45 protein-coding genes and 2 pseudogenes (1 of these 47 only partly in view) are annotated in these 49,361 nt (G+C 56.5%); 29 read left to right on the top strand and 18 right to left on the bottom strand.

Annotated elements, in window-relative coordinates; all coding sequences use genetic code 11:
- Positions 1-281 precede the first annotated feature (281 nt).
- Together AC2FI9_RS19015 and AC2FI9_RS19010 are read right to left on the bottom strand one after the other, a co-directional pair.
- On the bottom strand, positions 282-710 hold the full coding sequence (locus tag AC2FI9_RS19015) for a plastocyanin/azurin family copper-binding protein (RefSeq protein ID WP_496758575.1): 429 nt from the start codon (positions 708-710) through the stop codon (positions 282-284).
- A gap of 98 nt (positions 711-808) precedes the next feature.
- Positions 809-1,228, bottom strand: coding sequence for a hypothetical protein (locus tag AC2FI9_RS19010; protein WP_496758579.1), 420 nt, complete (start codon positions 1,226-1,228; stop codon positions 809-811).
- 656 nt (positions 1,229-1,884) lie between these two features.
- Between AC2FI9_RS19010 and AC2FI9_RS19005 the strand changes: the two genes are divergently transcribed.
- The 3 genes from AC2FI9_RS19005 (at position 1,885) to AC2FI9_RS18995 (ending at position 5,023) form a co-directional block, all read left to right on the top strand.
- On the top strand, positions 1,885-2,856 hold the full coding sequence (locus AC2FI9_RS19005; protein WP_142638587.1) for an ABC transporter substrate-binding protein: 972 nt from the start codon (positions 1,885-1,887) through the stop codon (positions 2,854-2,856).
- A 67-nt stretch (positions 2,857-2,923) separates the two neighbouring features.
- Entirely contained in the window at positions 2,924-3,952 is a 1,029-nt protein-coding gene (locus tag AC2FI9_RS19000; protein ID WP_058274114.1) for an ABC transporter permease, read from the top strand.
- A 12-nt stretch (positions 3,953-3,964) separates the two neighbouring features.
- Positions 3,965-5,023, top strand: coding sequence for a quaternary amine ABC transporter ATP-binding protein (locus AC2FI9_RS18995; RefSeq protein ID WP_058274115.1), 1,059 nt, complete (start codon positions 3,965-3,967; stop codon positions 5,021-5,023).
- 33 nt (positions 5,024-5,056) lie between these two features.
- On the opposite strand, the gene AC2FI9_RS18990 is transcribed toward AC2FI9_RS18995, so the two are convergent.
- The gene (locus tag AC2FI9_RS18990; RefSeq protein WP_058277183.1) at positions 5,057-5,980 is read right to left on the bottom strand and encodes a LysR substrate-binding domain-containing protein; all 924 of its coding nucleotides are present in this window, start codon (positions 5,978-5,980) and stop codon (positions 5,057-5,059) included.
- 237 nt (positions 5,981-6,217) lie between these two features.
- On the opposite strand from AC2FI9_RS18990, the gene AC2FI9_RS18985 reads away from it, so the two are divergent.
- From AC2FI9_RS18985 to AC2FI9_RS18960, 6 genes are all read left to right on the top strand, one after another.
- Complete coding sequence (locus tag AC2FI9_RS18985; RefSeq protein WP_142638589.1) at positions 6,218-7,822, top strand: fatty acid--CoA ligase; 1,605 nt, start codon at positions 6,218-6,220, stop codon at positions 7,820-7,822.
- On the top strand, positions 7,819-8,505 hold the full coding sequence (locus AC2FI9_RS18980; RefSeq protein ID WP_058277181.1) for a dimethylsulfonioproprionate lyase family protein: 687 nt from the start codon (positions 7,819-7,821) through the stop codon (positions 8,503-8,505). Before AC2FI9_RS18985 ends, AC2FI9_RS18980 begins: the two co-directional genes overlap by 4 nt.
- An 11-nt stretch (positions 8,506-8,516) precedes the next feature.
- Complete coding sequence (locus tag AC2FI9_RS18975; RefSeq protein ID WP_142638592.1) at positions 8,517-10,637, top strand: 3-hydroxyacyl-CoA dehydrogenase NAD-binding domain-containing protein; 2,121 nt, start codon at positions 8,517-8,519, stop codon at positions 10,635-10,637.
- On the top strand, positions 10,634-11,818 hold the full coding sequence (locus AC2FI9_RS18970; protein ID WP_142638594.1) for an acetyl-CoA C-acyltransferase: 1,185 nt from the start codon (positions 10,634-10,636) through the stop codon (positions 11,816-11,818). Before AC2FI9_RS18975 ends, AC2FI9_RS18970 begins: the two co-directional genes overlap by 4 nt.
- Positions 11,819-11,946: 128 nt before the next feature.
- Positions 11,947-13,038, top strand: a complete 1,092-nt coding sequence (locus AC2FI9_RS18965; RefSeq protein WP_246097261.1) for an AraC family transcriptional regulator — start codon at positions 11,947-11,949, stop codon at positions 13,036-13,038.
- Between the two features lie 121 nt (positions 13,039-13,159).
- Positions 13,160-14,338: an acyl-CoA dehydrogenase family protein gene (locus tag AC2FI9_RS18960; protein WP_142638596.1), complete on the top strand. Its 1,179-nt coding sequence runs from the start codon at positions 13,160-13,162 to the stop codon at positions 14,336-14,338.
- Positions 14,339-14,635: 297 nt separating this feature from the next.
- On the opposite strand, the gene AC2FI9_RS18955 is transcribed toward AC2FI9_RS18960, so the two are convergent.
- Positions 14,636-15,025 (bottom strand): GFA family protein, encoded by a 390-nt coding sequence (locus tag AC2FI9_RS18955; RefSeq protein WP_170491477.1) that lies wholly within the window; start codon positions 15,023-15,025, stop codon positions 14,636-14,638.
- A gap of 577 nt (positions 15,026-15,602) precedes the next feature.
- Here AC2FI9_RS18955 and AC2FI9_RS18950 point away from each other — a divergent pair.
- Positions 15,603-16,121 carry a redoxin domain-containing protein gene (locus tag AC2FI9_RS18950; protein WP_496769812.1) on the top strand — a complete coding sequence of 173 codons (519 nt, stop codon included), beginning with the start codon at positions 15,603-15,605 and terminating at the stop codon, positions 16,119-16,121.
- 24 nt (positions 16,122-16,145) lie between these two features.
- Here the strand turns inward: AC2FI9_RS18950 and AC2FI9_RS18945 are convergent, their stop codons facing one another.
- Positions 16,146-16,814 (bottom strand): GntR family transcriptional regulator, encoded by a 669-nt coding sequence (locus AC2FI9_RS18945; protein WP_480793256.1) that lies wholly within the window; start codon positions 16,812-16,814, stop codon positions 16,146-16,148.
- A gap of 322 nt (positions 16,815-17,136) precedes the next feature.
- Here AC2FI9_RS18945 and AC2FI9_RS18940 point away from each other — a divergent pair, with 322 nt between their 5' ends.
- The 9 genes and pseudogenes from AC2FI9_RS18940 to AC2FI9_RS18900 all read left to right on the top strand — a co-directional run bounded on the left by AC2FI9_RS18940 (position 17,137) and on the right by AC2FI9_RS18900 (position 24,684).
- Positions 17,137-18,111, top strand: coding sequence for a TRAP transporter substrate-binding protein (locus AC2FI9_RS18940; protein ID WP_496769811.1), 975 nt, complete (start codon positions 17,137-17,139; stop codon positions 18,109-18,111).
- 76 nt (positions 18,112-18,187) lie between these two features.
- Complete coding sequence (locus tag AC2FI9_RS18935; RefSeq protein WP_496721847.1) at positions 18,188-18,721, top strand: TRAP transporter small permease; 534 nt, start codon at positions 18,188-18,190, stop codon at positions 18,719-18,721.
- Positions 18,722-18,723: 2 nt separating this feature from the next.
- Positions 18,724-20,010: a TRAP transporter large permease gene (locus tag AC2FI9_RS18930; protein ID WP_010437285.1), complete on the top strand. Its 1,287-nt coding sequence runs from the start codon at positions 18,724-18,726 to the stop codon at positions 20,008-20,010.
- Between the two features lie 19 nt (positions 20,011-20,029).
- Positions 20,030-20,449: a GlcG/HbpS family heme-binding protein gene (locus AC2FI9_RS18925; protein ID WP_496721849.1), complete on the top strand. Its 420-nt coding sequence runs from the start codon at positions 20,030-20,032 to the stop codon at positions 20,447-20,449.
- On the top strand, positions 20,412-21,347 hold the full coding sequence (locus tag AC2FI9_RS18920) for an NAD(P)-dependent oxidoreductase (protein WP_496741691.1): 936 nt from the start codon (positions 20,412-20,414) through the stop codon (positions 21,345-21,347). Before AC2FI9_RS18925 ends, AC2FI9_RS18920 begins: the two co-directional genes overlap by 38 nt.
- Positions 21,348-21,401: 54 nt before the next feature.
- Positions 21,402-22,145, top strand: a complete 744-nt coding sequence (locus AC2FI9_RS18915) for an SDR family NAD(P)-dependent oxidoreductase (RefSeq protein WP_496769809.1) — start codon at positions 21,402-21,404, stop codon at positions 22,143-22,145.
- Positions 22,146-22,217: 72 nt separating this feature from the next.
- On the top strand, positions 22,218-23,141 hold the full coding sequence (locus tag AC2FI9_RS18910; protein ID WP_496769807.1) for a sugar kinase: 924 nt from the start codon (positions 22,218-22,220) through the stop codon (positions 23,139-23,141).
- Between the two features lie 16 nt (positions 23,142-23,157).
- A complete protein-coding gene (locus AC2FI9_RS18905) occupies positions 23,158-23,901 on the top strand; it encodes a ribonuclease activity regulator RraA (RefSeq protein ID WP_496769805.1) in 744 nt (247 codons plus the stop codon).
- Between the two features lie 78 nt (positions 23,902-23,979).
- A pseudogene (locus AC2FI9_RS18900) lies at positions 23,980-24,684 on the top strand (IS6 family transposase).
- A gap of 143 nt (positions 24,685-24,827) precedes the next feature.
- Here the strand turns inward: AC2FI9_RS18900 and AC2FI9_RS18895 are convergent.
- Positions 24,828-26,465 carry a GMC family oxidoreductase gene (locus AC2FI9_RS18895; RefSeq protein WP_496769804.1) on the bottom strand — a complete coding sequence of 546 codons (1,638 nt, stop codon included), beginning with the start codon at positions 26,463-26,465 and terminating at the stop codon, positions 24,828-24,830.
- A 10-nt stretch (positions 26,466-26,475) separates the two neighbouring features.
- Entirely contained in the window at positions 26,476-27,576 is a 1,101-nt protein-coding gene (locus tag AC2FI9_RS18890; RefSeq protein ID WP_496769802.1) for a LacI family DNA-binding transcriptional regulator, read from the bottom strand.
- Positions 27,577-27,742: 166 nt separating this feature from the next.
- Here AC2FI9_RS18890 and AC2FI9_RS18885 point away from each other — a divergent pair, with 166 nt between their 5' ends.
- From AC2FI9_RS18885 to AC2FI9_RS18850, 8 genes are all read left to right on the top strand, one after another.
- The gene (locus AC2FI9_RS18885; RefSeq protein WP_496769800.1) at positions 27,743-29,209 is read left to right on the top strand and encodes an aldehyde dehydrogenase family protein; all 1,467 of its coding nucleotides are present in this window, start codon (positions 27,743-27,745) and stop codon (positions 29,207-29,209) included.
- A 54-nt stretch (positions 29,210-29,263) separates the two neighbouring features.
- Positions 29,264-30,238: an ABC transporter substrate-binding protein gene (locus AC2FI9_RS18880; RefSeq protein WP_496769796.1), complete on the top strand. Its 975-nt coding sequence runs from the start codon at positions 29,264-29,266 to the stop codon at positions 30,236-30,238.
- Between the two features lie 67 nt (positions 30,239-30,305).
- A complete protein-coding gene (locus AC2FI9_RS18875) occupies positions 30,306-31,841 on the top strand; it encodes a sugar ABC transporter ATP-binding protein (RefSeq protein ID WP_496769795.1) in 1,536 nt (511 codons plus the stop codon).
- Positions 31,826-32,803 (top strand): ABC transporter permease, encoded by a 978-nt coding sequence (locus AC2FI9_RS18870; RefSeq protein ID WP_496769793.1) that lies wholly within the window; start codon positions 31,826-31,828, stop codon positions 32,801-32,803. The genes AC2FI9_RS18875 and AC2FI9_RS18870 overlap by 16 nt, the downstream gene beginning before the upstream one ends.
- Before the next feature lie 3 nt (positions 32,804-32,806).
- Positions 32,807-33,805, top strand: coding sequence for an ABC transporter permease (locus AC2FI9_RS18865; RefSeq protein ID WP_496769791.1), 999 nt, complete (start codon positions 32,807-32,809; stop codon positions 33,803-33,805).
- Positions 33,802-34,902: a mandelate racemase/muconate lactonizing enzyme family protein gene (locus AC2FI9_RS18860; RefSeq protein WP_271946112.1), complete on the top strand. Its 1,101-nt coding sequence runs from the start codon at positions 33,802-33,804 to the stop codon at positions 34,900-34,902. Before AC2FI9_RS18865 ends, AC2FI9_RS18860 begins: the two co-directional genes overlap by 4 nt.
- Positions 34,899-35,939 (top strand): zinc-dependent alcohol dehydrogenase, encoded by a 1,041-nt coding sequence (locus AC2FI9_RS18855; protein WP_271946114.1) that lies wholly within the window; start codon positions 34,899-34,901, stop codon positions 35,937-35,939. Before AC2FI9_RS18860 ends, AC2FI9_RS18855 begins: the two co-directional genes overlap by 4 nt.
- The gene (locus AC2FI9_RS18850; protein ID WP_142634800.1) at positions 35,936-36,706 is read left to right on the top strand and encodes an SDR family oxidoreductase; all 771 of its coding nucleotides are present in this window, start codon (positions 35,936-35,938) and stop codon (positions 36,704-36,706) included. Before AC2FI9_RS18855 ends, AC2FI9_RS18850 begins: the two co-directional genes overlap by 4 nt.
- Before the next feature lie 30 nt (positions 36,707-36,736).
- On the opposite strand, the gene AC2FI9_RS18845 is transcribed toward AC2FI9_RS18850, so the two are convergent.
- The 7 genes from AC2FI9_RS18845 to AC2FI9_RS18815 form a co-directional block, all read right to left on the bottom strand.
- A complete protein-coding gene (locus AC2FI9_RS18845; RefSeq protein WP_496769789.1) occupies positions 36,737-37,156 on the bottom strand; it encodes a secondary thiamine-phosphate synthase enzyme YjbQ in 420 nt (139 codons plus the stop codon).
- Between the two features lie 112 nt (positions 37,157-37,268).
- Positions 37,269-38,132, bottom strand: a complete 864-nt coding sequence (locus AC2FI9_RS18840; RefSeq protein WP_496769786.1) for a sugar phosphate isomerase/epimerase family protein — start codon at positions 38,130-38,132, stop codon at positions 37,269-37,271.
- An 11-nt stretch (positions 38,133-38,143) separates the two neighbouring features.
- On the bottom strand, positions 38,144-39,034 hold the full coding sequence (locus AC2FI9_RS18835; protein WP_496769784.1) for an NAD(P)-dependent oxidoreductase: 891 nt from the start codon (positions 39,032-39,034) through the stop codon (positions 38,144-38,146).
- Positions 39,035-39,258: 224 nt separating this feature from the next.
- Positions 39,259-40,440 (bottom strand): mannonate dehydratase, encoded by a 1,182-nt coding sequence (uxuA, locus tag AC2FI9_RS18830; protein WP_496769782.1) that lies wholly within the window; start codon positions 40,438-40,440, stop codon positions 39,259-39,261.
- Entirely contained in the window at positions 40,437-41,489 is a 1,053-nt protein-coding gene (locus AC2FI9_RS18825) for a Gfo/Idh/MocA family protein (protein ID WP_496769781.1), read from the bottom strand. The genes uxuA and AC2FI9_RS18825 overlap by 4 nt, the downstream gene beginning before the upstream one ends.
- On the bottom strand, positions 41,486-42,487 hold the full coding sequence (locus AC2FI9_RS18820; protein ID WP_496769779.1) for a Gfo/Idh/MocA family protein: 1,002 nt from the start codon (positions 42,485-42,487) through the stop codon (positions 41,486-41,488). Before AC2FI9_RS18820 ends, AC2FI9_RS18825 begins: the two co-directional genes overlap by 4 nt.
- The gene (locus AC2FI9_RS18815) at positions 42,484-43,500 is read right to left on the bottom strand and encodes a Gfo/Idh/MocA family protein (RefSeq protein WP_496769777.1); all 1,017 of its coding nucleotides are present in this window, start codon (positions 43,498-43,500) and stop codon (positions 42,484-42,486) included. Before AC2FI9_RS18815 ends, AC2FI9_RS18820 begins: the two co-directional genes overlap by 4 nt.
- A 123-nt stretch (positions 43,501-43,623) precedes the next feature.
- On the opposite strand from AC2FI9_RS18815, the gene uxaC reads away from it, so the two are divergent.
- Positions 43,624-44,967: a glucuronate isomerase gene (uxaC, locus tag AC2FI9_RS18810; RefSeq protein ID WP_496769814.1), complete on the top strand. Its 1,344-nt coding sequence runs from the start codon at positions 43,624-43,626 to the stop codon at positions 44,965-44,967.
- Positions 44,968-46,164 (top strand): mannitol dehydrogenase family protein, encoded by a 1,197-nt coding sequence (locus AC2FI9_RS18805; RefSeq protein ID WP_496721883.1) that lies wholly within the window; start codon positions 44,968-44,970, stop codon positions 46,162-46,164. It begins immediately after the preceding gene.
- On the opposite strand, the gene AC2FI9_RS18800 is transcribed toward AC2FI9_RS18805, so the two are convergent.
- From AC2FI9_RS18800 to AC2FI9_RS18785, 4 genes and pseudogenes are all read right to left on the bottom strand, one after another.
- Entirely contained in the window at positions 46,151-47,014 is an 864-nt protein-coding gene (locus AC2FI9_RS18800) for a sugar kinase (protein WP_496769775.1), read from the bottom strand. The genes AC2FI9_RS18805 and AC2FI9_RS18800 overlap by 14 nt on opposite strands.
- The gene (locus AC2FI9_RS18795; RefSeq protein ID WP_496769773.1) at positions 47,011-47,892 is read right to left on the bottom strand and encodes a DMT family transporter; all 882 of its coding nucleotides are present in this window, start codon (positions 47,890-47,892) and stop codon (positions 47,011-47,013) included. Before AC2FI9_RS18795 ends, AC2FI9_RS18800 begins: the two co-directional genes overlap by 4 nt.
- 3 nt (positions 47,893-47,895) lie before the next feature.
- A pseudogene (locus tag AC2FI9_RS18790) lies at positions 47,896-48,822 on the bottom strand (NAD(P)-dependent oxidoreductase); the annotation flags it as partial.
- A gap of 100 nt (positions 48,823-48,922) precedes the next feature.
- Positions 48,923-49,361 carry the end of a Gfo/Idh/MocA family protein gene (locus tag AC2FI9_RS18785; protein WP_496769771.1) on the bottom strand. It continues 566 nt past the right edge of the window, so the window shows 439 of its 1,005 coding nt (coding positions 567-1,005); its start codon lies beyond the right edge, outside the window — the gene reads right to left on this strand; the stop codon is at positions 48,923-48,925.

The raw sequence follows: 49,361 nt of genomic DNA, 5'->3' as shown, positions 1-49,361 counted from the left end.
CTTGGCGGTTACGATGAGCCAGAAACCCTCTCTTATCAAATCGACCTAAACTGTCCCATTGGCGCTGACGTCAGACAAGAGAGATAAGCCTCTTGCAGCGCTTCTTCTGCCTCGGTCTCGCTGTCGAGGATACCTCGGGCGACGCGAAACAAGCGGGGGTTCAGGCGACGGATAAGCTCCCGGACTGCGAGTTCGCTTCCTTCACGCACGGCTCTTACTAGCTCAGCTTCCGACTTGGCCGCATCGGCGGATGCTTGTTGCCGAAGGCGTTGTTTGGACCTTCATGATCCGTCCTCCCTGCTCACGGTGCCTTCCGAAAGGATCCTCTGTACCAAAGGCAAAGCTGCCAGGACCTCTTCCGACACATCACTCTTGTCGTTTGAACTTCCCTCCCATCCGGCGTCGCCAGGGGTTCCAACCACTATACGACCGACCATCGCCGACATTTCGTGCGGTAGGCAATAGTAGTCATATACTCCTGGTGCAGTCAGAGTGACTTCAAAATGCTCATCCGGAAGCAAAAAGTCGCTGTCCCATGGGTCGGCGTCAGTGGGAATGCGCTGCCTTCGATCATAGTTAGCCGGATGATAGGCGGTTGCCGTATGGCTGTTGCCGGGATCGCGATTGATGAACCGGACGGTGGTGCCCGGAGACACGGCAAGACCAACAGGATCATACCAGATGCGCTCGCCACGGGGACTTCCGCGCATCTCTACTGTGGCGGTCGGCTGCGCAAGCACGCTCCGCGAACCAGCGACGAAGGCGACTGCACACACCCCAAGCCATACAGCATGACGTCGCGTACAGATCATTCGGCCAGACGATCTTTTGCATTTTCATCGTGAAACAGAACGACATGCACATGCGGTTTATCCACGCCGGGGTGCCCAGCATTGTAATAAATATCTGTCGAACTGACTGTATGTGATCCGATATTCAGTCCATCGAATGACGTACCGTTTTGCAGATCGTCGAATGGGGTCATGTAGATCGTAGCTGACAGACGCCCGTCCCGATCATAAGCGAGAAACGGACCGGCGGGCAGTGTGGCCGGGTCAACGAAGAGTGTTCCCAGACCTGGGATGAACTCAGGCAGGGGGAGAACATCGCTCACCTTTACATAAGGATCACCGGCGGGGGCATTCGCGAGAGCCTGTTCATCGTGGGCTTTGGCCGCTGGTACGGCAGTGACGATAAATCCAAAAGCAAATACGGTGCTTCTAAGCATGGTTGGGTCCTTTCCAAGGTTTTCATCAGTTGCGCATTCGTGCGCTCATGGTTCATTGGATGCAGGAAAGGCGGAAAGGTTCCCGAAATTCTACGAATTCGCTCAAAACAGGTGGTGAATGCATTGAAGAGCAGCTTTGTCAGCGATGTATGAAATCAACTAATTCCAGATTTAGCGCTCGCAGCGAATGTCTCCTTCGACGGGCCGCACTGCGGCATCACCACAGGGTGGTCAACGTCCGGAATGGGCCGTCCGCATGATCAGTTATAGGTGGGGCAGGGGCCCTTTCTGCAACGGCACCGGAGTCTGGTATGAGCCCAATCTACCGATGCTGCAGCTAGTTCGAATGGGCGTGATGAGCACAGAACGGACGTCCCCGGGTTTGATCACTCCTCCTGCCGACTCCTGAGAAGAGGCAATAATACACACGCATAAGCCACCTATGGATTTACATCTAAGAAGCTTTCGTTGGAACGGAGGTCACTAAATTCGAGCCTGGCTTCAACTCTCCACCTGTAAACAATTGTACATGATCCAAAATTCTTTTCAGTTTTTTGCCATTAGGCCTGTCGGTACAAATCATCACTACAAACAAGGCGAATTTTGGCTTGGAGCGTTTCTCTGCCCCTGTTTCGCCGATGACAAGGAGGAAAGAAATGTTCAAGATTTCAGCGGGTCTCGGGTGCGTATTTGCTGCGGCAATCACCGCTTCGGCGGCCCAGGCAAACGAATGCGGTGAAGTATCACTGATGCAGGCCGATTGGGGGTCAGCGCAAATTGTGACCGCGGTCTCGAAGTTTCTGATGGAGCAAGGCTATGGTTGCGAAGTGACCACGGTTCCGCTCTCGAGCAACCCTGCGCTGGCATCCGTATCCGAGACCGGAGAGCCCGATATTCTGACTGAAATCTGGACAAACGGCGCGCCGGCTTACCAAGGGCTGGTTGCTTCAGGTGCGATCATTCCTGTGACCGAAGTTTTGTCAGATGGCGGTGTCGAAGGGTTCTTTGTTCCGAACTACCTTGTGGAAGAGCATCCGGAACTGGCAACAATTGAAGGCATCGCAGCCAACCCCGAACTCGTCGGAAATCGCTTTCACAACTGCCCCGAGGGATGGACCTGTCTAAATGTCAGCACCAACCTGATGAAGGCAGGCGGGCTGATTGATGCAGGCATTGAAAACTTCGTGCATGGATCAGGCGAAACCCTTGCGGCTTCGATCGCTGCCGCCTACGAAAACAAAGAGCCATGGTTCGGCTTTTATTGGGCACCAACATCGGTACTGGGCAAATACCCGATGACCCTGGTCGATATGGGCCCCCATGACCCTGAAAAGCACGCCTGCAACATCACAGCGGAATGCGCGACGCCAGAAATGAGCGCCTTCCCCCGCAGTGAAGTCGTTACAGTTCTGTCGAAAGAATTCATGGCCGAAAACGCAGCAGTGTCTGACCTGATGACAAATCTATCCTTCACCAACGCTCAGATGGGCGAAACGCTGGCATGGGTTGAAGACAACAATGCCTCCTACGATGAAGGCGCGGTGCATTTCCTAACAACCTACAAGGATGTCTGGGGGGCGTGGCTTAACGATGCTGCGCGCGACAAACTTTCCGCCTTGCTGCAGTAAACTGCATGGACAGGGGCATCCTCAGCGATGCCCCTAACGCACTGAAGTAGATCGGAAAGTGGGAAAAATGGCCTTCTATGACAAGTTATTCAGCGCATTGGGTTTGAGCGAATGGTGTGGCACGTCCGATGACAAAGCGCCTCTTTCGCTGGCTGATCTTGCGGCGCAAGCAGGAGGAGAAGAGGCCTCTGAGCCGCTCATTCCAATTCCCTCGTTTGATAATCTGCACGAAAGCTGCAACCGCATATGGCAGTCGCGCGATGTAACCAACGGGATCGAAGAAGGGTTTCTGGCAGCCAAACCGGTCCTGAAAACCGTTCTGGACCCGATCACGCAGCCATTGAGCTGGATATTGGATGGCGCACTTTGGCTGTTTGAAGCGACGCCATGGTTCATCATGGTACCGCTTCTGGTGGCGATTTCCTGGTACGCGTCACGTTCGCGCCCTGTGACGATCTTCGTGGCCGCCTCGATTATGATGCTGGCCCTCGTAGACCACTACGATGTGGCGATGCAAACCCTGTCGATCGTCTTTGTGTGTACGACGATTTCGGTGCTGTTCGGTGTGCCCATTGGAATTGCCATGTCGAAATCCGACCGATTGCAAAAAGGCGTCGTTCCGTTGCTCGACCTGCTGCAGACCCTGCCGACATTCGTGTACCTGATCCCTCTGATTTTCTTGTTCTCGGTCACGGAATCCAAACTGTACGGGATTGCGATCATCCTTTACGCGATTGTGCCGGTGATCCGTTTGACCGACCTTGGCATCCGGCTTGTCGACAGGGATGTGATCGAGGCGGCCAATGCCTTTGGCATGAAGGACCGCCAGAAACTGATGCGGGTGCAACTCCCTTTAGCGCTGCCCAATATCATGGCCGGAATCAACCAGACCATCATGATGAGCCTTGCCATGGTCGTGATCGCCTCTCTTGTTTCGGCCCCTGGCCTTGGCGTGAACGTGTTGCGCGGTATCCGAAACCTTGAACTGGGTGTGGGCATCGTCGCGGGCATCGGCATTGTTCTGCTGGCCGTGATCCTTGACCGCGTATCCAAGGCAGCTCTCACACGGGTCGATAAGACCCAAGTCAAACATTAAGGAGCCGGTTCAATGACACAACCAATGGTCCGCCTGTCCGGGCTCTATAAAATCTTTGGCGCCCGCGACAAGGACGTGTTGCAGCATGCCAAAGGAGGCATGGGCAAGGAAGAATTGCTGGCGCAGCACGGGCACGTGTTGGGGCTCAACAACATCAACGTCGATATGCAGGCGGGGGAAATCACAGTGGTCATGGGCCTGTCCGGCTCTGGGAAATCTACTCTGATCCGCCACCTGAACCGGTTGATCGAACCCACTGCGGGCGAGATCATCGTGCAGGGTGAGGACGTGATGCAACTGTCCGAGGACGGGTTGCGCCATGCTCGACAGGAAAAGATGTCGATGGTGTTCCAGAAGTTCGCGCTTTTGCCGCACAAAACCGTGCTGAAGAACGCAGGCATGCCGCTCTCGGTGCGCGGCGAGGACGAGGCGACTTGCGACCGTGAAGCCGCCAAGTGGCTGGATCGCGTGGGTCTGAGCGGGTTCGAGAACCATTATCCAGCGCAATTGTCCGGTGGGATGCAACAGCGTGTGGGCATTGCCCGGGCGCTGACCGCGAACACACCGATCATGCTGATGGACGAGGCTTTCTCGGCTCTTGACCCACTGATCCGAACAGACATGCAAGACCTGCTGCTCGAGCTGCAAAAAGAGCTGCACAAGACCATCATCTTCATCACTCACGATCTAGATGAGGCGTTGAAGCTGGCCGATCACCTTGTGATCCTTAAAGACGGCTTTGTCGTGCAGCAGGGCGAGCCGCAGCATATTCTGTTGAACCCCAACGATCCTTACATCGAAGACTTCGTGAGCGACATCAACCGAGCACGGGTTCTGCGGGTCCGCTCGATCATGACCCCGCTGGACGGTGGCCAAGTGCCAGAAGATGCCCATGGCGAAGTGGACGTGAACGACACGCTCGAAAGCATGATCGCGCGGTCCGGCGGGGATACGTCACACGCCTATGTTGTCAAGGATGGGGAGAAGACAGTCGGCTCACTGGATATGACTGAACTGGTTCGCGCACTCGTCCCTCGCGTCGCATCCGAAGCAGGCGCACGTCAGTCCTGACGCGCGCTGACGACAAAGCTGGAATTCATCAGATCAGGCCCGAAATAGCCGCATGGTTGGGTCGGCTTCGATCTGTTCGAACAGCCAGTCAACAAACGTATCGAGCTTTGGGTTGGGTGCACGTTCTTTTTGCGTCGCCAGATACCAGCTGCCTGGCTCGGGCACCGAAATATCAAACGGTTTGACCAGGCGCTCCCTTTCAAGGTCACGCGTGCAAAACGGTGCTCTTGCGACGCTGATACCGTGATTTTTTAGAACAGCTTCACGGACCAGCGGGTAATTGTCGAAAACAGAGCCAAATTTCATCGTTTCGCGATCTAAGCCCGCCGCATCCAACCAGCAGTCCCAGTCATCCGGCTCATTCCATGTGTTTGGGACACTCAGCAACAGGAAATTTCTTAGCTCTTCCAGCGGCATTCCACCGCTTGCGGTTTTCAAGGCCTCCGGAGCACATACCGGGTAGATATCCGTTTCGAACAAGGGGCTATAGTCAAACCGTTTGTCAAATGGTGGCGCGTTGAACACGCCCACATCGAACCGGTGCATGTCATAATCACCGTCTTCAAAAGTAGAGACGATGCGCACGCGTGTGTCCGGATTATCCTGAAGAAAGTCTGCCAATCTGGGCTGTAACCACATTGTATTGAAACTTGCGTAGGACTGAACGAGCAACACGTCCGGTTCCTCAGGTGTCTGGATGCGCCGAGTGGCTTTGATGATTCCCTGAATGTGTTCGCGTATTGGCGGGTAATATTGCTCGCCAGCCGGTGTTAGCTCGACCGAACGGCTTGTGCGTTCCAGTAGTTTAACACCGATTGTTGTTTCTAATGCTTTGACCTGGTGGCTGACTGCCGCATGCGTCACACAAATCTCGTCAGCGGCCTTTCGGAAACTCTTGTGACGCGCCACCGCCTCAAAAGCGCGCAGTGAAACCAGCGTGGGCATGTGAGTGGTCATTGCTGCATCTCCTCGATGAAATCAATTCTGCTTACCCTCAAGCAGAGTTATCCGACGACGGGCGCGAACATAGCAGGGTATTGATACTCTTTTTCATAACCTGTCAGGGGGTAGCACGCAATTCGCGGTGCGATGTGATCGGTTAGAATTTCTTGATGAAAGGAAATTTCTTTCATTTCTTCCACGGGGTGAGAAATGCCAGATTAGCAGATAGAGATGTTATGGGATTCCACCTTCATGCCACCACTTTCACCCTCGCCAAATGCATATGGCTATCCGTTGCTGATTAAACACTTGCTGGCCGGATCCCAGCTCGCGTCAGCCAGCCAAGAGATCGTCAGCGGCACCGAAATGCGGTTGAGCTATGCGGACTTGGGCAAACGCGTGCGCCAACTTGCCAATTCTTTAAAGGCGAGCGGGATACATGAGGGTATGCGCGTTGGTGTCATGGATTGGGATACGCACCGTTATCTTGAGTGTTTTTTCGCAATCCCGATGATGGGCGGGTCCCTTTTCACGATCAACGTGCGTCTGTCTCCTGCTCAGGTTCTTTATACGATCAACCATGGACAACCGGATCTGATCATCGTGCACCGCGATTTCATGCCGCTCATTGAGGGTATCAAATCGGGCTTTGATCGGGACATCACCATCGTGCCGATTGGAGACGGAGAAGGATATGAAGAGTGGATAGGCAAAGCCCCAGGCAGCTTTGACTTCCCGGACTTCGATGAAAACCAAACGGCAACCTTGTTTTATACAACCGGGACCACCGGCAATCCCAAGGGGGTGAGCTATTCACATCGGCAGTTGGTCCTTCACACATTGAGCTTGATCGCAGGTTTCGGCGCATGGCCCGGGAATGCCGGATTTCATCGCGGCGACGTCTACATGCCGCTGACGCCCTTGTTTCACGTCCACGGCTGGGGATTTCCATATGCCGCAACGATGCTGGGGCTGCGTCAGGTCTATCCCGGTCGATATGACCCTGACACAATCTTGCGATTGATTGCAGACGAAAACGTCACCTTTTCACACTGCGTGCCCACGGTTCTGTCAATGGTGCTCGACCATCCGGGCTGCCCACAAATTGACCTGGACAGATGGAAAGTGATCATTGGCGGGGCCGCTTTGCCGCGAGGCCTGCAGGACCGCGCCGCGGCGGCAGGCATATCCTTACATGCGGCCTATGGGATGTCCGAAACCTGTCCGTTTCTGACGGTGGCCGATTTGTCCAGCAATGACCCCGAGATGCAGGCGCAAACCGGCTTTCCCGGCCCTCTTGTCGACCTTCGTGTTGTGACACCGGATATGCAGGACGTCCCACATGACGGCGAAACAACCGGCGAAGTTGTTGCTCGGGCTCCCTGGTTGACACAAGGCTATCTGGATAATGCGCAAGCCTCGGATGAGCTTTGGGACGGTGGGTATCTGCATACCGGGGATGTTGGGTATATCCGCGAGAATGGATCGTTGCAGATTACTGACCGCCTCAAGGATGTGATTAAGACCGGCGGCGAATGGATATCCTCACTGGCACTGGAAAACATAGCATCGTCTTGCAGCGGCGTTGAGGACGTCGCAGCAATCGGGCTGCCGCACGCGAAATGGGGCGAAAGGCCAGTGTTGGTCGCTCAAGCCGCAAAGGATGCCGACCCGGATCTTGTGCGCTTGAGAGTCATGGAAGAAATCCAGTCGTGGGTTGACGCAGGCGAGATCTCAAAATGGGCAGTTCCAGACGAATTAATCTTTGTCGACCGCCTACCTAAAACCAGCGTCGGCAAGCTCGACAAGAAACTCGTGCGGCAAGATATTTCAACGCGCTCGGACCTAAAATCATGACAGACAAACAACGTCGTATTCAGGCGCTTATTCAATCGATTGTCACCTATCTGCAGGCTCACAGAGCTGCCACGCGCGGCGTTGATCTGACGTTGGACAAGCTGGCAGCCATGGATCTGTCCGATGAGAAGCTCATTGACTTACCTCCCCAAGGAACCCGGCATGATGAGGTTCTGAAGAACGCTGTCGCCGGGATTGCAGCCCCGGAATTGCAGGAAATCGCAGGCTGTCTGAAAGCGGCCAAGGATGATCTGATCTGGCGCGAAGACAACGCCCAATTCTATCCCCCCGGTGCCGATTTGGGAGAGGGATACACAAGGTGCAACCTGCATACTCTGCTGATCGGGCCGGATGCATGTGGATATCACCATCTCGATTTCAACCTTGGCATTTTCATGCTGGGACCAAGGACGCTGTATCGCGACCACAACCACGACGCGCCAGAACTGTACCTGAACCTTTCCGAGAAATCTGGTTGGCGGTTTGGCACCCGTGACTGGCAGGATTATCCGGCTGGATCACTTATCTGGAACGCGGCGGGCGATCCCCACGCCACCCGGGTCTATGACCAGCCATTCATCTCCGTCTTTGTCTGGCTCGAGAACGTGAATTCACCCTGCAATGTAATCCACTTCGACGATTGGGCAGAGATCGAACAAGATCTTGCCAAACAGTCCAATTGAGGTTTCCAAACATGATTTCCATTAAACATACCGAGGGTGTCGCTTTCATTGAGCTGAATGCCCCGCCAGTGAACGCTCTTGGTCTCAAGATGCGACTGGCGCTTTCCTCGGCCATCCACGAGTTGGACGCCGATGAACAGGTCAAAGCCATCGTTCTATGTTCGGCTCTGCCGCTCTTTTGCGGCGGCGCTGACATCGTCGAGTTCCGTACCGGGGCAGTTTGGGACAAGCCGGACTTGCCAGACCTGTGTGAAACGATTGAAACCAGCAAGAAACCCATTATCGTCGCGATAGCAGGTCCCGCGATGGGTGGTGCGCTGGAGATCGCGCTTGCCTGTGATTACCGTGTCGCCACGCCGGATGCCGTGATGGGCCTACCTGAGATCAAACTGGGGCTGCTGCCTGGTGCCGGAGGCACCCAGCGACTACCCCGGATTGCCGGGCTGGAAGCGGCAACGCAAATGATCCTCTCGGGTGATCCCGTGAAAGGCGAATATGCCCTGTCTTGTGGGCTGGTCGACGCACTATTTGAGAACGACCAGGATTTTCGCGCGCATGTTTTGGGTTTCGCCACCCGTGTCAGCCATGAGGGCGATCCGAAACGCGGTTGCATGGATATGACCGTCACACACCCTGATCCGAAGGGATATCTGACGGGTTTCCGAGACCAGATAGCGCACACGTCCAAAAACCTTGTCGCCCCTGAACGCTGCTTGGTATCCATCGAGGCCGCGTGCGAATTGCCGCTGGCCGAGGGGTTGGCACAAGAGAAGGCAGGTTTCGCTGAACTGCTCGACACACCTCAATCGCGCGCGGGGCGGCATCTGTTCTTCGCAGAGCGTGAATGCACCAAGGTTCCCGGCGTTACCCGTGCTGACCAACCACGTAGCATTTCATCGGTCGCCGTGATCGGTGCCGGAACGATGGGGCGCGGCATTGCCATCGCCTTTCTGCAGGCGGGATATCCGGTCACGCTTCTGGAAACCACACAAACTGCGCTGGAACAGGGGCTGGAAAAGGTCCGGGAGCATTTCCAGCGTGCGGCTCAAAAAGGGCGGCTCAGTGCCGATCGGGCAGAGGCAATCGCCGCCAACGCCACCGGGACGCTCAGCTATGCAGACCTTGCGAAGGCTGACCTGATCATTGAAGCGGCGTTTGAAAGCATGAATGTCAAACACCAAATTTTCGCGAGCCTAGACCAGCACGCCAAACCTGGCGCGATACTGGCCTCAAACACATCGACATTGGATCTTGATGAAATCGCCGCGGTCACGTCCCGCCCGGAGGATGTGATTGGTCTCCATTTCTTCAGCCCGGCCAATGTCATGCGCTTGCTGGAGGTGGTGCGCGGCGCCAAGACCGCTCCCGATGTCATTGCAACGGCAATCACGGTCGCAAAGAAGATCCGGAAGCTCCCTGTCACGGTTGGCGTGTGCTACGGCTTTGTTGGAAACCGGATGCTGGAACCATACTTCCGCGAAGGATCTCGTCTGCTTCTTGAGGGGGTGACGCCGAAACAGGTGGATGACGTCCTTGAAGGCTTCGGCATGGCCATGGGCATTCATGCGATGGCAGATCTGGCCGGAGTCGATGTGGGCGCACGCGTGCGTCAGGAACGGCGTAGTGAAATCGCGCATGACCCGACATACCAGGCTGTGCAGGACAGGTTGTTTGAACTGGGCCGACTGGGTCAGAAAACCGGGCGTGGAAGCTATGTCTACGAGGGACGGACACGGGTCGAAGACCCTGAGATAGTTCAAATCAGTTCCGATCTGGCGGACCTGCATGGTGTGAAGCGCAGGGACATCGACGATCAGGAAATCCTTGAACGGTGTCTGTTTCCCCTGATCAACGAGGGCTTCTTGATCCTTGAAGAGGGCATTGCAACGCGCCCGGGTGATTGCGACCTGATCTGGACCAACGGCTATGGCTTTCCGAACTGGCGCGGCGGCCCAATGCACTATGCCGACGAGTTTGGATTAAGCCAGATTCTGGAACGCATGAACCACTATCGGCAGTCGCTTGGTGCCTATGGTGAGATGTGGTTCACGCCTGCGCCTTTGCTGGAAGAACTCGCAACCTCGTGCGTAACACTTGCCGCGCATTTTGATGCCAAAAAGGAAAAATCATGAGAGCAGCCGTTGTCGTCTCAACCGCACGAACCCCTATTGGGGCTGCCTTCAAAGGTGCGCTGAACAACATCAAATCCCCTACCATGATGGGGCACGCCATTCAACACGCTGTTGAACGTGCAGGCGTGGACCCCGGTTCGATCGAAGATGTCGTCATCGGATCGGTCCTTACGGCGGGAACCGCAGGCATGAATGTCGCGCGTTTGTCGGCGCTGGCGGCGGGCCTTCCCAATACGGTGGCAGGACAGACGATCGACAGGCAATGTTCATCGGGATTGATGGCCATTGCGACGGCCGCAAAGCAGGTCATTGTGGATGGTCAGAATGTCTCGGTGGCAGGCGGGCAGGAAAATATTTCCATCCTGCAGAATGCCTATCTGAAATGGGCGGGCGATGAGAAAGATCCAAACGTTATCGCCCAATCTGAACATGCCTATATGCCGATGCTGATGACGGCGGAAAATGTGGCGCAGGTATATGGGATCAGTCGTGACGCCCAGGATGAATACGCTGCACTTTCCCAAGGTCGGACGGCCCGGGCTCAGGCCGCTGGCGCCTTTGATGACGAGATCGTTCCGATCACTGCGATAAAGCGGGTCAAGAACCGCGAAACCGGAGAGGAAACCCTGGACGAGGTGACCTTGTCAAAAGACGAAGGCAACCGGCCGGGCACGACGGCCGAAACTCTCGGGGCATTGAACCCAGTTGTCGAAGGAGGCGTGATTACTGCCGGAAACGCAAGCCAACTCTCTGACGGGGCCTCGGCTTGTGTGCTCATGGAAGGCAAAGTGGCTGAGCAGCAGGGCCTCACACCGCTAGGTATCTATCGCGGCATGGCTGTTGCAGGAAACGCACCGGAAGAGATGGGGGTCGGCCCGATCTTTGCAATTCCAAAGCTGCTGAAGAATGCAGGTCTTCGCATCGAAGACATCGGCCTTTGGGAGCTTAACGAAGCCTTTGCCTGCCAGGTTCTGTATTGCCGTGACCATCTTGGGATCGATCCCGAAATCTACAACGTGAACGGCGGTGCAATATCGATTGGCCACCCCTACGGCATGACAGGTGCGAGACAAGTCGGGCATGCTCTGATTGAGGGGAGGCGTCGTGGCGTGAAATACGTGGTGACCTCCATGTGTGTCGGCGGAGGCATGGGCGCCGCAGCACTGTTCGAAGTCGCCTGACCCCACTGAAATTAGTTCAAGCAGAGCGTTATCTGGTTGAGACATTGACATTCTGTCATCTGCGAGGGTCGCCATCTGCAAGCCTGCGTTTCATGTCGACCGGAATTGGTGATACCTCCTGAGGCGTTATGACCAATGTCGCGCCAACGATCCTTTCCACGGTTTCCAGCCAGTTTGTCGATGACTGGCTGGCGGCGCTGCGTGCCCTGTGCCCAGAGGCGCAGATGGCTTCGCTGCTGAGCCGGTCCGGTCTGAACGCGGATACGCGCTCGCCGAATGGTCGCGTCACGCTGGATCAGATCGTTTGCCTCTATCAACTTGCTGCAGTTGAGACCGGCGATGAGATGATGGGGCTTTGGAGCAGGCCCGTGCGACCGCGTGCCCTGCAACACCTTCTGACGACAGTGCGCGAAGCCACATCCTTGCCATCTGCACTTTACCGGTTTTCGACCTTCTGGAATTTGCTGCTGGATGACTATCAGTTTGATCTGGATGACACTGACAGCGCCCTCACACTGAGCCTGAACCCGCAAACAGATGCGCCTGTGCAACGGTTTGGCCACATGCTGATCCTCAAACTTGCCCACGGGCTCATGTCTTGGCTGGCAGGGCATGAGGTTCCGGTTAAAGCCGTTGATTTCGCGTTTGATCGCCCGGACTTTGATCAGGATTACGCGATCATCTTTCCTGCATCGCTGCGGTTTGGCCAGCCCGCCACCGCAATCTCGTTCGATCCGAATGCACTGGGTCCCGTGCAGACGCGCAGCACCGCTGACCTTGACCGGTTTTTGCAAAACGCGCCGCGGGACTGGATTTTCACCTCGTCGCGTGAACACACCCAATCGCTGCGCGTGCGCACCTATCTGGGCCAAGCGGGATGGGACGCGGCCACCCTGACCCAGACAGCATCCGCAATGCACATGACCCCGCGCACCCTGATCCGCAGGTTGCAGGCGGATGGCACGTCGTTTCAGGCCATAAAAGACGCCCTGCGCCGCGACACCGCGATCCGCGACCTGCAGGCGGGGCGCAAAAGCGTTGAGGCAATTGCGCAGGATGTGGGCTTTTCCTCGGCTGCCAACTTTCATCGGGCCTTTCAGCGTTGGACCGGCAGCAGGCCAAGCTCCTACCGCAGGAAAAAACGTAAGGCGCCGTTTTTGTCACTTTTGGACAATGATCTGTCAGCGCAAGAGATAGAGCTTAGCAAGCCCGATCGCTAAATCTTGTTGCAACAAAGCATTCTTATCTAAATTTTCGCCTTTACAGCCCATCAATCCGGCCATCCGTGGCTGCGGGGTTATGGCGTCATATGAGAATGATCGCCCCTGAAAGGACCGACCAATGTCAGACAAACTCGCCACCATACTCCAAGCCGCACGCGACCACGCCGAGCAGGTCATCCTGCCCAATGTGGACGCCTGGAACGCCGCAAAGAAGTGGCCCCGTGATGCGTCTGACAAGGCCGGGGCCGCTGGCCTGACGGGGCTCTACGCCCCCGAGGAGTTTGGTGGTCAGGGCTTGCCACTGGCAGAGGGCATTCAGGTCTATGAACAACTGGGGTTGGGCGATGGTGCCTATGCCTTTGCCCTGTCGATGCATAACATCTGCACCTTCGCGGGCTGCGGTTATGGCACGGATGCGTTCAAGGAAAAATGGGCGCGGGATCTGACTTCGGGGCGCAAACTGGCGAACTTTGCACTGACTGAACCGCAATCCGGCTCGGATGCCACAAACATGTATTCGCGCGCCCAGATCAATGATGACGGCACTTGGACGATCAGCGGTGCGAAGGCATGGGTCAGCTTGGCCGGTGAGGCTGATGTCTATTTCACCGTGGTCAAAACCAGTGACGCACCCGGCCACAAGGATATGGCGATGATCGCCATTCCCGCCGACGCGCCGGGCCTCAGCTTTGGACCGCTCTATGATACCCCGTCCTACAGCTTCTTGCCTCTGGCCGAGATGTACATGGACAAGGTGGTGGTGAGCGAAGACAACATCATCCTGCCGATCGGTCAGGGCTTGCAAGGCTCGCTCATGGCGATCGATATCGCCCGTGTGTCGATTGCGTCAGGATGCTGTGGATTGATGCAAGCCGCATTGGATACGGCTCTGTCCTATTCCAAGAACCGCAAGATGTTTGGCGGCAAGAACCTCGATCTGGACGGAATCCAGTGGATGCTGGGTGAGGTTGCGACCGATCTTGAAGCCTCCAAGCTGCTTTATCGAAAGGCGGCAGAATCCCTTGGCACACCCGAAGGCCCTCTGATGGCCGCTCATGCCAAACGGTTTGTGCCAGATGCCGCAGTGAAGGTTGCGAACACCTGTACGCAAGTGTTGGGCGGTATGGGTCTGCTGCAGCCTTATGGTCTGGATCGTTTGTCCCGCCTCGCACAAATGCTGCGGATTGTGGACGGGACAACCGAAATCAGCCGTGTAGTTATCGGGCGGGCCCTGCAAAAACGAGCGGCAACCTTGCCTGATTTGCCGGTACCGAAAGGATTTGGTGAAACCGGCTGAACGTTCCACCCCCCGGTGAAGCGGAACCAACCTGAAAATCTCCTCACAGATCGGTAAAATCGAAAGATCGGCCGCACACGTGCGGCCGGTTACTCGAGATTGCAGACCTTGGTGCAAACGCAGCGAATTCACACTTTGTCCCGCAACTCAGACACTCCTGCAAGGTGCAGCGAATGTCCGGTACCGGTAAAAGCAGCCATTCAAGTTCGGATTTTTGAACCACGCCTCGCAATGTCTGCTTTACGTGATCAACCGGTCATCTGAGTAAAACCGTCGGATGACCGCAACGAGCCCTTTTCACCCTTTGAGGATCGCCGCTTCATCCCATTCCTGAGCAGAGTTCTGGTAAATAGATTTTTCTGGATCATACTTGCCGGGATCGTCCAATGAAGACGCGTGTACGTAGATCCGGTCGCTCATCCGTTGGCTGTTGCGCGTAATTTGAGACCCGCACGTCGGACAGAACCCGCTAAAGGTTGATTGACCAGATCCGCCCAACATCTCGTATGTTTTGCAGGTGTCGCTTATCGTGAAGTCATCGAGTGCGAGAGGCACCATCTCTGAATGGCCCGATCCAGTAAGTTGTTGGCAATCACGACAGTGGCAACGAAACATGGGTGCATCCAAACGGGTGCCTTCATAGCGAACCGACCCGCATTTGCACCCACCAAACAATCGCTCTGACATCGCTGCTCCTCCGCTTCGAAACGTTAAAACGGATTTCTCAAAATGTCAGCAATGTCCGCACAGCGGAAGTGGACCGGTTTTCCGTAAGTGTCCGCTTTTGGTGAAAGCAGTCGTTCAGGACAAAAACTTCGAATTTCCGGTCGTGAACGGCAGCTCAACGCGTCAAAGCTGACGTTTGAGAGAATCGGTCCAATGACTGCGGTGAGTCTAAAGTTACAGTTAAGTAGTAACGGTGACGTTGTGGATTTCACCAGGCAGATCGTTTGATCGTTCTGGTCTCGATTGTAAAGGTTTCTTGGGGGCCACAGGTGATCAGCTCGCGTTGAATTCGACACAAGTACGCTGGTTGCGCTCACACCTGTTACGGCATTAGAAGCGCGGCTGCAACGAGGGCCGTAGAGTGACGGCGGGTAAGTATCGGTGATTCCTCGTTAACTGACAGCAATCTTAGATCGAGCGTGCCTTTCAAGCACTAAATAATATCGCGATCTTGGTTTCAATAATTGCCTTGACGTGACATGAACTAAGCTAACGGTATCCGCGCAAAGCCTTTGTTTGTAGAAGAAAGGAACGACTCATGACCTCAGCCAAACCAAATGTTGGCGCGCAAATCGAGCAAATGAGTTTTTTTAGGCTGGGGTCTGAGGGCAAGGTTACGATCGGTCAACAAAAAGACCGCTGGACCATGTTGTTTGTTTATCGAGGCAAGCATTGTCCTCGCTGCAAGCGCTTCTTGAACAAGTTGAATGCGGCGCTGTCAGCATGGGCTGACGTTATGGACGTTATCGTTGTCTCTGCCGACACCAAAGAAAAAGCTGCGGCGGACAAAGCAGAATTTGGCTGGGATTTTGATCTTTGTTATGGAATGACCGAAGCGCAAATGCGCTCGCTTGGTCTTTTTGTGTCATCACCTCTGTCTGATGCAGAAACTACAGGTCTATTCGCCGAACCTGGTGCGTTTGGTATCCGTCCGAACGGGACGCTGATGTTGGTCGATATCTCAAACGGCCCAGCAGCACGCCCCGATTTGGAAGAGCTTTTGGACGGCATGAAATTCAATATTGATAATGACCGTCCGGAACGAGGAACGGCCTGAGACCAACAGATCGCATGGCCTCGGTTACTCAAAGTAGCCTGGGTGCGTCTTGTGAATGAAGTCGATGGTTTCGTCGAGGCGGGACAGGTGTGTTCTGACAGCGGCTTGCGCTTGATCATGGTCTCCTGCCGCCATGGCCTGTGCAATCTCTCGGTGATCGGCGAGGATGGCGTCTGCGGCACTGCCCTTTTCAAGACTGAGCATACAAAGCCGGTCAACCTTTTGCTTGGATTCTAGCATTACATCAAATGCCATCGGATTGCCGCTGAGCACGTAGATCAGTTTGTGAAAATCATAGTCCAGCGCGTGAAACGCCGATAGATCACCGTCACTGATCGCCTGCTCTTGTAAGGCGAGATTTTCCGCAAGTTTTGCTTCACGTGTTGCGTCCCAGACTTCCATTGCTCGATGGACGATCTCCAGCTCCACCGCCATTCGAACCAATCGAGCGAGAGCCACACGCTCCATAGAAAACCCTCGAACTACGGTCGCCTTTTGTGGTCGTATTAAGAGCAGATCTTCGTTGCCGAGCCTTGTGAATGCGTTGCGAACCGGTTGGCGTGATACGCCGAATCGGCTGGCTACCTCTGTTTCGGATAGCTTTGTACCGGGAAGAATTTCAAGCGAAACGATCTCGTCGTGTAGCGCTTCATAGACCGCATCGGTTGTGGTTCGTCTGACAATTTCTTCCACGGTATGTTGCTTGCGCCCTCTGTCTTAGTCACGTTTCAAATTACAGATCCACTGTTATGGCATTGAAACAAATAGAATATTCTATTTTGTTTTGCTTGAGTGAACCAATGTAGGCCTGTCACCTATCAAATGCCCTGCGCTTTCGACTGTCAAGCAATCTGACATACTAAAAGCCTACAGTTGACATAACTTGGATACTAGTGTCCCTTTAAGGGCAGCAGCGATTCTGGTTCTTGGGGGAAATCGAAAGCTACGTGGCTTACGGTCTCTGAAATTCCATGAAAGCCAAATCCTGTCCAAAAATAACCGGGGAGGAGAACCCATGACTTTCACGAAATCGTTCTTTGCGACTGCGACCGCTGTGGCATTCATTGCAACGTCAGTTTCAGCTGACACCTGGCGTGCCTGGAATATCCACAACGACGGCCATCCCAACACGGCTGCAATGGACAAGTTTGCCGAACTGGTTGACGCCGCTACAGACGGCGAAGTTACCGTCGATGTGTTCCACGGTGGTGTTCTTGGTTCCCAACCGGATGCCCTAGAACAGGTTCGTATCGGCGCAATCGAGGTTGGTAACTTCAACCTCGGTCCCATTGGCCCAATGGTGAAAGAAGCTAACCTTGTATCGCTTCCTTTCATCTTCAAAGATGTGCCGCACATGTTCCGCGTGCTGGACGGCGACGCCGGTGAGGTTGTTTCAGCTGCGATGGGTGAAGCAGGTGTTCTGCCACTGGCATGGTTCGATGCCGGTGCGCGTTCTTTCTACAGCCAAAAGCCGATCAACACGCCCGCAGATGTCGAAGGTCTGAAAATCCGTGTGATGAACAACGATCTTTATACATCTATGATTTCAGCTATGGGCGGTAACCCGTCTCCAATGGCATTCTCCGAAGTTCAGCAAGCGCTGAAAACCGGCGTTGTTGATGGTGCGGAGAACAACTTCCCGTCGTTCAAGAATGTCGGTCACTATGAAGTGACCACAAATTATTCTTTGTCCGAACACCTGATTATCCCCGAGTGCATCTGCGTGAACACGACCAAATTCAATGCGCTTTCTCCTGAATTGCAAGCCGCTGTGCGCGGTGCCGCAGAAGAAGCCGCATTGGTCCAGCGTGAGCTTTGGGCAATTGGTTCTGAACAAGCGCGTAAAGATGTTGAAGCGGCCGGCATCACCGTAAATGAAATCGCCGACAAAGGCCCATTCCAGTCCGCAATGGATTCGGTTTATGCAGACTACTTGGCTGCAAATCCTGATATGAAAGCGTTGGTAGAAATGGCGCAAGCCACTGAATAAGTTGTCTTAACAGTTCAACTTTGAGCGCCCGGCTCCGCCAATTGGATGCCGGGCGTTTTGTCTCAGAGGAAATCCAATGCAAGAGCCCGATACCTCCCCTGCCGCCATGCGCAACATGGACAGGATTCTTGATCTGCTCGCACGAGTTTGCATGTTGCTGTCTGGCGTCGCCATTGTGGTTATGACTGCGATCTTTGCCTGGCTGGTGTTCGGGCGCTACGTTCTGAACAACACGCCCACTTGGGTTGAGCAGGTTTCACTGCTTTTGGTTATGGTCATCGCGTTTCTCGGGGCGGCTGCGGGTGTGCACAATCACACGCACCTCTCTGTTGTCGTGTTCCGCAATTTAGTCCCACCCTCTGTGCGAACGGTATTCGTCGTGCTCACTGATGTCCTGATGGCAGGTTTCGGTGGCATGATGTTTTGGTACGGGATCGAGCTGACAATATTCAAATGGAACACCCTGATCCCGCTCATCCAATGGTCAGAGGGCTTGCGCTCCTTGCCACTGACAATCAGCGGCGCGTTGGTGTTCCTTTTTTCCACTGGCCATCTGATCCGCCTGTTTCTGGGCCGAGACGAACGCCAAGACAACATAGATCAGGGATAGTCATGGGACTCATGATTCTGTTGGGGGTTTTTGCCCTATGTGTCATCATCGGCGCTCCAGTGGCATACGCCCTTGGTATCGCTGCATTGGCTTCCTTTTGGTTTGAAGGATTGCCGATGTTTGTTGGGTTCCAGCGTATCGTGTCCGGGATCAACGTCTTTTCCCTAATGGCGATCCCGTTTTTTATCTTTGCGGGCGAGCTGATGTTTCACGGTGGAATCGCGATCCGGTTGGTTCGGTTTGCGCAGGCCGCCGTAGGCGCTGTGCGCGGTGGGCTTGGTATCGTCAATGTCTTCTCGTCCATGTTGTTTGGTGGCATTTCCGGATCGGCAATTGCAGATATCTCGGCGCTTGGGTCAATCCTGATCCCGGTGATGAAAGACAAAGGTTATGATGCCGACTATGCGGTGAACGTCACAGTGACATCATCAATTGCCGGGATCATCATCCCTCCCAGCCACAACATGATCATCTTTGCCCTTGCAACAGGCGGTGCAGTTTCAATCTCAAAACTGTTTCTGGCCGGAGTTGTGCCCGGTGTCCTTATGTGTTGCTGCCTTGCGATTGCCGCCTATGTCGTGGCGGTCAAGCGCGGCTATCAGGCCGAACAGTTTCCGGGTTGGACCGCACTGGCCATCGCCTTTGTTGGATCGATCCCTGGCTTGTTGACGGCCGTGATCATTGTTGGAGGGGTCTTGTCAGGCGTCTTTACGGTCACTGAATCCGGCGCGTTCGGGGCAATGTATGCCTTTGTGGTGACGCTTATTGTCTATCGCAGCCTGTCCTGGGAAAACTTCAAAACCGCCGTTATCTCTTCGGTGCGCACAACGTCCATGGTGATGATCCTGATCGCCTGCGCCGGTGCCTTTGCCTATATGCTGACGTTCAACCGGGTGCCGACAAAAACAGTCGAATTCCTGTTGGGCATCACAGAAAACCCGATCCTGATCTTGTTGATGATCAACGCTGTGCTGTTGCTCTTAGGGATGATCATGGACATGGCCGCGTTGATCCTGATCTGCACACCGATTTTCCTGCCGGTGATGAACATGCTGGGCATCGACCCGCTACAGTTCGGCATGATCCTTTTGGTGAACCTCGGTCTTGGTCTTTGCACACCACCTGTCGGGACCTGTCTCTTTGTGGGGTGTGCTGTTGGAAAACTACCGATGGAGAAAGCGGTCAAAACGATTTGGCCTTTCTACCTCGCCATCTTTGCCGCGCTCATGCTGATCACTTTTGTACCGGCAATATCGCTGACACTGCCGAACTTGATCATTGGTCCCTAAATCAAAGGAGAATGAGGCGATGCTGACACTAAGACGCCTGGACATCGATGACGCGGGCAAGTTGATCGCAGGAGCGCGAGCCAAGGCGCAGGAAATTGGTGTACCGATGTGTATTGCCGTCACAGACGAAAGCGGCAACCTCATCGCGTTTGAGCGGATGGATGGTGGCAAGATTACCAGCATCATTTTGGCCATCGACAAGAGTTTCACTGCAACCGGTATCCAAAAAGGAACCGATGCTCTTGGTGAAGCAAATCAGCCTGGCATGGCCGCACACGGAATATCCTCAACGCTGGGCGGACGAATGGTGACCGTTGCAGGTGGCCTTCCCGTGACGGTCGACGGACAGGTGGTTGGGGGGATTGGTGTCAGCTCGGGTTCGCCAGCTCAGGATCTCGAAGTTGCACAGGCAGGGGTCACGGCACTCTGCGAAGCCTAATTGGAAAGAGTTTAAGGAGTCAGATATGACAAAACCCGTCATCGGTTTCATCGGCCTCGGTCTTATGGGCGGTAACATGGCAGAGTGCCTGCAAAACAACAGTTTTGATCTGGTTGTTATGGGTCGGAACAAGGAAGCCGTCGCAGCCACAGTCAACCGCGGTGCTGTAGAGGTTACAACGCCACGAGAGCTTGCTGAAAACAGCGATATCGTGATGCTTTGTGTAACAACATCGGATGTCGTCGAGAGCCTGATCTACGGCGATGACGGCATCCTGGCAGGCATCAAAGATGGTGCTGTGGTCATTGACTTTGGTACCTCGATCCCAGCGTCCACACGCAAAATCGGCACAGACTTGGCCGCAAAAGGTGCTGGTATGATTGATGCGCCGCTGGGACGCACACCCGCGCACGCCAAGGATGGTTTGCTGAACATTATGGCAGCGGGCGATATAGCCACCTTTGAGAAGGTGAAACCTGTCCTGGATGTACTGGGGGAAAATGTCTTTCACCTCGGCGAGCTGGGTGCAGGCCATGTGACCAAGCTCATCAACAATTATATGGGCATGACGACAGCTTGCACCATGAGCCAAGCCTTTGCTGTGGCTGAACGCTCAGGTGTAAACAAACAGCAGCTTTTTGACATCATGTCAGCTGGACCGTCCAATTCCCCCTTTATGCACTTTTGTAAGAACTACGCGGTGGATGGTGTCAGCGATTTGGGGTTTTCGATTAACAACGCCAACAAGGATCTTGGTTACTTCCTGAAGCTGGCCGAGGACGTGGGCACTCGTGCCGAGATCGCTGAAGGAACCGCGAACAACCTTCAGGCAGCCGCGGACGCAGGCATGGGCGACGGCAACGTGCCGGAAATCTTCGACTATTTTGCCAAGCTTTAGCGTCAGATCCATCAGTCACGCATAGCAGCACCAATTGAACGGGAAAAAGCAACCATGAGACTTCAGGGAAAGACCGCAATTGTCACGGGTGGTGGCCGCGATATCGGGCGCGCCTGCGCTGTCAAACTCGCCTCCGAAGGGGTGAAGGTCGCGGTGAACTACTTCGCCAGTAGTGCCGGCGCCGAGGAAACCGTAGCCGAGATCAAAAAGATCGGTGGACAGGCGTTTGCAATGCAAGGCGACCTGAACAAACCCGAAGAGGTCGATGCGTTGATCGCCAAGACGGTCGATACCTATGGCAGCCTGGACATTCTGGTGAACAATGCCGGAGGATTGATCGCGCGCAAGAAAATCACCGAGATGTCGCTTGAGCATTGGCAGGCTGTCATGGATCTCAACCTGACCAGCACGTTTCTTATGGTCAAAGCGGCACTGCTGCATATGAAATCCGGGGCCATTGTAAACATCGCCAGTCAGGCGGGTCGCGACGGTGGTGGCCCGGGTGCGTCGGCTTATGCAACGTCAAAAGGCGGGGTCATGACGCTCACCCGTAGTCTTGCAAAAGAACTGGGTCCCGATATCCGTGTCAATGCAATCTGCCCAGGCATGATCGATACGGATTTCCATAACATCCATACTCCCGATGCAGGCCGTCGCGGGCTAGAAGCTGCTGCGCCGCTCAAGCGGCAAGGCCAGTCTCAGGACGTTGCGAACCTCGTGGCGTTTCTGGCAAGCGAGGACTCGGCTTATCTGACCGGGACCAATGTCGATATCAATGGTGGAATGCTGTTCTCGTGACCTCTGCAAAACAGGTTACCTGACAGTCGAACGCTACCGTTTGTCAAACTTCGAAGTACTGGAAACCGGATTATGCGAATTCTCGCGATAGGTGAATGCATGGCCGAAATGGCCCCAACTGACGCGCCAAGCACGTATCAAATGGGGTTCGCCGGAGACACGTTCAATACGGCTTGGTATCTGGCCCAACTCACACCCGAAACGCCCTTGTCCTATTTTACCGCCGTCGGAAATGATGCCATCTCGTCCCGGATGCTGGATTCGATGCGCGAAAGCGGGGTCAACACCCAGCAGGTGCGGATCGTGCCAAACCGTTCAGTGGGGTTGTATCTTATCACGCTAAACAACGGTGAACGCAGTTTTACCTATTGGCGCGGCCAGTCGGCCGCACGCCTATTGGCCCAAGACAAGCAAGCACTTGCCCACGCCATGACGCAATCAGATCTCATCTATTTCTCGGGCATCACTCTGGCAATCTTGAACCTTGAAGGCCGCGCCGCCTTGCTCGACGTTGCTCAGTCAGCGCGGCGCGCCGGAAAACGGATTGCCTTCGACCCCAATCTGCGCCCGCATCTTTGGGACAGCCCCTCTGAGATGACCGAGAACATCATGCAGGCCGCCGCAGTTAGCGATATCGCTTTGCCATCGTTCGAGGACGAGGCACGTTGGTTCAGCGACAAGGACCCCGCGGCCACTTTGCAGCGCTATGCAAGGGCGGGCGCGGAAACGATCGTTGTCAAGAATGGTGCAGAAACGGTCCTTTATCGTACCGGCGGCGCAGAGGGCTCAGTCCATGTTCCGCCTCTGGCCTCGGTTGTGGATACGACGGCTGCAGGCGACAGTTTCAACGCTGGCATTCTGGCAGGACTGGCAACAGATACACCCTTACCTGACAGCATAGCGCTGGCCTGCAAACTGGCAGGGCATGTCGTGCAAGGCAAAGGTGCACTTGTTCCCATCAACCAAAGCCTGCTCGACAGTTGTCTACAGCCTTAGCAGAAGGATCCAGCCCTTGCCGAACCCTCAGCCTGCCGAAACGATCAAACTGCATCCGGATACGCTTGATCGCTTGTCAAAGGTCAGCACAGCGACTGTAGCCACGCTGCTTTACAAACGCGGTTATCAAAACGCCTATGTTCAAGGCGTTGCCCCATTGGGCAAGGGTAGGCCCTCCCTTGTCGGCCCGGCTTTTACACTGCGCTACATTCCTGCACGGCCTGACACCGACCCGATCGAGGCGTTTCGTGAGCCAGATCACCCGCAGCGCGTGGCCGTGGAAACATGTCCTGAACGCGCGGTATTGGTCATGGATTGTCGGCAGGATGCATCGGCGGCCTCGGCAGGTTCGATCCTTTTGACGCGACTAGAAATGCGCGGAGCAGCGGGCGTTGTCACGGATGGTGGCATTCGCGACGCCGACGGTGCCGCAGCACTTGAGATGCCAGTCTTTGCCGCAAAACCATCTGCCCCAACCAACCTTACGAAACATCATGCGGTTGATGTCGGTTTGCCAATCGGGTGTGGCGGCGTGGCGGTCTATCCTGGTGACATCGTTCTGGGTGACAGCGATGGTGTCATGATTATCCCACGTCACCTCGCCGATGACATTGCGATCGAGGCAGGCCCAATGGAGTTGTTCGAACGCTTCGTTCTGGAAGAAGTGCGAAAAAACACCCCCGTAATCGGACTTTATCCTGCAACCGACCCAGACGTTCTTGAACGATTTGAGGTCTGGCGCGCAAGGCTCTCTGACTGATGTCTGAATCGCTGCAATGTAGGTTTTGTCAGAAGAACTTGGCTTGAGGCGGGCAGGGGGCATTCATAGCCTTTGTGGATGGAAAGACGATCACCATTTAAATGCTTCAAAACCAGTCCCGAGATCATCCGCTTTGCGGTGATGCTGTACATCCTTTCCCGCTCTCGCTTCGGAATGTCGAAGATCTGGTGCACGAGCGAGGCATCGACGTGAGCCACGAAACTGTTCGATTTTGGTGGCACAGGTTTGGCCCGATGTTTGCTGCTGATATAAGGCGGAAACGTGTTCAGCTGCTGCGCGCGTTCTCCAAATGGAAGTGGCACGTCGACGAGGTCTTCGTGAAGGTAAATGGCAAGCGGCATTATATTTGGCGGGCCGTTTATCAGGAAGGCGAGGTACTGGAAGCTGTTGTCACCAAGCGCCAAAACAATGCTGCAGCATTGAAATTCCTTGAGAAATTGATGAAGCGACACGGCAAAGCGGAAACCATCGTCACGGATCGCTTTGCCTCATACAGAGCCGCTCTCAGAGAACTGGGCGCGCTTGAAAAACAACAGACGGGCAGGTGGCTCAACAACCGCGTCGAGAATTCGCACCTGCCGTTTCGACGACGCGAACGCGTAATGCAGCGGTTCAGGCGGGTGCGAAGTTTACAGACATTCGCCTCCGTCCATTCCTCCGTCTACAACCACTTTAACAAGGAGCGATCTCACCAGCAGAGATACATTCAAGCTGACCCGCGCCGCCGCCCTTAGAGAGTGGCGTCAACTTTGTTCCGGATAGGTTCGCGGTTTCCGCGGCAAACTGAGGCTAGTTCGAATTAGTCGGAAAACATCTAGGAAAATCCGTTTTCGGTCGGGCGGGCAGCGCGACGCCATTTTTTGCGCCAGAAATCGGATCAATGACGGACGACGCCGCAGCTTAGGTTAAGAATTGCGTCCCTCGCGTGCTGATCCGATGCCAAGGATCAGGTCGGCGCATCGTTCGCCAAGCATCATGGCAGGTGCGTTTGTGTTGCCGGCGTTGATGTCAGGCACTGCGGACATGTCGCAAACCCGTAAGCGCTCGATCCCGCGCACACGCATTCTGGCGTCCAGCACTGCCATACCGTCGCCGTCCCGGCCCATTTTGGCAGTGCCCGCCGGGTGATAGTTGGTTTTTACGAATCTCTTACAATGTGCTCGCAGCGTCTGTTCGTCGTCCGCTATCGGAATGACGATTTCGCGGATCCTTTGTGCAAGCGGGCCGGACGTGAATGCCTGGCGAAAGAACCGCTGTCCCCGGATCATCTCTTGCATGTCGTCTTCATGCTTCAGAAGGTTGGGCGAGACCACAGGCATGGCGAGAGGATCGTTCGAACGAAGCTGAACCTCTCCGCGTGATTTCGGTTTGACCACGACGGTCGTAACGGTCAGGCCAAAGTCATCCTGCACCTCGTCCAGCGCGTCGCGATCCAGATATACGATGGGAACGCAAAAGGCTTGGATGGTTGGTTCTCCATCAGGAGCCGAAGGATTGACGAACGCGCCGGCTTCGACCCCGGCCGAAGTCACGGGGCCGCTGCCGAACAGTTTGAACTGTATGCCGTTTCGCAGCATCCGCCAGCCTTCACCTTGTTTGAAATATCCGTATGGACCGTTTGCAAAGGCGGTGATTGGAACTTCGGGGTGGTCGATCAAGTTCTGGCCGACCCCAGGCACTGAGCAGACCACGGGAATATCGTGTTCGGCAAGATGTGCATCCGGTCCGATACCCGACAGCAATAGGATTTTCGGCGTGACCAGAGCGCCCGCCGCAAGGACAATCTCACCATCACACTGGACGGTGTGGAACCCGTGTTTGTCGCGATACTGCACACCGACAGCCCTGTCGTTTTCGACAATGACTTTGCTGACCGTTGCGCCAAGCCGGACGATCAAATTAGAGTTTTTCTCGAGAGGGTCGAGGAAAGCATAAGCTGACGAGCTGCGCTTTCCGGCGCGATTGGTGAATTGATAGAAGCCGACACCGCGCTGTGTTGCGCCGTTGAAGTCAGTGTTGAATGGTTCGCCAAGGGCCTGCACCGACTGAACGAACCAACGGGACATTTCGTCGATATGCCCCGGATCCGAGACCTGCAGCGGACCGTTGCTGCCATGCAGGTCATTGTGAAGTCTGTTGTTGTCTTCCATCCTGCGGAAATAGGGCAGCACATCGTCCCATCCCCAACCAACCCTGTCGTTGGTATTTCGGAGTAGGTCGTTCCAAGCGTCATAATCGGAAGGGCGACCGCGCATATAGACCTGCGCATTCACGGACGACCCGCCGCCAAGTACGTTGGCCTGCGGAATGTCATGCACGCGGCCGTCAAGGTGGTCCTGCGGTTCGGTCTGGTGATAGGTCATGAACTTGGACCCGTTGATCATCTTGAAGATACCCGGCGGCATGTCCAGCAACGGATGGCGGTGCGAATGCCCGGCCTCCAGCAACAGAACCCTGCACTTGCCCTGGTTGACCAGTCGCGCTGCAGCTGCGGCGCCGGCAGAGCCGCCGCCGATTACGATGTGATCGAAGGTTTCCGTCATGATTTCGCCTTCAGGTCCGGCGTTTGGGTTCGCTGATCGAGTCGCGCTCGACCAGTTCGCATTCAAGCTTTACGAGTGGGTGCCTCTGACCATCCGTCGGCCCGTGGAATAGCTGTTCGACGACCCAGCGTCCCATCGCCCGGGTGGGAAGGATCATCGAGGTCAGGGGTGGCGACAGGTGCCGCGCGGTTTCGTCATCGTCAAATCCGATGACCGAGATGTCCTCGGGGATTGAAAGGCCAAGTTCCTTGAGTGCCTCATAGCAACCGATTGCCATGCGGTCATTCTGACAGAAAATGGCGGTTGGCGGAGAGGGCAGATCCATCAATTCACGCGTGGCGGCATATCCGGCGCTGGGCAACCAATTGCCTTCGACAACCAAGTCCTCGTCGAACGGAATGTCGGCGGAAGCCAAGGCGTTTCTGTACCCGGTCGTTCGTCCAGCGGCGCATTCCATGAACGGCTCACCGGTTATTGTGGCGATCCGTTTGTGCCCGGCCTTGATCAGGGCGTTGGTCGCCGTATGTCCAGCAGCGACTTCGCCGGGGATCACCGCAGGAAAGGAGAGGTCGTCGCAAAAGCAGTTCAGTAGCATAACCGGGGTTGCGGTCTGCCTGAGGATTTCCGGAACGACCACCCGCCGGGTGAAAACGGTTGCGTAAATGATGCCCGCAACCTGTTGGTCGAGGAAATACCGGAGCGTATTGGGCTCGACCTCGGGGTCGTTTTGGGTTTCTGCCAGCAATACAAGATTACCGGTGTCCCGAACGGCCTGTTTCACCCCGTTAAAAGCGTTCACCATTTCGGGGCTTGACGCCAGATCATCCACGACGAAAGCGATGGTCCCGTCCAGCGCCGCGGGCCGGCGCGCGCTGTCCTGGGGTTTCCTGAGTTGAGAGGGCATGGCGTATCCAAGCGTGTTGGCGGCATCCAGGACTCGTTGCTTTGTGTCCTCGGAGATTTTGACGGAATCGTTCTTGTTCAGAACCAGCGATACTGTCGTTTGTGAGCATCCGGCGACGCGTGCAATGTCGTGCATCGTTATGCGCTGCCGGCCCGCGACTCGTCCTACACCCCTGTGTTGCCCGGCCTTGTTCGCTTGATCGTTCATCGTTCAACCTTTTTGTTCGTATCCTTTTTATCGACTATGCGGAGGACGTGCAACTAATATTAGTTGATAGTAATTAATATTAGTGTTGACGAAATAATATTATTAGTGTTTTGATCGGTGGTGCGGTCGCCATTGTGGTTTGACCGAGCAAGCGCGGGAGGCGAAATTGCGGTCTGTAGTAGGGGAGCTGGGTCCAGTCGTTCGGCATTCGATGTTCATCGATGGCCGCTTTGTCGACTTTGACGCGGACACGGTTGTTGTCGAAAACCCTGCAAATGAAGAGATCGTTGCGCTGGTTCCAGATGGCGCCGCCGCTCACGCGGATGCGTCGGTCGAGGCGGCCCATCGGGCTTTTGGCTCGTGGTCCTCGCGCCCGGCGATCGAGCGGGCTCGGCTGGTCCTGAGACTCGCTGAGGCCGTCCGGGTCGACGCCGGTCGTTTGGCTGCTCTGATAACCGCCGAGCAGGGCAAGCCGATCTCGCAAGCCCGAGGTGAAGTGGATGCTGCCGTCACCTTTCTTTGCCATGCGGCTGAAGAGGCCCGGAGGATTTCGGGTGACATAGTTGCATCGGACAACGAGTCCGAGGAAATCCAGATCCGGCGTCATCCTTATGGCGTTGTTGTTGCGTTGACAGCCTGGAACTATCCGTTGGCATTGGCCGCCAGGAAGGTCGGACCCGCGCTGGTCGCGGGCAACACCGTTGTTCTGTTGGGGCACGAAATCACGCCGCTGTCCGGTCTTGCGGTCGCCGAGCTTGCCAACAAGGTCGGGTTTCCGCCTGGTGTTCTTAATGTTCTGACAGGCAAGGGGCCGGTGGTAGGGCAGCGGTTGGTCGAACACCCCGATACTTCACTGATTACAATGACCGGCAGCACACGCGCCGGGAAAGAGATTTTTCGCGCTGCGGCCAACCGGATCAAGGTTGTCCGGCTCGAGCTTGGCGGTAAGGCTCCGTTCATCGTGATGGAGGATGCGGATATTGACGCCGCCGTTTCGGCCGCCATTGCCGCCCGGTTTGCCAATTGCGGCCAGATTTGCACCTGCAACGAGCGTATGTATCTGCATCGCGGCATTGCGGATCAGTTCCTGGAAAAATTCGTGTCCGCGGCCCGCGCTTTGTCGATCGGGGATCCGATGGACGACTGCGATTTGGGTCCCAAAGTCAGCAAGGCCGAAGTGACCAAGGTCGTCGAGATCATCCAGCGCAGCATCGCCGAAGGCGCCACGGTTCATCTTGCAGGCGGGCCCCTGACGGACGGGGCGCACCATAAGGGGCACTGGATGTCCCCGACGGTTCTTGAGGTCTCAGACAACGGCAATGCCGCGATGCAAGAGGAGGTCTTTGGCCCCGTGGCGACAGCAATGCGAGTCGATGATTTTGATCAGGCGATAGACGCAGCGAATGACACATCATTCGGGCTGTCTGCCTATCTCTTTACGGCATCGCACCGGCGATTGATGGAAGCCCCGAGCCGTTTGAAGTTCGGCGAATTGTACCTGAACCGCTCCAATGGCGAGGCCGTGCAGGGATTTCATACCGGTTGGGGTATGTCCGGGGTTGGGGGTGAAGACGGCGCTTATGGCTTCGATGGCTATCTGAGGAAGCAGACGACTTACATGAATTGGGCATGACCTAAAACTCGCGGTCAAAACGGAGGCGACCGCACCAATGGAGGAGGAATAACCATGAAACGCAGAACTCTTTTGATCTCGACGGTTGTCGCGGGTGCGCTGTTGGGCACGACTGCGATAGCGCAGGATCTGCCACAGCTTGAGCAGAAGGAGCGCTACAAAGTCGGCTTTGCGCAGATGGAGTCGAACAATCCGTGGCGTATTGCCGAGACCAAATCGTTCCATGACACGGCCGAGGCCTGCGGCTGGGACCTTGTCGCGACGGATGCAGCTGGATCAGCGGCCAAGCAGGTAGCAGATGTGGACAGCATGATCGCACAAGGCATCGACGTTCTGTTTCTGCCTCCAAGGGAAGAAAAGCCACTGATTCCGGCCGTTATGAAAGCACGCGCCGCCGGCATTCCGACTTTTCTCGTGGACCGCTCGGTTGATCCGGCCGTCGCCAAGCCAGGCGAGCATTTCGTAGCATTCCTAGGATCGGACTTCATTGATCAGGGCAACCGGGCCGCGCAATGGCTGATGGACAATTTTGACGGCGACCAGGGCGTTATCGTCCAGTTGGAGGGCACAACTGGTTCTTCACCTGCAAATGACCGTAAAAAGGGTTTCGACGACGCGATCGCAGCGGACGACCGCTTTGAGATCGTGGCTTCTCAGACCGGTGACTTTGCGCGCGATCTGGGTCGTCAGGTGATGGAAACCCTGCTACAGGCGCACCCCGACGTGAACGTGGTCTACGCCCACAATGACGAGATGGCGATCGGCGCGATCCAGGCTCTGGAACTGGCCGGCCGCAAGCCAGGCGAGGACGTGACCATCGTTTCGATTGATGGAACGCGTGATGCGCTTCAGGCAATTATCGATGGCAAGATGGGCGTGACCGTAGAAAGCTCCCCCTTCTTTGGCCCATTGGCTTGTGATGTCATGAAGAAGTATGCGGCGGGCGAGCAGATCCCTGAGTGGGTAAAGGTCGAAGACCGGATCTTTACGCAAGACAACGCCGCTGATCACATCGACGAAGCCTATTGATTCTCCCTGTTGGGTGGTGCTGGCTGAGTGTCAGCGCTGCCCGCAAGCAATTGGAGTACGAGATATCATGAACGCGCTCGTTTCGATGTCGGGGATCGACAAGTCTTTTGCTGAGGTTCCAGCACTCAGCCAGGCCAGTCTGGAAATAGCACCCGGCGAAGTTCACGCACTCATCGGGCAGAACGGTGCCGGCAAATCGACGATGATCAAGGTCCTTACCGGAGTTTACGGCCGGGATGCCGGTGACGTCTATCTGACGGGCGCGCCAAGCCGCATTTCTACCCCGCGCGAAGCGCAGAAATACGGAATTGCCACAATCTATCAAGAGCTCAACCTGGTGCCGCTGCGGTCAGTGACCGAGAACATCATCATGGGGTACGAGCCCAAACGCCTGGGCTTTCTGGTCGACTGGCGCGAGTGTAACAGGCGCGCACGCGAGGTTCTTGCGCGCTTTGGCATAGATATCGACGTAACCGAGCCTCTGGGGAATTTCTCGACTGCGATCCAGCAGTTGGTCGCGATAGCGCGAGCGGTGTCGCTGGACGCGAAGCTGGTCATTATGGACGAGCCGACGTCGTCGCTTGATGCCAGCGAGGTCGAGGTTTTGTTCGGTGTGGTGCGCGAGTTGAAGAAACAGGGCGTGTCCGTTCTGTATGTCTCGCATTTCCTCGATGAGCTGTTCCAGATCTGCGATCGGGTCACAACGATGCGCGACGGGCGCACTGTCAGCACTCGCAATGTCCAGGACACGACCAAGCTGGAAATGATCGCGGACATGCTGGGCCGCAACAAGGACGAGATTGCGGCAGACGGTTTGACGGACTTCGCCGGCGCCAAGGCTAAGAAAGGCGATATCGTTCTGCGGGCCGACTCTGTTTCGACTGGCCCACGACTGACGCATTTCGACCTCACGCTCCACCGCGGGGAAATTGTTGGGCTGGGCGGGCTGCTGGGCTCAGGCCGGACTGAGGCGACGCGGGCCTTGTTCGGAGTGGACGGAGCACTCAGCGGCGCAATCGAGATACACGGTGCGGTCGGGCAACCGTCCGGACCGGGTGAAGCGATAGCAAACGGGGTCGGCTTTCTGACCGAAGATCGCAAGGCCGAAGGGATTATTCCCGACATGTCCGTGCGTGAGAACATAACGTTGGCCCTGTTGCCGAAACTAGCCAGCCGTGGTCAGATCGATTTTGCCCGCGAGCGCGAGATCGTTCAGGCCTTCATCGACGATCTGGGCATCAAGGCGGCGCATATGGACCAACCCATTCGCGAGTTGTCCGGCGGCAACCAGCAGAAGGTGCTGCTTGCCCGTTGGCTGGCGACGCAGCCCGACATCCTGATACTCGATGAGCCGACCCGAGGCGTGGATGTCGGCGCCAAGCGAGAGATCCAATCGTTCATTCGGTCTTACGTCGAGAAGGGGTTTGGCGTGGTCCTCATCAGTTCAGAATTCGAAGAACTGGTAGAAGGCGCCGACCGCATCGTGGTCATGCACGAGGGGCGCTCGGTCAAGGAACTGACCAACCCCGGGATTACCGAGAACATACTGGTGCGCGCGCTTGCGCATCATGAAGGAGGATCTGGTTCATGGACCGAGCAATGAAGTTGCCGCAACGGGTCGCCTCAATGCCCTTCCGCTTTCACGGCGGCATCGCCGCGTTGGTCGCCTTATTGGTGTTCAACGCGTTTTTCACCCCCAATTTCCTGCAACTGCAAACATTGTTCGTGAATATCAGCCAGGTTGCCACGATCGCCATCGTGGCCATGGGCATGACGCTGGTGATCGCCACGGGTGGTATCGATCTTTCGGTCGGTGCGGTCATGGCACTGGCGGGGGCAGTTGCTCCGCTGATTTTCCTGTCGGATCTGGGCGCTGCCTATCCGATGCTGGGCGTCACTTTGGCCATTGTCCTACCGCTGTTTATCGCCGGGCTATGCGGGGTGTTCAACGGTGTGATGGTTGCCGTGTTGAATGTGCAACCCATTATTGCGACGCTCATTCTCTTTATCTCGGGTCGCGGTATTGCCCAAGTCTTGACGAACGGGAACCTGCAGACGTTTTCCAACCCTTCATTCAGTTATCTTGGAACCGGCAAAGTGCTTGGCTTGCCGTTCCAAGGGTGGCTGGCGCTGGTCATTGCCTGTGTTCTGTTTTGGGCTATCACCAGAACCACTTGGGGTCGTTACCTGCTGGCTATCGGCGGCAATGAACGCGCGGCCTATCTGTCGGGCGGTCCTGTCCGGCGGGTCAAGATTGGGGCCTATGTCATCTGCGCCGTGCTTGCGGGTCTGGCGGGGCTGATCGTCGTTGCTATCAACTCGGCTTCGGACGCGGCGCGCAACGGTAATCTTATGGAGCTTGATGCCATCGCGGCCGCGGTTGTTGGCGGGGCTCTTTTGCAAGGCGGGCGGGCGCCGATCTTCGGTGCCATACTGGGAGCCGTTATCATCCAATTGGTCAAATATACGTTGTTGGCCAACGGGGTAGAGGACGAAGTTGCACTAATCGCCAAAGCCGTCATCATTATCCTGGCCGTTTGGGTCCAGCAATTCCGGAGGGCATGATTGGTGTTGGATGAAACGGCTTTTGACCTGCGAAAATACCTTCGGCGCAATTCGGCTTCGGTGACGGTGTGGATCGCACTGCTGACTTTGATCCTGTTTGGGCTGATGCGCTATGACAACTTTGGAAGCGCCTACAATTTCTCGTCTTTCCTGAATTACAACGCGATGTTCATTGCGATCGCGCTGGGCATGTGCTTCGTGATCATGACCGGCGGGATTGATTTGTCGGTCGGATCCGTGGCGGCCTTTACGTCGGTTGTTGCGGCCTATCTCAGCCCCTACGGGATTCAGATTGCGCTGCCGGGGGCCGTTCTTGCCGGCGTTGGCTTCGGAGCGATCAACGCCTTTTGCATAATCATCCTTCGGATCCCGCCCTTCATCGCCACACTGGCAACCATGCTAGCCGCCAAAGGCGGCGCATTGGTGATTTCGGGCGCTCAGACAATTTCGGTCGATTGGGGGTCGAACTTCACCAAGCTTGGCATGGGGCAGGCGTTTGGCCTGTTTCCATGGGCAATCGTCATCGTAGCCGGACTGACGCTGGCACTTTGGCTGGTGCTGGAAAGAACAACCATCGGGCGGACCGTCTTGGCGATCGGTGGCAGCGAGGATGCCTCGAACCTCATGGGTCTGAAGGTGAATCGCGCCAAGGCTTTCGTCTACCTGCTTTCGGGCGGCTGCGCAGGGCTGGCTGGCGTCTTTCTGGCCTCGGGTTTTGGAGCCGGACAACCCCTTGAGGGCATCGGATGGGAATTGTCGGCCATCGCGTCCGTTGTTGTGGGCGGCACCTTGTTGACAGGTGGGATGGGTTCGATCCCTGCGACCGTGGCCGGAGCGCTTTTGCTGGGTCTGGTGTTCAACGTTCTGAACTTTGAAAACGGTCAGGGGACCATCAGTTTCAGCGCCTATTGGCAGATGGTCATACGTGGAGGCTTTCTTTTTGTGGTCATCCTCTTACAGTCTCGGGTTATTGCCAGGCAGCAGAAGGTCTTGGGTTCGTGAATCGCATAGAAAGTGTTTCAGCGCGGCTGTTCAACGTCCCGCTCGCCGAAGTCCTGGTCGATGCCAAACATGGCGATCACACGTTCTTTCAATTGATCACCGTTACCATTCAAACGTCGGATGGGGTTGAGGGGGTTGGGTATACCTATACGGGCGGCAAGGGCGGTCATGCCATCTTGGCGATGATCCAGCATGATCTAGCGCCGTTCCTGGTTGGACAAGGCGCCGAACAGATCGAAAGCCTGTACGATGCCATGCAATGGCATGTGCACTATGTGGCACGGGGTGGGATCGCCTCGTTCGCCATTTCGGCCGTGGATATTGCCCTTTGGGACATTCGCGGCCGAACGCAGAATGCACCACTATGGCAAATGGCTGGTGGAGCGTCCAAACGGTGCAAGGCCTACGCCGGCGGGATCGACCTGAATTTCTCGTTGGAGAAACTGCTGTTGCAGACCGAAGGCTACCTTGCGCGTGGGTTCAACGCGGTCAAGATCAAGGTCGGTCAACCGGATCTGGCCGATGATCTGGCGCGGGCCCGGGCGGTGCGCGAAATGTTGGGGCCGGACCGGTTCTTCATGGTCGACGCGAATTACTCCATGAGCGTCGAGCAGGCCATCGTGGCAGCCCGAGGGTTCGCCGACTGCGATATCCTGTGGTTCGAGGAACCGACAATTCCAGACGATTACAAAGGCTATGGCCGAATTGCCGAAGCCACGGGCGTGCCCCTTGCTATGGGTGAAAACCTGCACACGATTCACGAATTCGAGTACGCCTTTGATGACGCGAAGCTGAGTTTCATCCAGCCCGATGCTTCAAATTGCGGCGGGATCACCGGCTGGTTGCGCGTGGCCGCGCTGAGCGCACAGCACGACATTCCGGTTTGCAGTCATGGGATGCAGGAGCTGCACGTCAGCCTTGTTGCCGCGCAACCCAACGCAGGGTGGCTAGAAGTACACTCATTCCCGATAGATCAGTACACGACCCGTCCGCTGGTTGTGGAAGACTGTATGGCCGTGGCCCCGGATACTCCGGGAACCGGAGTGGAATTCGACTGGGACAAACTGAATATAGAACACAGGGAGATGCATACATGACGACCCAGACGATTTCTGCGGCGTATTATCGGGGCAACAAGAGCTTTGCCGTGGAACAGGCCCAAGCGAAAGCTCCGGGCCCCGGCGAGGCCGTCATTCGCGTTGCCTATTGCGGGATTTGTGGGACGGATATGCACGTCTATCACGGCAACATGGATGCCCGTGTCGGTCTAAACCGGGTGATCGGGCACGAGATGTCTGGTGTCGTTGAAGCAGTGGGCGAGGGGGTGCATACGGTCCAACCCGGCCAGAAGGTCGTTGTCCGGCCGCTTGATCATTGTGGCGAATGCCCGGCCTGCAAGCGGGGGCATCAGCATATCTGCCAAAATCTCAAATTTCTCGGCCTCGACACCGATGGCGCCATGCAAGAGATCTGGACCGTTCCGGCCCATACGTTGCACATTCTGCCAGACGACTTGCGCATGGATCACGCGGCGCTGATCGAGCCGGTCGCCGTTGCCTGCCACGATGTGCGGCTGTCTGGCCTGCAACCTGGCGAGGACGTTGTCGTTATCGGCGGCGGCCCGATCGGCATCCTGGTTGCCATGGTTGCGCGGGATGCGGGTGGAAATGTCGTGATTTCCGAAGTGAATCCGAACCGTCTTGCGATTGCTGAAAAACTTGGTTTTGACACGATAAACCCAATCGAAACCGACCTGGTGTCCACAATCAACGCGCGCACGGGCGACAAAGGCGCTGATGTGGTTTTCGAGGTGTCGGGAACGCAGCCCGGAGTTGATGCGATGACCGCCGTTGCCGCGACTCGGGCCCGGATCGTGATGGTCGCGATCCATGCACAAAAGCCCCAGATAGACCTGTTCCAGTTCTTCTGGCGAGAGCTGCAACTGATCGGTGCTCGGGTCTATGAGCCAGAGGATTACGAGAAAGCCATTGCAGTTGTCGCCTCGGGCGGAGTGGACGCGGATGTTGTGATTACTGACGTCAGCCCTCTGGCAGACATCCAGGCCGCGTTCGAAGCACTGGATCGCAGCCCAACCGCAATGAAAAGCCTGATCGAAGTAGGACCGCGTTCATGAGTGTTTTGAAAAGTTTCGACCTGACGGGAACGACGGCCCTTGTGACTGGGTGCAAACGCGGTATCGGGCGCGGAATGGCCGAGGCATTGGCATCGGCTGGAGCCGATATAATCGGAGTGTCCGCCTCGCTTGAGCTGTCCGGGGCGGATGTCGAAAAAGCCGTGACAGCGATGGGACGCAGTTTCCGGGCTTACCAATGCGACTTCTCGGATCGCGCTGCGCTTCATGCGTTCATTGATCAGTTGAGGGCCGACGGACAAACTCCTGATATCCTTGTCAACAATGCCGGCACGATCAAACGAAAACCCGCCACTGAACACCCGGACGACTGGTGGGACGAAGTGATCGAGGTGAACCTGTCCTCGCAGTTCGTTCTGTCTCGCGAGATCGGCAAGGACATGCTGGCGCGCGGCTCGGGCAAGATCATCTTCACCGCCTCGCTGCTGACGTTTCAGGGCGGCATCACCGTTCCCGGATATGCGGCCTCGAAAGGTGGGATTGGACAGCTGACGAAGGCCCTGGCCAATGAGTGGGCCGGGCAGGGTGTGAACGTGAATGCAATCGCCCCCGGCTACATCGCGACCGACAATACCCAAGCCCTGCAGGACGATCCGGTCCGATCAAAGTCGATTCTGGAACGAACACCCCAAGGCCGTTGGGGTACGCCTGGTGATTTTGCCGGACCTGTAGTCTTTTTGGCTTCTGCAGCGTCGGACTACGTCAACGGTGAAATCCTTGTTGTCGACGGGGGCTGGATGGGGCGGTAACACCGTCAACTCTCCATGTGACCCAAGGCATCACGTCCCGATGTAGTGCACCTTCAATCGTCGTGTCTTGGGTGCCTCGCGATGTTCGAAGAGATACAGGCTTTGTACGCGGCCCAGCGGAAGCTGCCCCTGTTCGACCGGGATGGACACCTGCGTTTGCGTCAACAGCGCCCGCAAATGCGATGGCGCGTTGTCGTCTTCGCTCGGGCGATGGTGATATTTGCCTGATGATTTGGAGACCAGTTCTTCGAAGAACGTCTCGATATCCTTGACCACCTCGGGATCGGCATTGGCCTGAACCAACAGCGCGGCACCGGTGTGGACGCACCAAAGGGTCAGCAGGCCCGAGCCAAGTTCATGGTCAGACACCGCACCCTGAACCACCCCGCTGATGTCGGTGAGGGATTTGCCGGGCGTTTCAATGGACAGCTCAAAAAACTCTTGCTTCATCCATCAGATCCTTTCCTTGATTTTGCGCGAATGCGCCCAGCTTTCCGCACCCCATTCGGCATTCAACTTTGAGGCTTAAGTATATGATTTGTAAAGTACAATGGCGCTTCATTCATGCGAACAGGCTTTTGAACCTGTCCACACACAGACGAAACCCATCTTCGAAGTTTCCGTTGCCGGGATGATAAACGCTCTCGAAAGAAATGACGCCATCATAGCCGTCGGATCTGAGCGCGTCCGCGATGGGTTGGAACAGAGGCGCAAGCTGACCTTCCCCCATACGGCGCACTTCCAGCGTTGCCCGTGGCGTGTCGACCTTTACGTCCTTGATGTGAATGTGACCTAAATAGCCGCCGCGCAGTTCTTCGTAACCGTCCGGGTATGCCAGTTCATGGCACCAGCAGTTGTTTCCGGGGTCCCAAAGTACCTTCAACGCATCCTTTGCATCCAACTCGTCGATCAGTTTGCGGGCTGTATAGTTGGAATTGACCAGCGTGCCGTTTCCGGTTTCTACGACAAGCGTCACGCCCTCAGCCCTGGCAAGTTCAACCGCCGGCGCGATCAGCGGCGGCATCGAGTCCCATACCCCATGCGCCACGTTCCACTTCTCGGCGCCGTTTTTTCCCCAGAGTATCTGCTCTTTTCGTTGGGTCATGATCCGAACCAGCGGAGACCCCACGATATGCGCCATGTCGATCACGCGTTTCAAGGCGTCCATGTGTCGGGTGTGCAGGTTGTCGCCGGGCCTGTTGGCAGCTGTCATCCCCGCAAAGATATGGCGCGACAGACACGACACAAGCTTGCCCCGGTCGCGCAAGAGCGCGTCGATCTCGGCAATTTCCTGCGGGGAATGGTCCCCGACCTCGGTGTCGCCCACGAACTGTAGCTCTGCATAGTCCAGGCCGAATTCGTCCATTACGTCCACGGCCTGCCGCAGATCGCGGGAAATGCCGTCGCAAATCACACCTAGTTTCATATCCGGTCCTCTCAGCGATGCAATTCTGCGCCAACGATCTCTTCGATGACGCGGGTACACACCCAGTTGTCGCCGTTCGGGTATTTGGTTTTTCCGGCGTGAAAGATCTGCATTGCGGACGAGGCAGTGTGCATAGGAACGCCCAACGCACCGGCCAGTGCCAGAGAGATCGTCAGGTCCTTGTGCATAGTTGCGATATGACTACCGGTAGCCTCGAACTTGCGATCAATGATGTTTTCAAGGGCGGTATTCACGACGCCGCACCCCGCGCTGGAGGATGAGAACACGTCATGCAATGCCTGACCGGTGACACCGGCTTTGGCCGCCAGGGCCGCAGCCTCGAATGTGGCGGAAAAGATCGACCCGATAAGGGATTGCAGGCAGGCTTTCACGGTTTGCCCGTCACCGGCGTTTTCTCCGACCCGGTGAATGGTTGCCGACACTGCCTGCATGACTTTGGCGTTTTGGTCCAGCACATCAGCGGCACCGGCAGCCATCATCGTCAATGTGCCGTTCTGCGCGCCGGGAAACCCACCCGAGACCGGAGTGTCGATCAGGTGGATGCCGGAGCCCTCCATGTCATGCCCGATGGCGCTTGCTTCGGCCGGTGTAATGGTCGCCGACAGGATGACAGTTCCGCCTTCGGCCATGTTCGCAACCAGTCCGTTTTCACCCAGAATGACATCGCGGGCCTGATCTCCGTGCATCACCATGACAAACACGCTGGCGGCGTGACGACCGACCTGTCCCACGCTGTCCTTGGGCAGGCCGCCCATGTCGGTAAATGCCGCCATGCGTGTCTCGCTCAGGTCGAAACCGGATGTTTCAAAGCCATTCTTGATCAGGTTCTTGGCAAGGCCGCTGCCCATGTCGCCAAGACCTATTACGCCTGTGGTTTTCATTTGGACTCCTCCCGTTCTTCCGTCTTTGCCGTCTGGCAGACGTTTCGAAAATTGATGCCTCAAGGCATCGGTTTTCGCGGGAGTTTCACGCGTCTTGAACAGACGTCGGGCGAGTCCGGAAGACACCCCGCTGCCCGTTTACGTGCCGTAAGTAAACGAAGAATACCGCGCACAGGCAAGCAAAGAAGTGTTACGGACGGAAAGAAACAGCCTGATCCGACGTGTCAGGAAAACGCCGCCATGATGCCGCGCAGTTCCGCCAGCCCGCGCATTCTTCCGATCAGCGGATAGCCAGGAGTGCTGTGTCCGCCCAGATCGCTCAGCAGCTCTTGTCCGTGGTCGGGTCGCATCGGAATTTGCCAGTCGTCCCGCCCTTGAGATTTGCGGCGGCGTTGTTCGTTCATCAGCTCGCGAATGGTGCCGACCATGTCGGTGTCGCCCTCCAGATGCGGAGCCTCATAGAAATCCGGCTTCTGTCTGTCCGACCCCGCGATGCGTCGGGTATTTCGCAAGTGAACAAAGTGAATCCGGCCGCCATGCCTGCGTACGAAGTCCGGCCCATCGAATTCGGAGGAAACACCCAGCGATCCGGTACACAAGGTTGCGCCGTTCGCGGGCATATCAACCGCATCCAGCACGGCGCCGTAATCCTCAGTACTGGACATGATCCGCGGCAGACCGAGCAACGAGAAGGGTGGATCATCCGGGTGACAGCACAAGCGCAACCCCAATTCTTGAGCTACCGGGGCGACCTCAGACAGGAAGTCGATTAGGTTTGTGCGCAGCCGGTCACGGTCTATCTCGGCATATGTCCGCAACAAAGAGCGCACGTCCTGCACGCTCCACTGATCGTTGGCGCCGGGCAGCCCCGCAGTGACATTGTGCTGCAACTGGGCTTTGGATTCATCCGACAGGCGCAAGAAGCGATCCTCGGCCGTTTGCTGGACGTCGTTGGAATAGTCTTCCGACGCGCCCGGACGTTCGAGAATATATATGTCGAAAACTGCAAAATCAGTCAGGTCGAACAGCATGGCCGTTCCGCCATGCGGCTGCGGGGAGCGAAGGGCGGTGCGTGTCCAATCCAGGATCGGCATAAAGTTGTAGCACACGACTTCGACGCCACGGGCGGACAGGGCCCTGAGGCTGGACTTATACGCCTGCAGATGTTCGGCTATGTCTGCGGACTGCGTCTTGATCGCCTCGGAGACGGGCAGGCTTTCGACAACGTCCCAACTGTACCCGGCAGCGGCCAGAACTGCCTGCCGATCGGCGATGCTCGGTTCGTCCCAGGGCAGTCCAGGCGGGATGTGATGCAACGCAGTAACGATGCCCTGAACCCCGACTTGATGTAGATCGGCCAGAGCGATCGGATCATCGGGTCCGAACCAACGCCAGCATTGTTTCATGGCAGCCATCCTTCATACAGCGGGTGATCGGGCCTGATGGGAAGGGCAACACGCTGCCCGGTGCGCGCCGCGTAATAAATCGCAGTCACAAGGCCGATGGACGCGGCGCCGTCCTGCAGCGTAACGGCCGAATTTGCCTCGGACCGCAGCGCCTTGCCGATTTCGGTAAAGAACCCTTCGAAACCTTTTGGTTCGGCAGCGGCGGCTGCAAGGGCCTCGTCGATAGCGGCTTGATCCACCGGGTCCCGCGCAACGAATGTCCAAGGCGTTTGACCCGGCGCATAGGGTTCCGTGCCAGAGGTGGCGGTCACCTTTTCAAAGACGAACCGCAGGCGGGTTTCGTCCGTGGCGGCGCCTAGTGTGATATTGCTTGTGCACAAAGCTCCGGAAGCCATGCCAAAGCAGATCGCGGCGCAGTCTTCGGTCTCGATCGGGTTGACCCGCGTTGTGGTCATTGCTGACACCCAGGCGATATCACCCGCGATATGTGTCAGCAGATCATGGTTGTGGATGGCATGGCCAAGCACTGCGCCGCCGCGTTCACCGGCCCATGTTCCTCGCCACGGCACCGCGTAATAATCTGCCCCTCGGGACCAATGGGTTTCAAGCGCGGCAGTTTGGACCGCTCCGGTCAGGCCGGCGCGTTGCAGGTGGCGCAATTGGGCCAGTGACGGGCCCCACCGGTATTGAAAAACCGGAAACACATGCTTGCCCGTGCTGTGGGCGGCTGCCGCGATCCGATCCACATCCTGCATCGAGGTCGCAAGGGGCTTTTCGCAGAAAACGTGTTTTCCTGCGGCCAATGCCGCAAGAGTGGTCGGCACATGTAGATGGGGCGGCAGGCAGATGTCGATGACATCAATCTCCGGATCATCCAGCGCGTCTTGAATGTTGGTCAGAGATCGAAAATCCGAGTTCTGTCGAATCTGTTCGATCCGGTCCGTATTCTGATCGACCACGGCGGTTACGCGGAATTTGCGGTCAAGCCGTTCCAGTGCGCTTATATGTTGCGCACCGATACCTGCGCCAAGGATCGCAACGTTGATCATTTGCGTTCCGCCATTTCCTGCGCGTGCAATGCCAGTTCCATGACCGTAAAGCAGTGGGTTTGGATCATCGCGGTTTCGGTCCGGTTACGGATGTCATCGGCCAGGCGCGAAAAGTAGGGAAGGCCGGCGTCAGATGCGTCGATCTTTTGGCAGGTTTCACCATTGACGAGGATCAGATGGTCTGTTCCCGAGGCTCCACCCACATCAACGTATTTCCGCAACTCGATATAGCCTTCGGTGCCCAGGATCGTCAGGCGACCATCTCCCCAGTTTGGCAGGGCATCCGGCGTAAACCAGTCAACCCGGATGTACCCGGTGCCGTTCTCGCTTCGTAGATTGAGCTCTCCGAAATCCTGCAATCCGGGATCTTTGGGGTTTGCGTAGTTCGCCACACAAGCGTTTGTGATTTCCGCGGTTTCCGAACCTGTGTAGTGCAAGAACTGATCGATCTGATGCGAGGCGATGTCGGTCAGAATACCGCCATAGCGTTCACGTTTAAAAAACCACTCCGGCCGGGTTGCCCGGTTCAATCGGTGCGGGCCAAGTCCGACCGTCTGGATCACGCGCCCGATGGCACCGGCCTCGACCAACTCGGTCGCCCGGGTGCTGACGGGCGTTTCAAACCTTTCGGAAAAATTCACCGACCAGATGCGACCGGTGTCCGCAACCGCCCGTTTGATCTGGTCGAGTTGCTCGAACGTCGTACAGCCCGGCTTGTCGCTCATGACGTCCATGCCGTTTTGCATGGCGCGGATTGTCAAAGCGGCCCTATCTGCCGGTATTGCCGAAATCAGCGCTAGATCCGCCCCGCAAGTTAAGGCGTCTTCCAGTCGGGCCAGCCGCAGAATATCGGGAAACCTTTTGACGTAGCCCGCCAGCGTTTCCGGATCGCCTTTTGTCCAATAGCCAACGCAGTCCACTCCGATTTTGCGCATGTTTTCGGTCATGCCATAGATATGGCGGTGGTCCAGGCCAAGGGCGACGCAGGTCAGGCTCATGAGATGACTCGTGTTTTCTGGCCGGTTCGATTGGCGATCTGCATCGCGTCTATGACGGCGTGGGTCAAAAGGGCACTGCGTCCGGTGGCCATGGGTCGCGTTACACCGGCGAGTGCGTTGGCAAAATCCTCTATGATCGCCTGGTGCCATTCATGGGTGAACGCCATGGGATCGGGCCCGCCGCCTGTGGCGGACGTTTCGCCAAACGTGGATTTCTGACCATCGAAAGTGGTCAAGGTCAGGACACCTGACTCCAGATTCGCTTTGGCGTTCGTGCCCTGGATGGTGATGGACTCTGCGGCCCCGGGATATTCGGCCGTTGTCGCCATCAAGGTACCCACTGCGCCGCTATCTGTTTCAAAGATTGCACCTGCCCAATCCTCGGCCTCGAGATCGTGTAACGGAGTTTTTCTCATCATGGCTTGAATGCCCGAGATCGGCCCCAGCAGCCACATCGCAAGGTCAAGCGTGTGGATTGCCTGCGAGATCATGACACCGCCTCCGTCGCGTGCGTAAGTGCCGCGACCCGGCTCTTCATAGTAGCTCTGATCACGCCACCAAGGGACACGGATCTCCACCGTGGCGATCGAGCCCAGCTCACCCTGTTCAATGGCTGATTTCAGCGCCTGCGAGGCGGCGCGGGCGCGGTGCTGAAAGACGATACCCAGCGGCACGCCAGAGGCCTCGCACTGCTCGACAATGGCTGTCGCGGCGGCCAGCGTTCTTTCGATGGGCTTTTCCATCAGGATCGGTTTCGAAGCGGTCGAAAGAACCCGAACCAACTCTGTGCGCTGATCGGGCGGGGTTGCGATGATCGCAAAGTCGACGTTTGGGTCGTTTGCGATTTCCTCGACCGAGCTGAACGCGCGGGTGTCGTTTCGCTGCGCGAACTCAGCTGCTTTTTCAGGATTGCGCCCAAGGACGCCAGCAAGATTGAGGCCTTGATCCGATGTCCGAATTGCAGCCAAATGCGTACCCGAAACCATTCCCAAACCAATCAGCGCAATATTCATTCATTCCCCCGGATCACCCGGTCAGTCTGCGGGTTCGAACGGGAAAGATGCAACCACTAAAAACTGTGTTAACAATTGCGGGCAGCAGTATCGGAGGCAGAATTGACCGGTAATTTGAATGGCATGGCAGAAGACCTGTACCTGGGCATCAGGGACCTGCCGATCGTATCTCCGCATGGTCACTGCGATCCGGGGTGGTTTGCAACCGATGCGCCGTTTCCCAACCCGGCAGAACTGCTGGTGGTTCCCGACCATTACGTGTTCCGTATGCTCTATTCGCAGGGCGTTCCCTTGTCCGAACTTGGCATTGGGGAAGAGGGGCGAAAGAAGGATCCTCGCGCCGTTTTTCGCACTTTTGCCGAGCACTGGCATTTGTTTCTGGGAACGCCATCTCGGATCTGGATGAATTACGTGCTGCATGAAACGCTGGGCGTGTCTGAGGAGTTGTCTTCGCGCACGGCAGACCAGGTTTACGATAAGATCTCAGGAAAGCTGGCGCGACCTGAATTTCGTCCGAGGGCTTTGTTCGACAGATTTGGGATCGAGGTTCTGGCCACCACAGATTCCGCTCTCGACAGCCTCGTTGAGCATCGGGAGATTCGTACAAGCGATTGGGGTGGGCGAGTTATTCCGGCGTTCCGCCCAGACGGGGTTTTGGATGGGGCGGACCCGGAGTTCGTACAAAACCTGAAAAAGTTGGCCGAGCTGACGGGCTGCGATCTGGGCAGCTACGATGGCTACCTCAACGCGCTGCGAATGCGGCGGGCTTATTTCATCCAGCTGGGCTGTACGGCCACTGACCACGGTATCGAACGTGTGCAGACCGAGTGGCTGGACGACCCGGATGCGCTGTACCAACGGCTGAGACGGCGGGAAGGGGCCGAACAGGATGCTCGCCGGTTCTATGGACATATGCTGATCGAAATGGCGCAGATGTCTATCGATGATGGTCTGACCATGCAGATACATGCTGGCAGCAAGCGCAACACGAACGACGCGGTAATGCGGGACTTCGGACGGGACAAGGGGGCGGACATTCCAATCGCTATGAATTGGGTCACGGGCCTTGAGGCGCTTTTGAACCGGGTCGGAAACTCGGCGGAACTGCGCATCATACTCTTCACATTGGACGAAAGCACCTATGCCCGTGAACTGGCGCCCATGGCGGGACATTGGCCGTGCCTTAGGATCGGGCCGCCTTGGTGGTTCCACGACAGCCCAGCCGGTATAGCGCGGTATTTCGATCAGATTGTTGAAACGTCCGGATACTACAATCTGGCCGGATTCAATGACGACACGCGGGCCTTTCTGTCCATTCCTGCACGGCACGACCTGTGGCGACGGGGAGTGGCGATTCATTTGGCCGATCAGGTTGCGCGCGGCTATTTCGGTCGGGATAGTGCTGAGCATCTTGCGCGGTTGCTGGCTGTCGATTTGGCGAAACAAGTTTACGGATTGCAAAGCTAGATGGGTACAATTCTTCACTTCGGCCTTGGAAACTTCGCCCGGGCGCATTTGCTGGACTACACGGATCAAGCTGGCGGATGGGACGTTGTCGGCGTCAGCCTGCGTTCATCCTCGGTTCGGGATGGATTGGCCCAACAAGGTTTCGAGTACGATTTGTGCGTACAGGGGCAGGGCGTCCGGCGCATCAAAGCTCTGCGTGACGTTCTGGTCGTGCCCAATGATCGCACAGAGATTTTCGATGTGATGGCGGATGCCGAGATCATCTCGGCGACCGTCACCGAGAAAGGTTACCATTTGGACGCCGCGGGCAATCTGAACCTTCAGGACCCAGCGATTGCCGCCGATCTGGCAGGGAAAGGGCCTGCGACGCTGATCGGGTTTTTAGCTTATGGCCTTGCGGAACGGTGCAAGCCAGTAACGGTGCTAAGCTGTGACAATCGCATGGAAAACGGCAAAACGCTCGAAATGGCAGTTGCCGATTTTGCGAATGCAGCCGGCCTGGACGTGAATTGGAATGCCGTTCGCTTTCCAAACGCGATGGTCGACCGGATCACCCCGGCTACCACGGACGCCGTTCGCGCAATCAGCGGCGATCCTATGGCTGTTCCGACCGAGGCGTTTTCGGAGTGGGTGATCGAAGACAGTTTCGCCGGTCCGCACCCGGATTGGCCGGGCGTGCAACTGGTCGATGACGTAGCCCCGCACGAGATGCGAAAGCTGCGCATGTTGAACGGTGCCCATTCCCTGTTGGCTTATGGCGGCTTGGAGCGAGGCCTGACCTACGTCCACGAAGCGGTTCGAGACCCGGTTTTGCGCCCGCTGGTTTCCGAGTTGATGAAGGATGCGGGCGCAACGCTGCCCGCAGCACTGCAAGTACAGGTTCCGGACTATGCCGAGGCTTTGTTGCGCCGCTTTGAAAACCTCGAGCTGGCGCACCGTCTGGACCAAATCGCGATGGATGGCAGCCAAAAGCTGCCGTATCGGTTTGTTCCCACACTCCGTGAGACCGGCTCTCAGGCGGTGATTGCAGGGATGCGGGCCTGGATCTCCTTTTGCATGTCCGAGACCGCCAAGGGCAGGACGCTGAACGATCCTTGCGCGTTGGAAATCGCCTCGGCTGTCAAACAGCCAGATCCGGTAGTGCCACTTTTGGACCTTGTTGGCGCTGAGGATCTCGCGTCACTTATCCGGGAATGATCGCGCCGCGGAACTGAACAACGGTGGACGCCAGATTGTGTCCGGCCATCAGGGCCTTGGCCTGCGATTTTCCTGTCAGCAAGGCTGCGAGGTACCCACCGTTGAAACTGTCGCCCGCCGCTGTGGTATCCAGCACGTTTTTGGCAGGCTCATAGGTTTGGTCAATGTTCTGACCAATGGGCAGAGGGCCATCCTCTCCGCGTTTCAATGCACCGACACCGTGATGATCGGTAAAGCGTGCCGCCACTTGATCCGCGCTTTCCCCGAACAGTGCCATCTCGTCGTCGATGGATGGTAGGGCAATATCTGCACGCTGCCAAAGCCGTTGGTTGATCTGCCGGGCGTGTTCGGCGCTGTCCCAAAGACGCGGACGAAAATTGCTGTCATAGACCAACCGGACTGAAGAGCCTTCGAGCCAGTCCAGAAGCGCAAGCCTTACTGAATGCGGAAGAATGGCCACGGAAATCCCTGACAAGTACAGCACGTCGTAACCTTTCAGCGAGCTGAAGTCATGATCGGCAAAAAGCTGGCGGGCGGCCGCCTCGCTGCGCCAATAGGTAAAGCTGCGTTCACCGTCCGCAGAGGTCGTGATCGCGTATAGTCCCGGAGAAGCGTTGGGAATGATGCGGATGCCGGATGTCCCGATGCCATGGCTGGCGACAAAGTCCGCGATGCGCCCTGAGAACGGGTCGTCGCCCAGACATGTCACATACTCCACCTGCAGATCAGGAGCCGCGCGGTGCATGTAGATGGCTGTGTTCAGCGTATCCCCCGCGACGCCCACCTTCGCGCCGGTCTCCAGCATGGACAATTCGATCATTGCTTCGCCGATGCAGGCAATTCGCGTCATTTCTTTTCTCTTTTCCAGATGATGAGCCCGGCAACCATGATCAGCGCTGCCCCTGCCAACGTGAATGCGTCCGGTACAGTGTCAAAGAACAGATAGCCCCAGATCGCAACGTAGATCAGGAACGAATAGGTGAATGGCATCAACTGGTTCGCCGTTCCGAACCGATGCGCGTTAGTCAGCAGTTGATGCCCGCACCAGCCAAAGACGCCAAGGCTAATCAGGACTATCAGACTCAAGGTGTTTTCCGGCTGGACCCAAAACCAGATGGCGAAGGGCAGCAGGACCACCGTCCCGGTAAGCCCGAGGTAGAATTGCATGGTATCCACCGCAACAACCCCGGACAGCCTGCGCGTCATGATCGAATACAAGGCCAGCGCAGTGGCGTTATAGACGATCAGCAGCATGGTCGGATGAAAGGCCGAACCAAACGGCCGCACGACAACCAACACCCCCAGAAAGCCCAGGGTGATAGCCGCCCAACGCCATGGGCCTACTCTCTCCTTCAACACGAAAACGGACAGGAAGCACACGATGACCGGGCTTGAGAACATGATTGCCGACACGACGGTCAGAGGCAAAAACCGCAAGGCATAAAAGTTGAAAACGGTCGCCGAGATCAGCAGTAAGGCCCGGCTAATGACCTGCCATGGATGGTCGGTCTTGAATCGGCTGGCCTCAATCCCGCCTTTGGCGATCACACCCACAGAGATCACAAAGTGCCCCGCGTAGCGCATGAACGCCAACTGAAATGCCGGCACGCCGGCCAACGCCAACCACTTGGCCCCAAGGTCAACCAACGAAAAGAATAGCCACGCCATCAGCATCAGCACAATGCCAAGGCGCGGCAGGTCAGCGGTGGGGTTGGCGGAGACGGCCATCGATCAGGTGTTGAAACGCTTGACGTAGTAGTCAACCATCTGGCTAACCATATCATCCGCCTGACCGTGGTCGCGCGCATCATTCAGCGCCGAAAGCGCGCACTGCGACATCACGCTGGAAACGCCTGCATCGCGTGCCATACGGTCATAATACCCAAGGTCTTTCGCCGCGTTCTTGATGGCAAAGGCCAGCTGGTTTGGGTCATTCTCGACGCCGTAGGCTTTGACGAAATCCATCATTCCGGAATGCAGCGGCCCAGCGGCCATAACGTCATACACCTGCTTGCGGTCAACTCCGGTGATATCTGCCATGGCGAAGGCTTCGGCCATCGCGTTTGCGACGGTCATTCCGAAGAAGTTGTTGATCAGTTTGATCGTGTGTCCGGACCCAACGGGGCCAAGATAAAAAACGTTTTCGCCCAAGTCTTTCAGTGTCGGCTCGGCCTTGTTAAAGGCAGCCTTGTCGCCGGAAGTCATAATGTTGAGCTTGCCCTCTAGCGCGTGCGAAGGCGTCCGACCAAGCGGCGCATCCAGGTAGCTTCCGCCAGCTGCGGCAACCTCCTCGGCCAAGGCGCGTGTGCTGCCTGGAAGCGAGGTGCCAAAGTCGATGACGATCGCCTCGGGTTTCAATCCCGCGATCACTCCATCTGCGCCGCGCATACGGCTTTCGACCTGTTCCGAGGTGCCCATGCACAACATCACGATGTCGCTGGCTTCAGCAAGTTCTTGGGCGTTTTGCATCTCGCGGGCGCCACGGTCAATCGCGGCGTCCAGGTATGTGCGGTCGCGGTTTCCCAATACAGCGACCGAGTATCCTTGGTCCAACAGCCGGCTCACCATGGCTCCGCCCATTAGTCCCAAGCCGATAAACCCGATTGATGGTTTGCTCATTGGTTTCCCTTTCCGTGAATGTGTCTGGTTTTCATTCTTGTGTCTGGCGCGTGCGGCTTTGCAGTTTGAATGCTCATATTGGTCGACGGATAATCATTGGTCTTTGGGTGGTCCGGTATTTTGCCGGGCCGCATGTCAATCAGGCCGGCGCCCGCGCTCGAGCTGTTCGCGCCGTCAGCCCCTGTTCGATCCATGATGTGACCTCGAGCGTCCGGGCTGCATCCTCGACATCGATTAGTGGAGGGACGCCGTTGATCACGTCAAGGAAGTGATCCAGTTGCGCTTCAAGCGGTGCGCGTTGTTGTTCCGGTCGTGTAAGTTGGTTTTTTTGGGCCGCAGTGCCCCAATCCTTTCCACGCCACAGAGTCATGGAGGGAAAACTCACAGCGCCGCTGGTTCCCGTGATCCACATCATGTCCTGATGGGTCGTGCCGATGTTCGGGTTTTCACCGGTTCCGGCTTCAAACCCCCAAGGGCTGGGTGCGGTGTCGGCAAAACTGATAGTGCCCGTCGCGCCGTTTTCGAACGCAACCGCAACAGCCCCGCTTTCTATCCGATCCGATCCGCGGATCGACGCG

Source organism: Ruegeria sp. CDSA246 (assembly GCF_059611225.1).
The sequence above is the reverse complement of the archived record's forward strand: the minus strand, read 5'-3'. Positions and strand labels throughout refer to the sequence as shown.

Coding starts and splice junctions, on each gene's coding strand:
- AC2FI9_RS19015 (WP_496758575.1), bottom strand. CDS start 710: ATGCGCGGAAGTCCCCGTGGCGAGCGCATCTGGTATGATCCTGTTGGT.
- AC2FI9_RS19010 (WP_496758579.1), bottom strand. CDS start 1,228: ATGCTTAGAAGCACCGTATTTGCTTTTGGATTTATCGTCACTGCCGTA.
- AC2FI9_RS19005 (WP_142638587.1), top strand. CDS start 1,885: ATGTTCAAGATTTCAGCGGGTCTCGGGTGCGTATTTGCTGCGGCAATC.
- AC2FI9_RS19000 (WP_058274114.1), top strand. CDS start 2,924: ATGGCCTTCTATGACAAGTTATTCAGCGCATTGGGTTTGAGCGAATGG.
- AC2FI9_RS18995 (WP_058274115.1), top strand. CDS start 3,965: ATGACACAACCAATGGTCCGCCTGTCCGGGCTCTATAAAATCTTTGGC.
- AC2FI9_RS18990 (WP_058277183.1), bottom strand. CDS start 5,980: ATGACCACTCACATGCCCACGCTGGTTTCACTGCGCGCTTTTGAGGCG.
- AC2FI9_RS18985 (WP_142638589.1), top strand. CDS start 6,218: ATGCCACCACTTTCACCCTCGCCAAATGCATATGGCTATCCGTTGCTG.
- AC2FI9_RS18980 (WP_058277181.1), top strand. CDS start 7,819: ATGACAGACAAACAACGTCGTATTCAGGCGCTTATTCAATCGATTGTC.
- AC2FI9_RS18975 (WP_142638592.1), top strand. CDS start 8,517: ATGATTTCCATTAAACATACCGAGGGTGTCGCTTTCATTGAGCTGAAT.
- AC2FI9_RS18970 (WP_142638594.1), top strand. CDS start 10,634: ATGAGAGCAGCCGTTGTCGTCTCAACCGCACGAACCCCTATTGGGGCT.
- AC2FI9_RS18965 (WP_246097261.1), top strand. CDS start 11,947: ATGACCAATGTCGCGCCAACGATCCTTTCCACGGTTTCCAGCCAGTTT.
- AC2FI9_RS18960 (WP_142638596.1), top strand. CDS start 13,160: ATGTCAGACAAACTCGCCACCATACTCCAAGCCGCACGCGACCACGCC.
- AC2FI9_RS18955 (WP_170491477.1), bottom strand. CDS start 15,025: ATGTCAGAGCGATTGTTTGGTGGGTGCAAATGCGGGTCGGTTCGCTAT.
- AC2FI9_RS18950 (WP_496769812.1), top strand. CDS start 15,603: ATGACCTCAGCCAAACCAAATGTTGGCGCGCAAATCGAGCAAATGAGT.
- AC2FI9_RS18940 (WP_496769811.1), top strand. CDS start 17,137: ATGACTTTCACGAAATCGTTCTTTGCGACTGCGACCGCTGTGGCATTC.
- AC2FI9_RS18935 (WP_496721847.1), top strand. CDS start 18,188: ATGCAAGAGCCCGATACCTCCCCTGCCGCCATGCGCAACATGGACAGG.
- AC2FI9_RS18930 (WP_010437285.1), top strand. CDS start 18,724: ATGGGACTCATGATTCTGTTGGGGGTTTTTGCCCTATGTGTCATCATC.
- AC2FI9_RS18925 (WP_496721849.1), top strand. CDS start 20,030: ATGCTGACACTAAGACGCCTGGACATCGATGACGCGGGCAAGTTGATC.
- AC2FI9_RS18915 (WP_496769809.1), top strand. CDS start 21,402: ATGAGACTTCAGGGAAAGACCGCAATTGTCACGGGTGGTGGCCGCGAT.
- AC2FI9_RS18910 (WP_496769807.1), top strand. CDS start 22,218: ATGCGAATTCTCGCGATAGGTGAATGCATGGCCGAAATGGCCCCAACT.
- AC2FI9_RS18895 (WP_496769804.1), bottom strand. CDS start 26,465: ATGACGGAAACCTTCGATCACATCGTAATCGGCGGCGGCTCTGCCGGC.
- AC2FI9_RS18890 (WP_496769802.1), bottom strand. CDS start 27,576: ATGAACGATCAAGCGAACAAGGCCGGGCAACACAGGGGTGTAGGACGA.
- AC2FI9_RS18880 (WP_496769796.1), top strand. CDS start 29,264: ATGAAACGCAGAACTCTTTTGATCTCGACGGTTGTCGCGGGTGCGCTG.
- AC2FI9_RS18875 (WP_496769795.1), top strand. CDS start 30,306: ATGAACGCGCTCGTTTCGATGTCGGGGATCGACAAGTCTTTTGCTGAG.
- AC2FI9_RS18870 (WP_496769793.1), top strand. CDS start 31,826: ATGGACCGAGCAATGAAGTTGCCGCAACGGGTCGCCTCAATGCCCTTC.
- AC2FI9_RS18855 (WP_271946114.1), top strand. CDS start 34,899: ATGACGACCCAGACGATTTCTGCGGCGTATTATCGGGGCAACAAGAGC.
- AC2FI9_RS18850 (WP_142634800.1), top strand. CDS start 35,936: ATGAGTGTTTTGAAAAGTTTCGACCTGACGGGAACGACGGCCCTTGTG.
- AC2FI9_RS18845 (WP_496769789.1), bottom strand. CDS start 37,156: ATGAAGCAAGAGTTTTTTGAGCTGTCCATTGAAACGCCCGGCAAATCC.
- AC2FI9_RS18840 (WP_496769786.1), bottom strand. CDS start 38,132: ATGAAACTAGGTGTGATTTGCGACGGCATTTCCCGCGATCTGCGGCAG.
- AC2FI9_RS18835 (WP_496769784.1), bottom strand. CDS start 39,034: ATGAAAACCACAGGCGTAATAGGTCTTGGCGACATGGGCAGCGGCCTT.
- uxuA (WP_496769782.1), bottom strand. CDS start 40,440: ATGAAACAATGCTGGCGTTGGTTCGGACCCGATGATCCGATCGCTCTG.
- AC2FI9_RS18825 (WP_496769781.1), bottom strand. CDS start 41,489: ATGATCAACGTTGCGATCCTTGGCGCAGGTATCGGTGCGCAACATATA.
- AC2FI9_RS18820 (WP_496769779.1), bottom strand. CDS start 42,487: ATGAGCCTGACCTGCGTCGCCCTTGGCCTGGACCACCGCCATATCTAT.
- AC2FI9_RS18815 (WP_496769777.1), bottom strand. CDS start 43,500: ATGAATATTGCGCTGATTGGTTTGGGAATGGTTTCGGGTACGCATTTG.
- uxaC (WP_496769814.1), top strand. CDS start 43,624: ATGGCAGAAGACCTGTACCTGGGCATCAGGGACCTGCCGATCGTATCT.
- AC2FI9_RS18805 (WP_496721883.1), top strand. CDS start 44,968: ATGGGTACAATTCTTCACTTCGGCCTTGGAAACTTCGCCCGGGCGCAT.
- AC2FI9_RS18800 (WP_496769775.1), bottom strand. CDS start 47,014: ATGACGCGAATTGCCTGCATCGGCGAAGCAATGATCGAATTGTCCATG.
- AC2FI9_RS18795 (WP_496769773.1), bottom strand. CDS start 47,892: ATGGCCGTCTCCGCCAACCCCACCGCTGACCTGCCGCGCCTTGGCATT.